Source organism: Pseudomonas sp. YuFO8 (assembly GCF_035065025.1).
GTDB lineage: Bacteria > Pseudomonadota > Gammaproteobacteria > Pseudomonadales > Pseudomonadaceae > Aquipseudomonas > Aquipseudomonas putida_AE.
In genome coordinates, this window is sequence record NZ_JAXDEQ010000009.1 from 111,215 (window position 1) to 168,885 (window position 57,671).

Sequence of the window (57,671 nt, forward strand, 5' to 3'; positions counted from 1 at the left end):
CAAATTCAAAAATATTGGAGGCAGAAATGGCCGAAGCAAAAGTACTCAGTGGCGCCGGGCTCCGTGGCCAGGTTGCCGGGCAAACCGCACTGTCCACCGTGGGCCAGTCGGGTGCCGGTCTGACCTATCGTGGTTATGACGTTCGTGAACTGGCGGCTGACGCACAGTTCGAAGAAGTCGCCTACCTGCTGCTGTACGGCGAACTGCCGAGCAAGGCGCAACTGAACGCCTACATCACCAAGCTGAGCAAGCTGCGTGACCTGCCGCAAGCGCTGAAAGAAGTGCTGGAACGCATCCCCGCCGACGCCCACCCGATGGACGTGATGCGCACAGGCTGCTCGTTCCTGGGCAACCTGGAGCCGGAGAACGACTTCTCCGAGCAGCACGACAAGACTGACCGCCTGCTGGCTGCTTTCCCGGCGATCATGACCTACTGGTACCGCTTCAGCCACGAAGGCAAGCGCATCGAATGCGTGAGCGACGAGCAGTCCATCGGCGGCCACTTCCTGCACCTGCTGCACGGCAAGAAGCCGAGCGAGCTGCACGTCAAGGTGATGAACGTTTCGCTGATCCTCTACGCGGAGCACGAATTCAACGCCTCGACCTTCACTGCCCGTGTTTGCGCGTCGACCCTGTCTGACTTGTACTCGTGCATCACCGCGGCCATCGGCTCGCTGCGTGGCCCGTTGCACGGCGGCGCCAACGAAGCGGCGATGGAAATGATCGAGCGCTTCTCGTCGCCGGAAGACGCGATCAAGGGCACCCTCGGCATGCTCGAGCGCAAGGACAAGATCATGGGCTTCGGTCACGCGATCTATAAGGACAACGATCCGCGTAACGAAGTGATCAAGGCCTGGTCGAAAAAACTTGCCGACGAAGTGGGGGACACGGTGTTGTTCCCGGTTTCCGAAGCCATCGACAAGACCATGTGGGAGCAGAAGAAGCTGTTCCCGAACGCCGACTTCTACCATGCCTCGGCGTACCACTTCATGGGCATCCCGACCAAGTTGTTCACACCGATCTTCGTCTGCTCGCGCCTGACCGGCTGGGCGGCCCACGTGTACGAACAACGTGCCAACAACCGCATCATCCGCCCGAGCGCCGAGTACACCGGCGTCGAACAGCGCAAGTTCGTGCCAATCGAACAACGCTGAATGGTGGGAATGCCTGCCCAGGTCACTGAATGAACCGGTGACCCTGTAGGAGCTGGCTTGCCAGCGAAGGCGGTTTGTCATTCAACATTGTTGTTGCTGACCCACCGCATTCGCCGGCAAGCCGGCTCCTACAGAGGTCTGTGTTCAATTCGGGAGCTGTGCCAGGCCCCACCCTTTGTAACTACCGTGACCCGAGTCCTGACGATGAACACTGAATTCCGTAAAACGCTGCCCGGCAGCCACCTGGATTACTTCGACGTCCGCGCGGCGGTCGAGGCCATCCAGCCCGGCGCCTATGACACCCTGCCGTACACCTCCCGCGTGCTGGCGGAAAACCTGGTGCGTCGCTGCGACCCGGCCACGCTGACCGAATCCCTCAAGCAATTCATCGAACGCAAGCGCGATCTCGACTTCCCGTGGTTCCCGGCCCGTGTGGTGTGCCACGACATTCTCGGCCAGACCGCACTGGTCGACCTCGCCGGCCTGCGTGACGCCATCGCCCTGCAAGGCGGCGATCCAGCGCAAGTGAACCCGGTGGTACCGACGCAACTGATCGTCGACCACTCCCTGGCCGTCGAGCGCGGTGGTTTCGATCCGGAGGCGTTCGAGAAGAACCGCGCCATCGAAGACCGTCGCAACGAAGACCGTTTCCACTTCATCAACTGGACCAAGAAGGCGTTCAAGAACGTCGACGTGATCCCGCCAGGCAACGGCATCATGCACCAGATCAACCTGGAGAAAATGTCTCCGGTGATCCAGGTACGTGACGGCGTAGCCTTCCCTGACACCTGCGTCGGCACCGACAGCCACACCCCGCACGTCGATGCGCTGGGCGTGATCGCCATCGGCGTTGGCGGCCTGGAAGCCGAAAGCGTGATGCTCGGCCGCGCCTCCTGGATGCGCCTGCCGGAAAGCGTTGGCGTTGAACTGACTGGCAAGCTGCAACCGGGCATCACCGCCACCGACATGGTGCTGGCGCTGACCGAGTTCCTGCGCAAGCAGAAAGTCGTGGGTGCATGGCTGGAGTTCTTCGGTGAAGGCGCCGCGGCGCTGACCCTGGGCGACCGCGCAACCATCTCCAACATGGCTCCGGAATACGGCGCCACCGCGGCGATGTTCTACATCGACCAGCAGACCATCGACTACCTCAAGCTCACCGGTCGTGAAGACGAGCAGGTGCAGTTGGTCGAGAACTACGCCAAGACCACCGGCCTGTGGGCTGACAGCCTCAAAGGCGCGCAATACGAGCGCGGCCTGACCTTTGACCTGTCTTCGGTAGTGCGCAACATGGCCGGCCCGAGCAACCCGCACGCCCGTGTCGCGGTATCGGACCTGGCTGCCAAAGGCATCTCCGGTCAGTGGGACGATGTGCCGGGCCAAATGCCGGACGGCGCGGTGATCATCGCCGCCATCACCAGCTGCACCAACACTAGCAACCCGCGCAACGTGATCGCCGCCGGCCTGCTGGCACGCAACGCCAACAAGCTCGGCCTGACCCGCAAGCCTTGGGTCAAGTCGTCCCTGGCACCGGGCTCGAAAACCGTCGCCCTGTACCTCGACGAAGCCGGCCTGACCGATGAGCTGGAACAGCTCGGTTTCGGCGTCGTGGCCTTCGCTTGCACCACCTGCAACGGCATGTCCGGCGCGCTTGACCCAGTGATCCAGCAAGAGATCATCGACCGTGACCTGTACGCCACGGCTGTGTTGTCCGGCAACCGTAACTTCGACGGCCGGATCCACCCGTACGCCAAGCAGGCTTTCCTCGCTTCGCCGCCGCTGGTCGTCGCTTACGCGATCGCCGGTACCATCCGTTTCGATATCGAGAAGGATGTGCTGGGCGTCGTCGACGGCAAGGAAATCCGCCTGAAAGACATCTGGCCGAGCGACGAAGAAATCGACGCCGTAGTGAAAGCCTCGGTGAAGCCGGAGCAGTTCCGCCAGGTCTACATCCCGATGTTCGCCATTCACGAAGACACCGGCCCGAAAGTCGCGCCGCTGTACGACTGGCGCGAGATGAGCACCTACATCCGCCGTCCGCCGTACTGGGAAGGCGCACTGGCCGGCGCACGTCCGCTCAAGGGCATGCGCCCGCTGGCGGTACTGCCGGACAACATCACCACCGACCACCTGTCGCCATCCAACGCGATCATGCTCGACAGCGCCGCCGGCGAATACCTGGCAAAAATGGGCCTGCCGGAGGAGGACTTCAACTCCTACGCGACTCATAGGGGCGACCATTTGACTGCGCAGCGCGCAACCTTCGCCAACCCGAAACTGTTCAACGAAATGGTTCTGGAAAACGGCAAGGTCAAGCAGGGCTCCCTCGCTCGCGTCGAGCCGGAAGGCAAAGTGATGCGCATGTGGGAAGCCATCGAGACCTACATGGATCGCAAGCAGCCGCTGATCATCATCGCCGGCGCCGACTACGGTCAGGGTTCGTCCCGCGACTGGGCAGCGAAGGGCGTACGTCTGGCCGGTGTCGAAGCGATTGCCGCCGAAGGTTTCGAGCGTATCCACCGCACCAACCTGGTGGGCATGGGCGTGTTGCCGCTGGAGTTCAAGCCGGGCACCAACCGTCACACCCTGGCCATCGACGGCAGCGAAACCTACGACGTGATCGGCGACCGCACCCCGCGTGCCGAGCTGACGCTGGTGATCCATCGCAAGAACGGCGAGCGCGTCGATGTGCCGGTGACCTGCCGCCTCGACACCGCTGAAGAAGTGTCGATCTACGAGGCTGGCGGCGTGTTGCAACGCTTCGCCCAGGACTTCCTCGAGGAATCGGCGGTAGCCGTCTAACACACGCAGCACAGACACGGGACCTTGAGTCCCGTGTCTGCTTTCAGATCAGGAGTAACGAGCACCATGGCTCACGCAGCTCAGATTAAAATTCCAGCCACCTACATGCGTGGCGGCACCAGCAAAGGCGTGTTCTTCAGCCTGAAGGACTTGCCCGAGGCCGCACAGGTTCCAGGCCCGGCCCGCGATGCCTTGTTGCTGCGCGTGATCGGCAGCCCCGATCCGTACGACAAGCAGATCGACGGCATGGGCGGCGCGACGTCCAGCACCAGCAAGACCGTGATCCTGTCGAAAAGCATCAAGGCCGATCACGACGTCGATTACCTGTTCGGTCAGGTGTCGATCGACAAGCCGTTCGTCGACTGGAGCGGCAACTGCGGCAACCTGACCGCGGCGGTCGGTTCGTTCGCCATCAGCAACGGCTTGGTGGACGCCAGCCGCATCCCGCACAACGGCATTGCCGTGGTGCGTGTGTGGCAGGCCAACATCGGCAAGACCATCATCGCCCACGTGCCGATCACCAACGGCGAAGTGCAGGAAACCGGCGATTTCGAACTCGACGGCGTGACCTTTCCGGCGGCGGAAGTGCAGGTCGAATTCCTCGACCCGGCAGCGGAAGAAGAGGGCGGTGGCGGTTCGATGTTCCCTACCGGCAACCTGGTCGATGACCTGGAAGTGCCGGGCGTCGGGACCTTCAAGGCAACCATGATCAACGCCGGTATCCCGACCATCTTCGTCAATGCCGAAGACATCGGCTACAAGGGCACCGAATTGCAAGGCGCGATCAACGGCGATCCGAAAGCGTTGCTGATGTTCGAAACCATCCGTGCCTACGGGGCACTGCGCATGGGCCTGATATCCAACGTCGACGAAGCAGCCAAGCGCCAGCACACGCCGAAAGTGGCATTCGTGGCCAAGCCGGCGGAGTACGTGTCGTCCAGCGGCAAGACGGTTGCGGCGGGGGATGTCGACCTGCTGGTACGCGCACTGTCCATGGGCAAGCTGCACCACGCGATGATGGGCACGGCGGCAGTGGCGATCGGCACGGCAGCAGCGATTTCCGGCACCCTGGTCAACCTCGCGGCGGGCGGCGTCGAACGCAACGCGGTGCGCTTCGGTCATCCGTCGGGCACCTTGCGCGTCGGCGCCGAAGCCAGCCAGGTCAACGGCGAATGGACCGTGAACAAGGCCATCATGAGCCGCAGTGCACGGGTGTTGATGGAAGGTTACGTCCGCGTGCCGGGCGATTCGTTCTAACGACGCACCCCCTGTAGGAGCTGGCTTGCCAGCGAAGAGGCCGTCATATTCAACATCATTGTTATCTGTGACACCGCTTTCGCTGGCAAGCCAGCTCCTACAAGGTGAATCGAACATGAGCGCCAACGTTGACCTCAACAACCGCCCCGACTACGACCAGGTCCTGCAGGACATTGCCGATTACGTACTGAACTACAAGATCGACTCCCTGGAAGCCCTCGACACTGCCCGCAACTGCCTGATGGACACCCTCGGCTGCGGCCTGCTGGCCTTGCGTTTTCCCGAGTGCACCAAGCACCTGGGGCCTATGGTCGAAGGCACCGTCGTGCCGTTCGGCGCCCGCGTGCCTGGCACCAGTTACCGACTCGACCCGGTCAAGGCAGCGTGGGACATCGGCTGCATCGTGCGTTGGCTCGACTACAACGACACCTGGCTCGCCGCCGAATGGGGTCATCCGTCGGATAACCTCGGTGGCATCCTCGCCGTGGCTGACCACCTGTCGCAAAAGCGCCTGGCCAATGGCGAAGCGCCGCTGACCGTGCGCACGGTGCTTGAAGCGATGATCATGGCCCATGAGATCCAGGGCGTGATCGCGTTGGAAAACTCGTTCAACCGTGTCGGCCTCGATCACGTCATTCTGGTGAAAGTCGCTTCCACCGCCGTCACCGCCAAGCTCATGGGTGCCAACCGCGAGCAGTTGCTCTCGGCGTTGTCCCATGCGTTCGCTGACGGCCAGGCATTGCGAACCTATCGCCATGCACCAAATGCCGGCTCGCGAAAATCCTGGGCGGCGGGGGATGCCTCCAGCCGAGGTGTGCGCCTGGCGGACATCGCCCTGCGTGGCGAGATGGGCATTCCAGGCGTGTTGAGTGCCAAACAATGGGGTTTTTACGACGTGCTGTTCAGTCACACCAACAACGACCTGGCGCTCAAGCCGCAAGACCAGCGTGGTTTCAGCTTCTCGCGGCCATACGGCAGTCATGTGATGGAAAACGTGCTGTTCAAGATCAGTTTTCCCGCCGAGTTCCACGCACAGACGGCCTGTGAGGCTGCGGTGACCCTGCACCCGCTAGTGCGCAATCGCCTGCATGAAATCGACCGGATCGTCATCACCACCCAACAATCGGCGATCCGCATCATTTCCAAGGTCGGCCCGCTGGCCAATGCCGCTGACCGCGATCACTGCATCCAGTACATGACCGCGGTGCCACTGGCGTTCGGCAACCTGGTCGCCGAGTACTACGAAGATGATTTTCACAAGGCGCATCCGATCATCGATGTGCTGCGCGACAAGATGGTCATTGTCGAAGATCCGCGCTTCACCCGCGAATACCTGGAGGCCGACAAGCGCTCGATCGCCAATGCCGTCCAGGTGTTTTTCAAGGATGGGTCCAGCACCGAGAACGTGGTGGTGGAGTATCCGATCGGTCATCGTCGGCGGCGTGCCGAGGGCATTCCATTGTTGGAGGACAAGTTCAGGGCGAACCTGCTGACGCGATTCACCGGGCAGCGCAGTAAGGAGATTTTTGATCTGTGCAAGGATCAGCAGAGGCTTGAGGCGACACCGGTTAACCGGTTTGTAGACTTGTTTGTTATCTAGGAGACCGCGTCATCGTTCAATCGCCAGCAGGCTGGCTCCCACAATTGATCTGTGTTCACCGCAGATCAACTGTGGGAGCCAGCCTGCTGGCGATGAGGCCAGAACAGGCAAAAGAGAACTACTTGAAGCGCCGCTCCACACCTTTCTCCACAAGAATCTTCGCGGAGATCTCTTCCACGGAAAAATGCGTGGAGTTGATGTTCGGAATGTTCTCGCGGCGGAACAGGTTTTCCACCTCGCGCACTTCGAATTCGCACTGGGCGTAGCTCGAATAGCGGCTGTTGGGCTTGCGCTCGTTGCGGATCGCGGTGAGGCGGTCCGGGTCGATGGTCAGGCCAAACAGCTTGTGCTGGTGGGCACGCAGGGCGCTGGGCAGTTGCAGGCGCTCCATGTCGTCTTCGGTCAGCGGGTAGTTGGCCGCGCGGATGCCGAATTGCATGGCCATGTACAGGCAGGTCGGGGTCTTGCCGCAGCGCGATACGCCGACCAGGATCAGGTCGGCCTTGTCGTAATAATGCGTGCGGGCACCGTCGTCGTTGTCGAGGGCGAAGTTCACCGCCTCGATACGCTCCATGTAATTGGTGTTGGCACCGATAGAGTGGGATTTGCCCACGGTATAGGAAGAATGCTCGGTCAGTTCCTGTTCAAGGGGCGCCAGGAAGGTCGAGAAAATGTCGATCATGAAACCATTGGAAGTCGCGAGGATCTCACGAATGTCCTGATTGACGATGGTATCGAAGATAATCGGACGGAAGCCGTCGGTTTCGGCGGCTTTGTTGATTTGTTGTACCATGGCCCGCGCTTTGTCCACGTTGTCGATGTACGGCCGCGTGACTTTGCTGAAGGTAATGTTTTCGAACTGCGCCAAAAGGCTTTGGCCGAGGGTTTCGGCGGTAATGCCCGTGCCATCGGAGATAAAGAAAGCAGATCGTTTCATTTGCACCTTGGGCCTTAAGCTAGTGACGAATCTTGGATATGATAGGCGCGATTTGCCGGCCGCCAATGGCCCGCATTCTCACTTATTTTCCAGGTCCAGGCCATACAACTGGCAAACGCTCCCTTGAGCCGCCGGTTTCTGAGCTTTTCCAACACAGTTAGTGGAGAGATCACCTTGGTAGAGTACGTAGTTTCCCTCGACAAGCTCGGCAAAGACGACGTTGAGCACGTGGGGGGCAAGAACGCATCCCTGGGCGAGATGATCAGCAATCTTGCGGGTGCCGGTGTATCGGTGCCCGGTGGCTTCGCCACGACCGCTCAGGCTTATCGTGATTTCCTCGAACTGAGCGGCCTGAACGATCAGATCCATGCCGCCCTCGACGCCCTGGACGTCGACGATGTCAATGCCTTGGCCAAGACCGGTGCCCAGATCCGCCAATGGATCATGGAAGCCGAGTTCCCGGAAAAACTGAATGCCGAAATCCGCACCGCGTTCGCCACGCTGTCCGCCGGCAACCCTGACATGGCCGTGGCCGTGCGCTCTTCCGCTACCGCCGAAGACCTGCCGGATGCTTCCTTCGCCGGCCAGCAGGAAACCTTCCTGAACATCCGTGGCGTCGAAAACGTCATTCGCGCCGCCAAAGAGGTGTTCGCTTCCCTGTTCAACGACCGCGCCATTTCCTACCGCGTGCACCAGGGCTTCGACCACAAGCTGGTCGCCCTGTCGGCCGGTGTGCAGCGCATGGTCCGCTCCGAAACCGGCACTGCCGGCGTGATGTTCACCCTCGACACCGAGTCGGGTTTCCGTGACGTGGTGTTCATTACCGGCGCCTACGGCCTGGGTGAAACCGTCGTACAAGGCGCGGTGAACCCGGATGAGTTCTACGTCCACAAAGGCACGCTGGCCGCCGGTCGCCCTGCGATCCTGCGCCGCAACCTGGGCAGCAAAGCCATCAAGATGATCTACGGCGACGAAGCCAAGGCCGGTCGTTCGGTCAAGACCGTCGACGTCGACAAGGCCGAACGCGCGCGTTTCTGCCTGACCGATGCCGAAGTCAGCGAGTTGGCCAAGCAGGCGATGATCATCGAGAAGCACTACAAGTGCCCGATGGACATCGAATGGGCCAAGGACGGTGACGACGGCAAGCTGTACATCGTGCAGGCCCGTCCGGAAACCGTGAAGAGCCGCACCCAGGCCAACGTCATGGAACGTTACCTGTTGAAAGAGACCGGCACCGTGCTGGTCGAAGGCCGTGCCATTGGCCAGCGCATCGGCGCCGGCAAGGTCCGCATCATCAAGGACGTGTCCGAGATGGACAAGGTCCAGCCAGGCGACGTACTGGTGTCCGACATGACCGACCCCGACTGGGAACCGGTCATGAAGCGCGCCAGCGCCATCGTCACCAACCGTGGCGGCCGTACCTGCCACGCGGCGATCATCGCCCGTGAGCTGGGCATCCCGGCCGTGGTCGGTTGCGGCAACGCCACCCAGCTGTTGAAAGACGGCCAGGGCGTGACCGTTTCCTGCGCTGAAGGCGACACCGGTTTCATCTTCGAAGGCGAACTGGGCTTCGACATCAAGAAGAACTCCGTGGACGCCATGCCGGACCTGCCGTTCAAGATCATGATGAACGTCGGCAACCCGGACCGCGCCTTCGACTTCGCCCAGCTGCCGAACGCCGGTGTGGGCCTGGCCCGCCTGGAATTCATCATCAACCGCATGATTGGTGTGCACCCCAAAGCGCTGTTGAACTACGACGGTCTGCCGCAGGACATCAAGGAAAGCGTCGACAAGCGCATCGCCGGTTACAACGATCCGGTCGACTTCTACGTCGACAAGCTGGTCGAAGGCATCAGCACCCTGGCTGCAGCGTTCACGCCGAAAAAGGTCATCGTGCGCCTGTCGGACTTCAAGTCCAACGAATACGCCAACCTGATCGGCGGCAAGCTCTACGAGCCGGAAGAAGAAAACCCGATGCTGGGCTTCCGCGGCGCTTCGCGTTACATCAGCGAATCGTTCCGTGACTGCTTCGAACTCGAGTGCCGTGCCCTCAAGCGCGTGCGCAACGAGATGGGCCTGACCAACGTCGAAATCATGGTGCCGTTCGTCCGTACCCTGGGCGAAGCCAGCCAGGTGATCGATCTGCTGGCCGAAAACGGCCTGGCCCGTGGCGACAACGGTCTGCGCATCATCATGATGTGCGAACTGCCGTCCAACGCGATCCTGGCGGAAGAGTTCCTCGAGTTCTTCGACGGCTTCTCTATCGGCTCCAACGACCTGACCCAGCTGACACTGGGCCTGGACCGTGACTCCGGGATCATCGCGCACCTGTTCGACGAGCGTAACCCGGCGGTGAAGAAGCTGCTGGCCAACGCCATTGCCGCCTGCAACAAGGCTGGCAAGTACATCGGCATCTGCGGCCAGGGTCCTTCGGACCACCCGGACCTGGCCAAGTGGCTGATGGAGCAGGGCATCGAAAGCGTTTCGTTGAACCCCGATTCCGTTCTGGAAACCTGGTTCTTCCTGGCTGAGGGTCAGGCGCAGGCCTGATCCGGTGTGAACGGGCCGCTCTCTCTCTGTAGGAGCGAGCTCGCTCGCGATGGACGTCAACGATGACGCGTTTATCCTGGATAAACGTGGTGTCCTGAAGTTCTTCGCGAGCAAGCTCGCTCCTACAGAGGGGGGCGGTCTGTTTTGAGATTTCAAGTAGGGCGGGCTCCTCCGGATGCCGCCCTTTTTTGTGCAAGAGATTATGCAAAGCAGCAGCAACCTGTTTCCTGTCGCCCTGATCAGCGCCGAGCGGCGCGGCGATCTGAGCGAAGATGTCTACCGGCTGAAACCCGGTAATAGCCCCGACGGCACCGTAGAGCTGGCGGTGACGCGCCTCGGCATGGCTGATGAGCCGGCATCCCGTGGCGTGCCGGTGATCCTTTTACACGGCAGTTTTTCCAATCGACGTTTCTGGTTCTCCCCCAAGGGGCTGGGCCTGGGTGCCTATCTGACGCGCCTGGGGTTCGATGTCTGGATCGCGGAAATGCGCGGTCACGGGCTGTCCCAGCGCAACCAGAACTATCGCAAGAACCGTGTTGCCGACTACGCGCGATACGATCTGCCCGCCATTGGCGCCTTCGTGCGCGAGCAGAGCGGCCAGGTCCCGCACTGGATCGGCCATTCGCTGGGTGGCATTACCCTGGCGGCCGCACTGGGGGGTGAATACATTGGCGAACCCGTGGTCGCTTCCGCGGCGTTTTTTGGCACGCAAGTCAGCCGCACCTACTGGCCGCTGAAGATTCCACCGGTGGAATGGAGCGGTCGTTTCATCCTCAAGCGCTTTGCCCAGCTGTCCGGTTCACGGCTCAAGCGTGGCCCGGAGGACGAGCCGATCGGCCTGGCCCTGGAAAGCATGCGCTGGTACGGTCTGTTCGGGCGCTTTGGCGACGCCGACAAGGACTGGTGGGCGGGGCTGGCCGAGGTCAAGGTGCCAGTGCTGGCGGTGAGCGCCGCAGGCGATCATCAGGACCCGGCCTGGGCGTGTCGCAAGTTGTTTGATCAGCTGGGTTCCGAGCACAAGCAATTTATCAACCTGGGACGCGAGCAGGGTTTTGCCGATAATTTCGGTCATGTGGAAATGTTGGTCAGCAAGGCCGCCCAGGCTGAAGTCTGGCCCCTGGTAGCGCGCTGGTTGACGGATCAGCACAGGCCATTGCTCGGTGATCAAGCGGATTTGGCCGCGGCGATCTAAGCTGGACGCTCTATCAAGGGCATTTCGCTCTGGTCGGCATGCGGCTAAGATATGACGCATTGAGCTGTTCCGGTCATTTTCGGTGACTGAATCAGTAGTGATGTTCGTGCTTTCTTCCTCTTTACAGGAGTTTCTCGATGAACCATTACCTCACGCCTGACCTGTGCGACGCCTACCCGGAGCTGGTGCAGGTGCTGGAACCGATGTTCAGCAATTTCGGTGGCCGGGATTCCTTCGGCGGCGAGATCGTGACCATCAAGTGCTTCGAAGACAACTCGCTGGTCAAGGAACAAGCCGAACTCAAGGGTAATGGCAAGGTGCTGGTAGTCGATGGTGGTGGCTCCCTGCGCCGTGCATTGCTGGGCGACATGATCGCCGAGAAAGCCGCGAAAAACGGCTGGGAAGGGCTGGTGATCTACGGTTGCATCCGCGATGTCGACGTCATCGCGCAAACCGACCTGGGGGTCCAGGCATTGGCCAGCCACCCGATGAAGACCGACAAGCGCGGCATTGGCGACCTGAACGTTGCCGTGACCTTCGCCGGCGTGACCTTCCATCCTGGCCACTACATCTATGCGGACAACAACGGCGTGATCGTCTCGCCCAGCCCGCTGAAGATGCCTGAGTAATTTTTTGAGCCAAGGAATGCGGATGTTCGAGGAAGAAAACGCGCAATGGGGGCTGGTACATGCCCTGGTGCTGGACGGTAAAGGCGGTGCGCGTTCGATAGCCCGGACAGAACTCGACGAATTGCAGCTGCAGGCTCACGAAAGCCTGTGGCTGCACTGGGATCGCAGTCACCCGCAGACCCAGACCTGGCTGCGCAAGTCCAGTGGCCTGAGTGAGTTCAGCTGCGACCTCTTGCTGGAAGAAAACACCCGCCCGCGCCTTCTCGCGCTTTCGGACAGCGAACTGCTGCTGTTTTTACGCGGGGTCAACCTCAATCCGGGGGCCGAGCCTGAAGACATGGTGTCGGTGCGGATCTTCGCCTCCGCCCAGCGGGTGATTTCCCTGCGCTTGCGTCCGTTGCGCGCCACCGAAGAACTGCTGGTGCAGCTGGAGGAGGGCAAGGGGCCGAAAACCGCCTCCGAACTCATTCTCTACATGGCCCAGTACCTCACCAACAAGGTGCAGGACTTGGTCAGCTGCCTCTCGGAAGTGGTCGATGAGGAAGAAGAAAAGCTGGATTCCGACGAACGGTACACGCCCGAGCACGGCGCCGTTTTACAGATCCGTCGCCGAGCCGCTGCGTTGAAGCGCTTTCTCGCTCCGCAACGGGACATTTTTGGTCAACTGACGCGGATCAAGCTGCCCTGGTTCGTCGAGGACGACGGCGATTACTGGAACGAATTGAACAACAGCCTGACCCGCTATCTGGAAGAGCTTGAATTGACGCGGGAGCGGGTGGGGCTGGTCCTGGAGGCTGAAGACCGACGATTGAGCGTGCGCATGAACCGCACGATGTATCGCTTCGGCATCATCACCGGGATATTTTTGCCGATGAGTTTTCTGACCGGTCTTCTGGGGATCAACGTCGGAGGCATTCCATTTTCGGAGAGCCCCTATGGCTTCCTCGTCGCCTGCCTGCTGATGATCTCGGTGGCGCTTGGGCAGTGGTGGTTATTCCGACGTTTGCGCTGGGTTTGAAAATGCGCCATGTGACCCGGGCAAATTTGACCGCGTCTTTCACAGACATCACGAGAGGTGCGTATGCACGATCCGTTTGAACAGTCTTTGCGCGACATGCTCAATGCATCACCGTCCACCCGGGACGACGATGCGTGCCTGGGACGTGTCCTGAAAACCGCCAATCGCCAGGTTGGCGCCGGTGATTTGTTCAGCCTGCTGGGCCGCTGGCTGCCCGCCTTGATGATCGCCCTCAATAACGGCTCGGCCCATGTCACGCCGGTCTCCCGACTTCGTAAACCTACCGCTCGCACTGCTGATAAGGCTGATTGAATATGGAACTTGATCTCTGGACACAGAGCCTCGTCACTGCAATGACTGCGTTATGGACCAAGGTCGCGAACTTCATTCCGAACCTTTTTGGCGCACTGGTTGTGCTCCTGCTAGGGTTTGTCGTGGCCAAGCTGCTGGACACCCTGCTGTCCAAATTGCTCGCCAAACTGGGTCTGGATCGCCTGATGGGCGGTACCGGTTTGACCAAGTTGATGTCCCGCGCCGGGCTTCAAGTCCCCATCTCGACGCTGATCGGCAAAATCGTCTATTGGTTCGTTCTGCTTATTTTTCTGGTTTCTGCCGCAGAATCCCTTGGACTTGAGAGAGTTTCAGCTACGCTGGATATGCTTGCGTTGTATTTGCCGAAAGTATTCGGCGCGGCGCTGGTGCTGTTGGTGGGTGTCCTGCTGGCGCAACTGGCCAATGGCCTGGTGCGCGGTGCGGCAGAAGGCGTAGGACTGGACTACGCTTCGGGACTTGGGAGAATTGCCCAGGGCCTGGTGATCATCATCAGTATCTCGGTCGCGATCAGTCAGTTGGAGGTCAAGACTGACCTGCTCAACCACGTGATCGTGATCGTATTGATAACCGTTGGTCTGGCGGTTGCGCTGGCCATGGGGCTGGGAAGCCGGGAAATTGCCGGTCAGATTCTTGCGGGAATCTATGTGCGTGAGTTGTACCAGGTTGGGCAACAAGTGCGAGTTGGAGAGGTCGAAGGGCAGATCGAAGAGATCGGCACGGTTAAAACCACATTGCTGACCGATGAGGGTGAGCTAGTCTCTCTTTCCAATCGGATCCTCCTCGAGCAGCATGTGAGTAGCCGCTAACCCGGCAAACCCTGCTAATGTATGCCGCCGTAAAATGCCGCCTGATGCTGGCTGCGGCGGACATTGACCTGACTGTCGGCACGACTTGTTTTGAATAAAGCCCAATCGCTATCCATGCGCTACGACCCCCGCGAGCTCTCTGATGAGGAGTTGGTCGCGCGCTCGCATACCGAGCTGTTTCACGTGACGCGCGCTTATGAAGAACTGATGCGGCGTTACCAACGAACATTATTTAACGTCTGTGCAAGGTATCTCGGGAACGATCGCGACGCTGATGATGTCTGTCAGGAGGTCATGTTGAAGGTGCTGTATGGCCTGAAGAACTTCGAGGGCAAATCGAAGTTCAAGACATGGCTATATAGCATCACGTACAACGAGTGCATTACGCAGTATCGAAAGGAAAGGCGAAAGCGTCGATTGATGGACGCATTGAGTCTTGACCCCCTCGAGGAAGCGTCCGAAGAAAAGGCGCCGAAACCCGAGGAGAAGGGTGGACTTGATCGTTGGTTAGTGTATGTGAACCCGATTGACCGCGAAATTTTGGTGCTACGATTTGTCGCAGAGCTGGAGTTTCAGGAGATCGCAGACATCATGCACATGGGCTTGAGCGCAACAAAAATGCGGTACAAACGCGCTCTAGATAAATTGCGTGAGAAATTTGCAGGCATTGCTGAAACTTAGTTCAGCGCAAATATCTCTTACGTGTAGGCAAGTTCTGATAGACTTGCTGCCGAGTTGTCCCCCGGTTTGCGGGACTGCTTCACAATCACCAGATGGGGATTTAACGGATGAAACTGAAAAACACCTTGGGCTTGGCCATTGGTTCTCTTATTGCCGCCACTTCGTTCGGCGCTCTGGCACAGGGCCAAGGCGCAGTTGAAATCGAAGGCTACGCAAAGAAGCAGTATTTCGATAGCGACCGTAACTTCAAGAACGACGGTATCCTGCCGGGCGGTTCGATCGGTTACTTCCTGACTGACGACGTTGAACTGCGTCTGTCCTACGACGAAGTCCACAACGCCGTTACCGATGATGGCCAGAACGTGAAGGGCTCGAACGCAGCTCTGGACGGCCTGTACCACTTCAACAACCCAGGCGACATGGTTCGTCCGTACCTCTCCGGCGGTTTCTCCCACCAGAGCATCGACCAGAACGGTTCGGGCGGTCGTAACCACTCCACCTTCGCCAACGTTGGCGGCGGTGCCAAGCTGTACTTCACCGAGAACTTCTACGCCCGTGCTGGCGTTGAAGCTCAATACAACATCGACCAGGGCAACACCGAGTGGGCTCCTAGCGTCGGTATCGGTGTGAACTTCGGTGGCGGCTCCAAACCAGCTCCTGCTCCAGTTCCAGCTCCAGAAGTTTGCTCCGACAGCGACAACGATGGCGTTTGCGACAACGTTGACAAGTGCCCGGACACCCCAGCCAACGTAACTGTTGACGCTGACGGCTGCCCAGCAGTTGCTGAAGTTGTCCGTGTTGAGCTGGACGTGAAATTCGACTTCGACAAGTCGGTAGTCAAGCCTAACAGCTACGGCGACATCAAGAACCTGGCTGACTTCATGAAGCAGTACCCATCCACCAGCACCACTGTTGAAGGTCACACTGACTCCGTCGGTCCTGACGCTTACAACCAGAAACTGTCCGAGCGTCGTGCAAACGCCGTTAAGCAGGTTCTGACCAACCAGTACGGTGTTGAATCGTCCCGCGTTCAGTCTGTTGGCTACGGCGAATCCCGCCCAGTTGCTGACAACGCTACTGACGCTGGCCGTGCTGTAAACCGTCGCGTAGAAGCGCAGGTTGAAGCTCAAGCTAAGTAATTAGCTCGCAGCTACGAGAAAAGCCCGGCTCAGGCCGGGCTTTTCTTTGTCTGCGATTTGAGGATTTGTGTGGTGTGAAAAGATCGCAGCCTGCGGCAGCTCCTACACAAACTCTGCGTTCAACCTGTAGGAGCTGCCGAAGGCTGCGATCTTTAGATTTTCCTCGCGGGCCGCGACAGCGCCGATTACCAGAATGGCCGGGCTTTTCAACTCAAAGGCGTAGGCATCTTCCTCCATGCCTGTCAGATCACTCCTGCATTCCCGCTGATGGGGCAATGATGCGTTTTCGATCATCGCCACCGGCGTGTCCGCCGCCATCCCGCCGGCCAATAGCTGCTCACGGATTTCGCTGAGTTTGGCCACACCCATGTAGATCACCAGGGTCGTACCGCCCTGGGCCAGTGCCTGCCAGTTCAGGCTGCTGCCGTCCTGGGTATGGGCGGTTACCAGCGTCACACCGCGCGCCACACCGCGCAGGGTCAGTGGGATATCGCATTGCGTAGCGCCTGCGAGCCCAGCAGTGATGCCATTGACCAGTTCGACCTCGACTCCGCGCTCGCGCAGCCACTGGGCTTCTTCGCCACCACGCCCGAAGATGCACGGGTCACCCCCCTTGAGTCGTACCACGCATTTGCCCTGCCGGGCGTAACGCAGCATCAGGCGATGAATGAACGCTTGCGGCGTGGAGCGGCAACCACCGCGTTTGCCCACGGCCACGATCCGTGCCTCAGGGCAGTGTTCGAGAATCGCGCCATTGACCAGGTCATCGATCAGCACCACATCCGCTTCTTTCAATGCGCGCACCGCCTTGAGGGTCAGCAGTTCAGGATCACCGGGTCCCGCGCCCACCAGCCAGACTTTTGCGTTCATAGGGTTTTTCCTCACGAAATGACGATGATCGGTTTAAAAGGCAAGACAGGCTCAGCCATGGAACACCAGGAACAGCAGCGCCAGGTTCGCCACCAGCGACAGCAGGGCCAATGTGCGCCACACCTTCAGCGGTTCGCGCTCCAGCAAAGGCCTGGGCCGTATGCTTAAGCTGTTTCGCTCCCCCTGTTCCAACAGCCGCAACCATTCCTCTGCCGTTTCAAAGCGCTGGGCCGGGTCTGCGGCCACCGCGCGTTCCAGGCTTTGCGCCAGCCAATCCGGCAGGTCGGGGCGGTAGCGACTGGCACTGACCGGCACGCCGAACCGGGGGCGTTGAAAGGCTTCTATCTCACCGTAGGGATACTGCCCGGTGAGCAAAAAATACAAAGTCACCCCCACCGCATACAGGTCCTGTTGCGGCGTGGGTGCGTCACCGCGGAAGGCTTCCGGGGCGATATAGCTGGGGGTTCCCGGCAGGGCGCTGGGTTGATCCTCAGACAGGCCGGGGCAGTAGGCGAGGCCGAAATCCAGCAGGCGCAGCTCGCCGTCGTCCCCTGACAGCAGGTTCTGCGGCTTGATATCGCGATGCAGGATCTGCCGTCGATGCAGCAGGCCGACCGCTCGCAGCAGGCGTTCCGCCACATCCTGCCACTGCGCCAGGGGCAAGGGCCCGATCTGCTCCTGCAGTTGCGCCAGGGTCGAGCCCGGATACTCGCGCATCACGTAGTACAGATGCTGACGCTGGCTGGCCGCATGCACTTCAGGAAAGTGCCGCCCGGCCACGCGCTTGAGGAACCACTCTTCGGACAGCAGCGCTTGTCCGGCCTGATGATCGTCGTGCAAGCGCGCGGGCAGGGTTTTCAGCAACCAGGGTTGTTGTTGGCTGTCGCGTACCCGATAAAGCAACGATTGCTGGCTCTGGCCGAGAATCCCTTCAATCTGCCAGCCTTCGAAAACCTGCCCCGGTTTCAGTGCCGGTGGCAGCGGCCATTGCTGCAGATGGATCAAGGCATCGCCGATACTCGCTTCACCCAGAGCATCGACGCGCACCAGCAAGGCGCTGGCGTTGTCCTGGCTCCCCGCCAGGTGCGCGGCGTTGACCAGGGTTTGCGCGGCGCTGTCGAGGTCCGGTTGATCGCGCAGGATCGCCGCAATGGCAGTGTCACCCAGGACCGCCCACACGCCGTCGCTGAGCAGCACGAAACTTTCATCGGTGCGCAGCTCGCCATCGAGGAAATCCAGCACCAGGTGCTGATCCAGTCCCAGTGCGCGCTTGAGTACATGCTGCATGCCCGGTTGGTCCCAGACGTGGTCTTCGCTGACCCGCTGCAACTGCCCGGCGTGCCAGCGATACACCCGGCAATCGCCGACATGGGCCAGGGTAAAACGCCGGCCACGCAGGACCAGGGCGCTGACGGTGGTCAGCAGCGGTTGGCCTGCGCCGTTGGCCTGCAACCAGCGGTTTTGCGCCAGCAGCAAGCGATCCAGGGCCTGGGCAACCCCCCAGGTTTCCGGCGTGGCGTAGTAGTCCAGGGCCAAGGCCTGCAAGGTGGAGCGAGCCGCCAGGCCGCCATCGGCGCACTGGCTGACGCCGTCGGCGATGGCGAACAGGAAGCCCTTGCTGGCCGCCAGCGCCGGGGCCGGCGTGACCAGGCGCAAGGCATCCTGATTCTCTTCGCGCGGGCCGATGGCGCTGGCTTGGGCGAAACTCAGTTGCAGGCTCATCGCGCTGTCAGACCCGTGCAGCCGTCACGGCGGCCGAACCCCAGGTGGTCCTCCAGCGGCGTTTTACGCCGTGAAGGCCGAACCAGGCGAGCACCCCCAGGCTGGCGAACAACCACAAGGCCATCTGGTAGCTGCCGGTGCTCTGCTTGATCGCGCCCATGCCGGCTGCCAGGGCAAAGCCACCGATGCCGCCGGCCATGCCGATCAGCCCGGTCATCACGCCGATCTCGCGACGGAAACGCTGGGGTACCAACTGGAACACCGCGCCGTTGCCTGCACCCAAGCCGAGCATGGTGCACACGAACAGGGCCAGTGCGGCATAGGAACTCGGCAAGTTGAATCCGACGGTCGCGATGCAGATGGCCGCGACGGTGTACATCGCGAGCAGGGTGCGAATGCCACCGAAACGATCGGCCAGGGCGCCGCCCAGCGGCCGCATCAGGCTGCCGCCGAATACACAGGCTGCGGTGTAGTAACCGGCAGTGACCGGGCTCAGGCCGTATTGGTCGTTGAAGTAACCGGGCAGGGCGCTGGCCAGGCCGATGAAACCACCGAAGGTCACGCTGTAGAAAAACATGAACCACCAGCTGTCGCGGTCGCCCAAGGCCTTGAAGTAGTCGGCCATGGACTTGGCTTTTGGTCGCTCAGGCGCGTTTTTCGCCAGCCAGGCGAAGACGATCAGGGTCAGGATCAACGGGATCAGCGCAAAGCCGAACACGTTGCTCCAGCCAAAGGCAGCAGCCAGCACCGGTGCAATCAGCGCCGCCAGTACGGTGCCGGAGTTACCGGCCCCGGCGATGCCCATGGCCTTGCCCTGATGCTGCGGCGGGTACCACTGCGATGCCAAAGGCAGGGCGACGGCGAAGGACGCGCCGGCCATGCCGAGGAACAGCCCCAGCAGCAAGGCTTGCTCGTAGCTGTGGATGCCCAGTTTCCAGGCGCCGAACAGCGCACAGATGACGATCACCTGGCCGATCAGGCCGGCGGTCTTGGGTGACAGGCGATCAGCCAGCATGCCCATCGCAAAACGCAGTACCGCGCCGGCCAGAATCGGCGTGGCGACGACCATCCCGCGTTGCTGGGTGGTCAGGTGCAGGTCGCCGGCGATCTGTACGGCCAGCGGGCCGAGCAGGTACCAGACCATGAAGCTCAGGTCGAAATAGAGGAAGGCCGCGAACAGTGTCGGGGTGTGGCCGGATTTCCAGAAGCTTGAATTCATCGCGCACCTCAGCTGATAGGAGTCTCGAACGGGGGCCAAAACAAAAAAAACGCCGCCACCTGATTCGCCATGGGGCAAATGAGGTGAGCGACGTCTTTGTCGTAGGTGGGGCAACCGCCGTTGGTTACCTGTAGTGAATACCTAGCGAGATCTGTGCCAACCGAAAAGATCGCAGCCTGCGGCAGCTCCTACAATTGGAATGCGTACCCCTGTAGGAGCTGCCGAAGGCTGCGATCTTTTGCCGTTCAGCCAAGCAACTCACTCATGGCAATGATCTGCTCCGCCACCTGGATCAGCTTCTGCTGGCGGCTCATCGCCTGGCGACGCATCAGGGTGTAGGCCTCTTCTTCGTTGCAGTCCTTCATCTTCATCAGCAGCCCTTTGGCCAGCTCGATGCGCTTGCGCTCGGCCAGTTGCTGGTCGCGGGCGTGCAGTTGGGCGCGCAGGGCCTGGTCGCTTTCGAAGCGTGCCATGGCCACGTCGAGAATCGGTTGCAGGCGCTGTGCGTGAATGCCTTCGACGATGTAGGCACTGACCCCGGACTTGATCGCCTGGCGCATCACATCGGGGTCGTGTTCGTCGGTAAACATCACGATCGGCCGTGGCTGGTCGCGGCTGACCAGCACCACTTGCTCCATGACATCGCGGCTCGGTGACTCGGTATCGATCAGGATCACGTCCGGGCGCACCGTTTCGACGCGTTCGGGCAGGTCGATGGTCAGCCCGGATTCGTCGATGACCTCGAAACCGGCCTCGGTGAGCGCGGCTTTCAGGCGTCCGACTTTTTTCGCGGTGTCGTTGATCAGCAGGATACGCAACATGTTCGCAGTCTCCTGTTCAGCGGCTGGCGAGAAGGGGCGAGCTGTCGCTCAAGGCGTTCAGCTTGAAGCTGCGGGCATAACCGGCCGGGTCCGAACCGTCCCAGACCTTGCCGTCGATCAACTGGCTGCTGCGCATCTCTTTGTCCAAGGCGGCAACACCGACGGCGCTGGCGGCCTCACGGTATAAGTCTAGTTGTTGCACCTGGCGGGCTACCGCAAGGTAATCGGGGTCGTCGCGCAGCAGGCCCCAGCGACGAAACTGGGTCATGAACCACATGCCATCGGACAGGTAGGGCAGGTTGACCGCCCCCTGGCCATGGAAGCGCAGCGCATGCGGGTCCTGCCATTGGTTGCCCAGGCCGTCGGCGTAGTCACCCAGCAACCGCGGTTCGATGCACGACAACGGCGCATCGAGGTACTGCGGTGCGCTGAGCAACTGCGCGGTACTGCGGCGATTCTCGCTGCTGTCGTCGATGAAGCGGCTGGCTTCGAGGATCGCCATCACCAGCGCGCGGGCAGTGTTGGGGTATTGCTCGACGAAGGCACGGGTACAGCCGAGGACTTTTTCCGGGTGGTCGGGCCAGATGGCCTGGGACGTCGCCAGGGTAAAACCGAGGTCCTGTTTCACTGCGCTGTCGGCCCAGGGCTCGCCGACGCAGAAGCCGTCGATACGCCCGGCTTGCAGGTGCGCGACCATTTGCGGTGGCGGCACCACCACGCTGTCGACATCGTGCAGCGGGTGAATACCCTGGCTCGCCAGCCAGTAGTACAACCACATGGCATGGGTGCCGGTGGGAAAGGTCTGGGCGAAGGTCAGTTTTGGGCGACTTTGGTGCACGTGCCGGTCCAATGCTTCAGGACTGGTCACGCCGGCGGCCTGCAGGCCGTGGGAGAGATTGATGCTCTGGCCGTTCTGGTTCAGGCCCATGAGCACCGCCATGTCGGTGGGGGCCACGCCGCCGATGCCCAGGTGCACGGCATAGATCAAGCCGTACAGGCTGTGGGCGGCATCGAGTTCGCCGCTGACCAGTTTGTCCCGCAGGTTGGCCCAGGACGACTGGCGCTTGAGGTTCAAGGTCAGTCCATAGGGCTGGGCGAAGCCCTGGGTGGCGGCGACCACCACCGAAGCGCAGTCGCTCAGGGCCATGAAGCCGAGGTTGATTTCGCTCTTTTCCGGAGCGTCGCTGCCATTGACCCAGGCCAGGGGGCCGATTGAGGGTTCGTTCATCGATTTCGCACCTTCCAAAAAAAACGTCGTCCCGGACCCCGCAAGAGCAGGGCCGGCTGACGACGCCATTGTCCTGGCACGCATTCCGCCGTTGGCCTGCGTGCTGATGCCTGTGCTGGTGCAAGGCATATGCCATCGCCTGCTGATTTTGTCGCGCGCCTCGCTTGCGACCCCGATGCGCGGGTATAATCGCCGCCTCATTTCGCCGCCAATCGAGTCAAATCCGCCCATGTACACCCTGGCCCGTCAGCTGTTGTTCAAACTTTCCCCGGAAACCTCCCACGATCTGTCCCTGGACCTGATCGGCGCGGGCGGGCGTCTGGGGCTCAACGGTTTGCTGTGCAAGGCCCCGGCAAGATTGCCGGTGAACGTCATGGGCCTGGAGTTCCCGAACCCGGTGGGCCTGGCCGCCGGCCTGGACAAGAACGGCGCCGCCATCGACGGTTTTGCACAATTGGGTTTTGGTTTCGTCGAAATCGGCACCATTACCCCGCGTCCGCAACCGGGCAATCCGAAACCGCGGTTGTTCCGTCTGCCGGAGGCCGAGGCGATCATCAACCGCATGGGCTTCAACAACCTGGGCGTCGATCACCTGCTGGCCCGCGTGGCGGCCGCCAAATACAAGGGCGTGCTGGGCATCAATATCGGCAAGAACTTCGACACCCCGGTCGAGCGTGCGGTCGACGACTACCTGATCTGCCTGGACAAGGTCTATGCCCATGCCAGCTACGTGACGGTCAACGTCAGCTCGCCCAATACCCCGGGCCTGCGCAGCCTGCAGTTCGGTGACTCGCTCAAGCAGCTGCTGGCGGACCTCGCCACCCGTCGGGCCGAACTGGCGCTGCGCCATGGCAAACACGTGCCGCTGGCGATCAAGATCGCCCCGGACATGACCGACGAAGAAACCGCGCAGGTCGCACAGGCGTTGATCGAAACCGGCATGGACGCGGTCATCGCCACCAACACCACCCTGAGCCGCGTGGGTGTCGAAGGCATGGAGCACGGTGACGAGGCGGGCGGTCTGTCCGGCGCACCGGTGCGTGACAAGAGCACGAACACCGTGAAGGTGCTGGCTTCGGAGCTGGGTGGGCGCTTGCCGATCATTGCAGCGGGCGGCATCACCGAAGGCAAACACGCAGCGGAGAAAATCACCGCGGGTGCGAGCCTGGTGCAGATCTACTCAGGCTTCATCTACAAGGGCCCTGCATTGATTCGCGAGTCCGTGGACGCCATCGCCGCCCTGCGCTGATCCCTGTAGGAGCCCGGCTTGCCGGCGATGGCGATCTCGAGGACGCCTTCGCCGGCAAGCCGGGCTCCTACAGAGAATCGGGATTGACCGCAGAGCAGACATAAAAAAGGGCCCCTTCTAAGGAGCCCCTGGGCCGTAGCCCGCCGTCCGGATGGGACGTGCGTGGTTAATTCGCTACAAATCAGATTGTGTGTCGGAGTGTGTGCCCTGTGTTAGCCGACGGCGTGAAGTTCGTTGAGTCTGTGGATTCCCGCAGTGCCGGTCATACCGTCCCAGTTGTCGCCGCGTCCTTCTCGCCAGCCGTTAATCCAGGCTTGGCGTACCGACGGTAGAGTAAATGGGCAAAGCTCACGGGATTTACCACCAACGCCATATTGATATCCGCGCAAAAATGCTCTTTCCAACGGATCACGCTTAAGTCTTCTCATAGGGTGTTGCCCTCACTTGTTGACTGTATGTATCGCGTTGACCTCAATCGAGGTCTGGCAGAAAAAACCTGCCGTTGGGGCTCGTTGCCGGCGTGACGAGCCAAGGTGTTGACGTCATTGCGGCGCCAACCTGTGTTGAGTTCTAACCAATGCGTCACATCGAGGGAATGATCGTTTTGTCATAAGGACGTAACCGTTAATGTGCTATGGCACTAAGTAACATGATGTTTGTGGCGTCTTTATTGATCAAACCCCGGTATGATCGGCCCTGCGTTGGATGATCAGGTTAATCCTTTGCTGAGAATGCCTCCTGTTGCCGGGACGGACTATTCGACGAAGGGTCGACTTATGTCATTTTGTTGCATCAACCTTTTTATCTGTCCTTGCATCTAAGCTCATTTAACCCGGGCAGCAAGGGTGGAATGGCACACCTTCGTGCCACGCGGGCGCTCTTCGAGAAAAGCGCCTGATTGAAAACCGGGCCGGCAATGCGTTGCCGGTCCACTCAGCAAAGGCTCCGAATCCCCATGTCCGATCGTTTCGAACTCTTCCTCACTTGCCCTAAAGGCCTTGAAGGCCTGCTCATCGAGGAAGCCGTCGGGCTTGGCCTTGAGGAAGCGCGTGAGCACACTTCTGCCGTGCGTGGCATGGCCACCATGGAAACCGCTTATCGCCTGTGCCTGTGGTCGCGCCTGGCCAACCGGGTGCTGCTGGTCCTCAAGCGTTTCCCGATGAAAGACGCCGAAGACCTCTACCACGGCGTGCTGGACATCGAGTGGCAGGACCACATGCTCAATGACGGCACCCTGGCCGTCGAATTCAGCGGTCACGGCTCCGGCATCGACAACACCCACTTCGGCGCCTTGAAGGTCAAGGACGCCATCGTCGACAAACTGCGCACCCCGCAGGGCGACCGTCCATCCATCGACAAGCTCAACCCGGACCTGCGTATCCATCTGCGCCTGGATCGCGGTGAAGCGATCCTCTCGCTCGACCTTTCCGGCCACAGCCTGCACCAGCGCGGCTATCGCCTGCAGCAAGGTGCGGCGCCGCTGAAGGAAAACCTCGCGGCGGCGATCCTGATCCGTTCCGGCTGGCCACGCATCGCCGCTGAAGGCGGCGCCCTGGCTGACCCGATGTGCGGTGTCGGCACCTTCCTGGTCGAAGCGGCGATGATCGCTGCCGACATCGCGCCGAACCTGCGCCGCGAGCAATGGGGTTTCACCGCCTGGCTCGGCCACGTGCCGGCACTGTGGAAAAAGCTCCATGAAGAAGCCAGTGAACGTGCGGCGGCCGGCCTGGCCAAGCCACCGTTGTGGATTCGCGGTTATGAAGCCGACCCGCGCCTGATTCAACCAGGGCGCAACAACGTCGAGCGTGCCGGCCTGAGCGAGTGGATCAAGATCTACCAGGGCGAAGTCGCGACCTTCGAGCCGCGTCCGGACCAGAACCAGAAAGGCCTGGTGATCTGCAACCCTCCGTACGGCGAGCGTCTGGGCGACGAGGCGAGCCTGCTCTACCTCTACCAGAACCTGGGCGAACGCCTGCGTCAGGCGTGCCTGAACTGGGAAGCGGCGGTGTTCACCGGCGCCCCGGACCTGGGCAAGCGCATGGGTATCCGCAGCCACAAGCAGTATTCGTTCTGGAACGGCGCCTTGCCGTGCAAGCTGTTGCTGATCAAGGTATTGCCGGATCAATTCGTCACCGGCGAACGTCGTACCCCGGAACAGCGTCAGGCCGAGCGTGAGCAGGCGGCCTACGACCAGGCGCCGAGCGAGCCGCAAGAGCGCCAGTACAACAAGAACGGCAACCCGATCAAACCGACGCCGGCACCGGCACCGGTGATCGAGCAGCCGCGCCTGAGCGAAGGCGGGCAGATGTTTGCCAACCGCCTGCAGAAAAACCTCAAGGCGCTGGGCAAGTGGGTCAAGCGTGAAGGCATCGACTGCTATCGCGTCTACGATGCCGACATGCCGGAATACTCCATGGCCATCGACCTGTACCACGACTGGGTCCACGTCCAGGAATACGCCGCACCGAAATCCATCGATCCGGAGAAGGCCTCGGCGCGCATGTTCGACGCCCTGGCGGCGATCCCGCAGGCCCTGAACGTCGACAAGAGCCGCGTGGTGGTCAAGCGCCGCGAGCGTCAGAGCGGTACCAGGCAGTACGAGCGCCAGGCCGCCCAGGGCAAGTTCGTCGAGGTCAACGAAGGCGGGGTGAAGCTGCTGGTCAACCTCACCGATTACCTCGATACCGGGTTGTTCCTCGACCACCGGCCGATGCGCATGCGCATCCAGAAAGAGGCGGCCGGCAAGCGCTTCCTCAACCTGTATTGCTACACCGCCACGGCCAGTGTCCATGCGGCCAAGGGCGGCGCGCGCAGTACCACCAGCGTCGACTTGTCGAAAACCTACCTGGACTGGGCGCGTCGCAACCTGTCGCTGAACGGTTTCTCCGACAAGAATCGCCTGGAGCAGAGTGACGTGATGGTCTGGCTGGAAGCCTGCCGTGAAGAGTACGACCTGATCTTCATCGACCCGCCGACTTTCTCCAACTCCAAGCGCATGGAAGGGATCTTCGACGTGCAGCGTGACCAGGTGCAACTGATCGACCTGGCCATGGCGCGCCTGGCACCGGGTGGAGTGCTGTACTTCTCCAACAACTTCCGCAAGTTCGAGCTCGAGCCTAACCTCAGCGAGCGCTACGCGATCGAAGAGATCACCGCCCAGACCATCGACGCGGATTTTTCCCGTAACACCAAGATCCACCGTGCATGGAAAATCACTGCCCGTTGATGGGGTGAATGGCACTGTAGGCGCCGGCTTGTCGGCGAAGGCGATTTCAGGATCGCCTTCGCCGACAAGCCGGGCCCCACGGTACTGGTCAAATTAGTGGCTAATAGCTATAACTCAACTCATGGCCAATGGGCTTTCCCGCACCTGGCGTTTTGAGTTGCGTCTATGTCGTTGCACGCCGTGCGCCCCAAGATCCTGGGTTTTATCAGCGAAGATGTCTCGGCCGGGCTGGTCGCGCTCATGGTCTTGCTCATCGGCGGGACTCTCACGGCATTGCTCGCCTGGTCGACGCTGAACCTGTTTCACCATCAATTGCGCCAGCGCTTCCAGTTGCTGGCCAGCGAACGCTACAGCCGTATCGAAGAACGCTTCCAGGATCAGGAACAGCGCCTCGATGGCCTGCGCCGGTTCTTTGCCAACTCCGATGCGGTCTCCCGCGCGGAATTCGACGGCTACACCCAACCCCTGTTGCACCGGACCCAGGCGTACTCGTTTGCCGAACGGATCACTCGCGACCAGCGACCAGCCTTCGAGCGCCGGGCGCGCGAGGAGGGCTTGGGCGAGTTCACGCTGCGCGAACTGAATGCCGACGGCCAGTTGCAAGTGGCCGGCGAGCGGGATGAGTACGTAGCGGTGTTGTATAGCCAGACACAGAGCAAACTCGGTGCGCCACTGGGCTATGACTTGCTGGCACAGCCCTTGCGTCGCGCCGCGCTGGAACGGGCCGAGCAGCGCCGGGGCATGGCCGTGTCGCAACCGCTGCACCTGGTCAATATCGAGCCGGCTTATGCGCGAGGCGTACTCTTGGTTGCCCCGGTCATGCTGCGCAGTAGCGCCGCCGACGCAACGGGCAAGCCGTTCGGTTATGTCATGGCGGTGATCAGCATGCGCCAGTTGCTGGCGGACGGTCTGCCGGAGGTGGACCGTGATTATCTCTCGGTGCGCATTCTCGACCTGTCCACCGATGAGCAGCATGAGGTGTTGTTTCAATCGCCCAATGCGCCCGCGCTCAGTGACCTGTCCGCGACTCGCCTGTTACGTCTGGCCGACCATGATTATCAGGTCGACATCCAGCCCAGCGAGGCTTTCCTGCGGGCCAATCACTCTTCGGTGACCACGCTGATGGTGCTCGGTGGCTTGCTCAGCGTGTTGCTCAGCGCATTGCTCTATGTGCTGGTCAGTCAGCGGCAACGGGCGCTGAAAATGGTCGAGCAAAGGACCGAGGAGCTGCGCGCCCGCGAACAGGAGCTGCGCGGCACCCATGGCCAGTTGCGCGGGGTGCTGGATGCCGCGACCCAGGTCGCGATCATCGCCACGGACCTGCGCGGGGTGATCAGCACCTTCAATGCCGGCGCCGAGCACATGCTCGGTTATACCGTCGCCGAAGTGGTCGGGCGCATGACCCTGGAAAACCTGCACTTGCCCCGGGAGCTCGCGGTACGTTCGGCAGAATTGAGTGCCTGTTACGGCAAGCCGGTACCGGCCTGTCATGCGATGCTGGTCGAGGGGCGCGTCGAGGGCGGCCATGAGGCGCGGGAGTGGACGCTGGTGCGTGGCGATGGCAGCCATCTGATCGTCAACATGCTGGCCACGCCGGTGTTCGATGAGCAGGGCCTGTGGGTCGGGCACCTGGCAATCTGCATCGACATCACCGAACGCAAGCGCGTGCATGAGGCCCTGGCCGCACGGGACCTGTTGTTGAAGAAACTCAGCGCCCATGTGCCTGGCGGGATCTACCAGTTCAAGATGGAGTTCGACGGGCGCTTCAGCGTGATCTACGCCAGCGACGGCATTCGCGAGATCTATGAGCTGGAGCCGGACGTGCTGCTGCTCAACGCCGAAGCGATTTTCACGCGGATTCATCCCCAGGACACCACGCGCGTGCGTGCCTCGATCCGGGACTCGGCCGAAACCCTCAGCCACTGGCGCGAGGAATACCGCGTGCAACTGCCCCAGCGCGGCCTGCGTTGGGTCCGCGGCGAGGCGACCCCGGAAGAACTGCCCGGCGGCGGCGTACTCTGGCATGGCTACATCTCGGACATTACCGACACCAAGCGGGTGGAAGAAGAACTGCGGGCGCTGTCGGTCACCGACGCCCTGACCGGCATCCACAACCGCCGTTATTTCCAGGAACGCCTGACCACCGAGATGGCCCGGGTGGAGCGCGGGGGTGGCGATCTGTCGGTGATCATGCTCGACATCGACCACTTCAAGCGCATCAATGACCAGTACGGCCATGCCGTGGGCGATCGGGTGTTGCAGGCGGTGTGCGAACGGGTTGGCCATCGGCTGCGGCGCACCGATGTGTTCTGCCGCCTGGGCGGTGAGGAGTTCATGGTCCTGTGCCCGGACATCGGCGGCGAGCAGGCCCATCTGCTGGCCTTGGAGTTGTGGCAATGCCTGCGCAGCGCGCCGATCGATGAAGTCGGCGTGGTCACCGCCAGTTTCGGCATTGCCAGCTGGCGTGAGGGCGAGGGCGCGGATGCGTTGTTGTTGCGGGCGGATTCGGGGGTGTATGTGGCGAAGCAGGAGGGCAGGGATCGGGTGCAGGGCGAAATGAACTGACCCGGGTGAACGCAGCCCCTGTAGGAGCCAGCTTGCTGGCGAAGGCGCAGGCAGATTCAGCATGGAGGTGCCTGGTCGTACGTCTTCGCTGGCAAGCCAGCTCCTACAGGGGGGTGGTGTTTTTATAGAACCGAAGCGGTCTGCGCCAGTTTCGGCTGGCGATACAGGTCCAGCAGCACCTGGTCGAGCACCGACGACGCACCAAACGGTGCCTTGTCGTTGAGGATCGCCACCACCGCCCAGGTGTTGCCGTTGACGTCGCGGCTGAAGCCGGCGATTGCTCGCACGGTGTTCAGGGTGCCGGTCTTGACGTGGGCTTCACCGCGCATGGCGGTGGTCTTCAGGCGTTTGCGCATGGTGCCGTCGGTGCCGGCAATCGGCATCGAACTGATGTACTCGGCGGCGTAAGGGCTGCGCCAGGCGGCTTGCAGCATCGACGCCATTTCCCGGGCACTGACGCGTTCGGCACGGGACAGGCCGGAGCCGTTCTCCATCACCAGGTGCGGCGCGGTAATGCCTTTCTTCGCCAGCCACTGACGCACCACGCGCTGGGCGGCCTTGGCGTCGTCGGCGTCGGCATCGGTGCGGAACCTCTGGCCCAGGCTCAGGAACAGCTGCTGGGCCATGGTGTTGTTACTGTATTTGTTGATGTCGCGGATGATTTCCGCCAGATCCGGCGAGAATGCCCGCGCCAGTACCTTGGCGCCCTTCGGTGTCGGCGCCAGCACATCCTTGCCCTGGATGCTGCCGCCCAGTTCTTTCCAGATCGCGCGAACGGCGCCGGCGGTGTAGGTGGCGTGGTCCAGCAACGACAGGTAGGTCTGCGAGCTGCAGCCTTCGCCCAACTGGCCGCCGACCGTCACGGTCACGCTGCCATCGGGCTGGGGCACCGGGTTGTAGCGCACACCACCGGTGCATTGCTTGGAATTGAGCGCCTTGACCTGGTTTTCGATGCGGATGCTGGCGATCGGCGGCTCCACCGAGACCAGCACTCTGCCCGAGTCATTGCGCGCAACGAAACGCAGGGCCTTGAGGTTGACCAGCAACGCATCGGGCTTGACCAGGAACGGTTTGTTGTCGTCGTTGCCGTCGTCGTTGAATTCAGGCAGTTGCGGTTGCACGAAGAAGTTCTTGTCCAGCACCAGGTCGCCGGTGACCTGGGTCACGCCGTTGGCGCGCAGGTCGCGCATCAGCAGCCAGAGTTTTTCCATGTTCAGCTTCGGATCGCCGCCACCCTTGAGGTAGAGGTTGCCGTTGAGGATGCCGCCGCTGAGGGTGCCATCGGTATAGAACTCGGTTTTCCACTGGTGATTGGGGCCGAGCATTTCCAGGGCCGCGTACGTAGTGACCAGCTTCATGGTCGACGCCGGGTTGACCGAGACGTCGGCGTTGAAGATGGTCGGGGTGCCGGGGCCGTTGAGTGGAATCATCACCAGCGACAGGGCGTTGTCCTGCAATTTGCTGGCCTTGAGGGCTTTTTCGACATTGGGCGACAGGCTGGTATTGATCGGTTCAGCGGAAACGGGGAGGGCCAGGGGGAAAAGCAGGCCGGCCAGGAGCAATGGACGCAACGATTTGATCATGTACATAAAACCCTACAGCCGAGGGGGAAATAAAGACGAGGGCATGAAGATAAATTCCCTCAGTGGTCATGAAAGTGTCGGCATTATGCCCCAAGGTGCCACGGCTTGTGCCGTGCGCGGGGCCACCAATGGGCTATTTTTTACCGACGGTAGGCGTTGCGCCCCAGAGAGTCGGGCAATTGGCGGCTTAAACTGCTAAAGTGCGGCCCGTTATTACTTAAGAGGATTGTTCCAATGGCGACTAACCGCTCCCAGCGTCTGCGCAAAAAACTGTGCGTTGATGAATTTCAAGAGCTGGGTTTCGAACTGAACCTGGATTTCAAGGAAGATCTGTCCGAAGAAGCCATTGATGCCTTCCTCGAGGCGTTCCTCAAAGATGCCATGGAAGCCAACGGTCTGGGCTATGTCGGCGGTGATGACTACGGTCTGGTTTGCCTGATCAAGCGTGGCTCGGTCAGCGCTGAACAACGCGCTGCCGTTGAAGCCTGGCTCAAAGGCCGCACCGAGCTGACCAGCGTTGAAGTCAGCCCGCTGCTGGACGTCTGGTACCCGGAAAAGCCGATCAATCCGGTAGCCTGATGTTATAAAAAAACGGCGACCATTGAGTCGCCGTTTTTTTTTGGGAAGATCAAAAGATCGCAGCCTTCGGCAGCTCCTACATTGGAACGCGATCCCCTGTAGGAGCTGTCGAGTGAAACGAGGCTGCGATCTTCAGCCTTTACGCCAATTCAGAATCACCAGCGTCACCACCCCCGCCACAATCCCCCAGAACGCCGAACCGATGGAAAACAGCGTCAGCCCCGATGCCGTGACCATGAAGGTGATCAGCGCCGCTTCACGCTCCTTCGCTTCGCTCATGGCGATGCTCAGCCCGTTGATGATCGAACCGAACAACGCCAGTGCGGCAATCGACAGCACCAGTTCCTTGGGCAGCGCGGCAAACAAGGCTGCCAGCGTCGCGCCGAACACGCCGGCGATGCCATAGAAAATCCCGCACCAGACCGCCGCCGTATAACGCTTGTTGCGATCCTCATGGGCATGGGGCCCGGTACAGATCGCCGCGCTGATGGCGGCCAGGTTAATCCCGTGGGAACCGAAGGGCGCCAGCAGCAGCGAGGCGATGCCGGTGGTGGTGATCAGCGGCGAAGCTGGCACGTTGTAGCCGTCGGCGCGCAGCACGGCGATGCCCGGCATGTTTTGCGAAGTCATCGCGACCACGAACAACGGGATGCCGATACTGATGGTCGCGGCGAGGGAGAAGTGCGGTGTGGTCCAGACCGGCGTGGCCACTTCCAGGTGGAACGCGCTGAAGTCCAGCAGCCCCATGAGGCCGGACAAGGCCGTGCCGATCAGCAATGCGCCCAACACGGCATAACGCGGCGACAGGCGCTTGACCACCAGGTAGGTGAAGAACATGCCCAGCACCAGCGCAGTGCGATGCTGCGCTGCGACGAAAATCTCGCTGCCGATCTTGAACAGGATCCCCGCCAGCAATGCCGCCGCCAGGGACGCCGGAATCTTTTTCACCAGGCGTTCGAAACTGCCGGTCAGCCCGCAGATCGTCACCAGCAGCGCGCAGGTAATATAGGCACCGATGGCTTCGCCGTAGGTCACGCCCCCCAGGCTGGTGATCAACAAGGCCGCGCCCGGGGTGGACCAGGCAATGGTGATGGGGGTGCGGTAGCGCAAGGACAGGCCGATCGAGCACACCGCCATGCCAATGGAAATCGCCCAGATCCACGACGAAATCTGCCCGCTGGTCAGCCCGGCAGCTTGCCCGGCCTGGAACATCAGCACCAGGGAGCTGGTGTAGCCGGTCATCATGGCGATGAACCCGGCGACGATGGCCGATGGAGAGGTATCGGCCAAGGGGCGCAGTTGGGTATGCGTGGCGTCGTTCATGACGGCGGTGTTCCTTTATACGTATGAAGATGTCCGCTGCAACACTGAACCCCTGTGGGAGCGGGCTTGCTCGCGAATGCGGTCCGTCAGCTACATTAATGTCTGCTGACACGCCCTCTTCGCGAGCAAGCCCGATCCCACAGGGATTGCGAACAAAGGCGGATTCTGCGAACAAGCCTAAACTCAAACGTAATGTATTGTTGCCATACAGCGGATGTGACAAACAGCCGTACAGTCGTGTTGGCACTAACCATTGTGTACAATCGCAGTAATTTTTTACGCGATACTTGCCAGCGACCCACTGTGCCGTATTACAGTCACCGTCAATTCGCCGCAGTTCTTCCGACTCGAGTGCCCATGAACGAACAGTTGCAACCCCTAAAGAAACAGCCGCGAGCAGGCAAAGCCGGCCGCAGCGGAACCCAGGACGATATTGTCTACGCGCATATCTTCGAGGCCATCCTCGAACAGCGCCTGGCGCCCGGCACCAAGTTGAGCGAAGAAGCGCTGGGGGAAATTTTCGGGGTCAGCCGCACCATCATTCGCCGCGCGCTGTCGCGCCTGGCCCATGAAAGCGTGGTGTTGCTGCGGCCAAATCGCGGCGCCGTGGTTGCCAGCCCGAGCGTCGAAGAGGCGCGCCAGGTGTTCATGGCCCGGCGTCTGGTGGAGCGGGCGATCACCGAGCTTGCGGTCGAGCACGCCACCGCCGAACAGATTGCCGAGTTGCGGCAGATGGTCAACGACGAGCGCGACAGCTTTTCCCGTGGCGACCGGGGCGCCGGCATCCGCCTGTCGGGCGAATTCCACCTGAAACTGGCCGAAGCGGCGAAAAACGCCCCGCTGATCAGCTTCCAGCGCAGCCTGGTGTCCCAGACTTCGCTGATCATTGCCCAGTACGAAAGCGGCAACCGTTCCCACTGCTCCTACGACGAGCACACCCAGTTGATCGACGCCATTGAAAAGCGCGACGCGGAACTGGCGGTGAACCTGATGATGCATCACATGGATCACATCGACAGCAAACTCAATCTCGATGAGGAAAGTGCGTCGGATGATTTGCATGCGGTGTTCTCGCATTTGTTGCAGACCAAGAAGCCGGGGCGGTCGCCGGCGAAAATCTGATGGACCGCGTCGCGCCTATCGCCAGCAGGCTGGCTCCCACAGGATTTTGTGTCGAATGCAAAATTTGTGATCACTGAAGATCAACTGTGGGAGCCAGCCTGCTGGCGATGGCGGCAGGACAGGCAATAAAAATCCCCCGGGCTGAAAAGCGACGGGGGATTTTTTATGCCCGAAAAACCTTACCGCTGATGCACCAGATTCCCCGCCGCATAAGTCTGCAACACAGTCCGGTCATCCCCCAGGGTCATCAGCACAAACAACGTCTCGGCAATGTTATTGGCCTGCTGCAGGCGATAACCCAGCAGCGGCGTGGCGTTGTAGTCCAGCACCAGGAAGTCTGCATCGCTGCCCGGCTGCAGGTTGCCGATCCTGTCTTCCAGGCGAAGTGCACGGGCGCCGCCGAGGGTCGCCAGGTACAGCGACTTGAACGGGCTCAGGCGCGCGCCTTGCAGTTGCATGACCTTGTAGGCTTCGTTGAGGGTTTGCAGCAGCGAGAAACTGGTGCCGCCACCCACGTCAGTGCCCAGGCCGACGTTCAGCTTGTGCTTCTCCGCCATCGGCAGGTTGAACAGACCGCTGCCGAGGAAGAAGTTCGAGGTCGGGCAGAACGAGATGGCCGAACCGGTTTCCGCCAGTCGCGCGCATTCGTCATCGCACAGGTGCACGCCGTGGGCGAACACCGAGCGCTCGCCGAGCAATTGGTAGTGGTCGTAGACGTCCAGGTAGCCCTTGCGCTCCGGGAACAGTTCCTTGACCCACTCGATTTCCTTGAGGTTTTCGCTGATGTGGGTCTGCATGTACAGATCCGGGTATTCGGTCAGCAACTGGCCGGCCAGGGTCAGCTGTTCCGGGGTGCTGGTCGGGGCAAAACGCGGGGTGACCGCATAGTGCAGGCGACCCTTGCCGTGCCAGCGCTCGATCAGCGCCTTGCTTTCCAGGTAGCTGGATTCGGCGGTGTCGGTCAGGTAGTCCGGGGCGTTGCGGTCCATCATCACCTTGCCGGCGATCATGCGCAGGTCCAGCTGCTCGGCGGCTTCGAAGAACGAGTTCACCGATTGCGGATGCACGCTGCCGAACACCAGCGCGGTGGTGGTGCCGTTGCGCAGCAGTTCCTTGATGAAGATGTCCGCGACCTGGTCGGCGTGGGCCTTGTCGGCGAACTGGCTTTCGCAGGGGAAGGTGTAGGTGTTGAGCCAGTCCAGCAGTTGCTCGCCATAGGCGCCGACCATGCCGGTTTGCGGCAGGTGGATGTGGGTGTCGATGAACCCGGGGGTGATCAGCGCATCCTGGTAATGGGTGATCTCGATATCGGCCGGCAGGGTTGGCAACAATTCACTGGCGTGGCCGAGGGCGCTGATCTTGCCGTTGTCGATCACCAGCAAGCCGTCCTCGAAATACTCGTACGAGGCTTCGATCCCGACTTCGGCAGGGTCGGCGATGCTGTGCAGAATGGCGGCGCGGTAGGCTTTGCGAGTCAGGGGCATGATTATTCTCTATTTATGAAGCTCATCAATTGGAGGCTTTCAATTTTGTCGCCTGACTGCGGCGTGAAACGGGCAGCAGTTTGGCAATCGGTTCGGCGCTGGACGTTTGCTGACCGAAATTGGCGTTGTAAGTGGCGATGATCTCGCCGGCGATGGAGATGGCGATTTCCACAGGCAGTTTGCCTTTGACTTCGCCGATGCCCATCGGGCAGCGCATGCGTTGCACGACGCCGCTGTCGAAACCGCGGTCGCGCAGGCGGTGTTCGAATTTCACCCGTTTGGTCTTCGAGCCGATCAGGCCGAAGTAGGCAAAGTCGTTGCGCTTGAGGATGGCGGCGGTGAGTTCGAGGTCGAGTTGGTGGTTGTGGGTCATGACGATGCAGTAGCTGCCGGCGGGCAGGTCGTCGATTTCGTCCACCGGTTCCTCGCTGACGATCTTGCGCACGCCGTGGGGGATCTGTTGCGGGAACTCGTCTTCGCGCGAATCGATCCAGCGCACCCGGCAGGGCAGGCTGGCCAGCAATGGTACCAGCGCACGGCCGACGTGGCCGGCACCGAATACGGCGATCTGCGCCTGGACCTGGCCCATCGGTTCGAACAGCAGCACGGTAGCGCCACCGCAGCACTGGCCCAGGCTGGCGCCGAGGCTGAAGCGCTCCAGATGGGTGTCCTGCTTGCCGCTGGCGAGCATCTCGCGGGCGATCTGCATGGCCTTGTATTCCAGGTGCCCGCCACCGATGGTGTCGAAGGTCTGGCGGGCGCTGACGACCATCTTCGAACCGGCATTGCGCGGCGTCGAGCCGAGCTCTTCGATGATGGTCACCAACACGCAGGGTTCACCCTGGTTTTGCAGGTCGGCGAGGGCGTCGATCCAGTTGTACATGTTTCACCTCAACATCTCTGTTGTCTGTCCCGGCCTCATCGCCAGCAGGCTGGCTCCCACATTGGAATGCATTCCCCTGTGGGAGCCAGCCTGCTGGCGATTGGCCGCGCCTCGGTATCAGAGCGGAGCCAACTCAACCTCGGTTTCGGCCGCCTTCGCCACCTTCAACTGGCGCATCTGCTCACACCCCCACAACACCCGCTCCGGCGTCGCCGGCGCGTCGATTTTCGGCTGATGCTTGTAATCACCCAGACTGGCCACCGCATCCTTGATCGCACACCACGCGGCGATGCCGAGCATGAACGGCGGCTCGCCCACGGCCTTGGAATGGAACACCGTGTCTTCCGGGTTCTTGCGGTTTTCCACCAGCTTCACCCGCAGGTCCAACGGCATGTCCGCCACGGCCGGGATCTTGTAGCTGGCCGGGCCGTTGGTCATCAGCTTGCCCTTGTTGTTCCACACCAGCTCTTCCATGGTCAGCCAACCCATGCCCTGGATGAAACCGCCCTCGACCTGGCCGATGTCGATGGCCGGGTTCAGCGAGGCGCCGACGTCGTGGAGGATGTCGGTGCGCAGCATCTTGTACTCGCCGGTCAGGGTGTCGATGATCACCTCGCAGCAGGCGGCGCCAAAGGCGAAGTAATAGAACGGACGGCCGCGGGCCTGGCTGCGGTCGTAGTAGATTTTCGGCGTCTTGTAGAACCCGGTACTCGACAGCGACACCTGGGCGAAATACGCCTGCTGGATCAGCGCTTCGAAGGTCAGGATGTGATCGCGAACCCGTACGTGGCCGTTGTGGAACTCCACGTCTTCTTCGCTGACCTTGTACTGGCGAGCGGCGAATTCCACCAGGCGTTGCTTGATGGTCTCTGCGGCATTCTGCGCAGCCTTGCCGTTGAGGTCGGCGCCACTGGACGCAGCGGTCGGCGAGGTGTTCGGCACCTTGTCAGTGTTGGTCGCAGTGATCTGCACGCGGTCCATTTCCACCTGGAACACCTCGGCCACAACCTGCGCGACCTTGGTGTTCAGGCCCTGGCCCATTTCGGTGCCGCCGTGGTTGAGGTGGATGCTGCCGTCGGTGTAGACGTGCACCAGCGCACCGGCCTGGTTGAGGAAGCTGGCGGTGAAGGAGATGCCGAATTTCACCGGGGTCAGGGCCAGGCCCTTTTTCAGGATCGGGCTGTTGGCGTTGTAGCGGCGGATCGCTTCGCGGCGCTCGGCGTACTGGCTGCTGGCTTCCAGTTCGGCGGTCATTTCCTCGAGCATGTTGTGCTCGACGGTCTGGTAGTAGTGGGTGACGTTACGCTCGGTCTTGCCGTAATAGTTGGCCTTGCGCACCGCCAGCGGGTCGAGGGCCAGGTGCCGGGCGATGGCGTCCATCACCTCTTCGATGGCGACCATGCCTTGCGGGCCGCCGAAGCCACGGTAAGCGGTGTTCGAGGCGGTGTTGGTCTTGCAGCGGTGACCATTGATGGTCGCGTCGCCCAGGTAGTACGAGTTGTCGGAGTGGAACATCGCGCGGTCGACGATCGATGCCGACAGGTCCGGCGAGCAGCCGCAGTTGCCGGCCAGTTCCAGGGCAATCCCGTGCAGGCGCCCGGTGCTGTCGAAGCCGACGTCGTATTCGACATAGAAAGGGTGACGCTTGCCGGTCATCAGCATGTCTTCGACCCGCGGCAGGCGCATCTTGGTCGGCTGGCCGGTGAGGTGCGCGATCACCGCGCACAGGCACGCCGGGCTCGCCGCTTGCGTCTCCTTGCCGCCAAAGCCGCCGCCCATGCGGCGCATGTCGACGACGATCTTGTTCATCGACACGTCCAGCACTTCGGCCACCAGCTTCTGCACTTCGGTGGGGTTCTGCGTGGAGCAGTAGACGATCATGCCGCCGTCTTCGGTGGGCATCACCGAGGAAATCTGGGTTTCCAGGTAGAAGTGTTCCTGGCCACCAATGTGCAGGGTGCCCTGGATGCGGTGCTCGGCGGTGGCCAGCGCCGTGGCCGAATCGCCGCGCTGATGGGTGTGGCTGTCGAGCACGAAGTGGCGCTTGCGCAAGGCTTCGACCACGTCCAGCACCGGCTCGAGGTCTTCGTATTCGATGATCGCGGCCATCGCCGCCTTGCGTGCGGTTTCAAGGTCTTTCGCGGCGACGGCGAGCACCGGCTGGCCGACGAACTGCACGTCGTCGATGGCCAGCAGCGGGTCACCCGGCAGCAGTGGGCCGATGTCTTTCAGGCCCGGCACGTCTTCGTGGGTGATGGCGATGCGCACGCCTTCGAAGGCGTAGCACGGCTGGGTGTCGATGCTGATGATCCGGGCGTGGGCGCGGTCGGACAAGCGGGCGTACACGTGCAGCTGGTTGGGAAATTCCAGGCGATCGTCGATGTACTGCGCTTCACCGGACACATGCTTGGCCGCGCTGTCGTGTTTGACGCTGCGGCCGACACCGGTGGTCAGGTCCTTGGCGAACAGTTCAGCCAGTTCGGCCTGGGTCTTCTCTACGGCGTGATGGTTAGACATAAGCGGTCACCCGAGTCTCGATGTGCGGCGTTTGCAGTTCGATGAAGTATTTGCGCAGCAGGTTCTGTGCACTGAGCAGGCGATATTCCTTGCTGGCGCGGAAGTCCGACAGCGGCGTGAAATCTTCCGCCAGGGCAGCGCAGGCACGTTCAACGGTGGCGCTGTTGAAGGGCGCACCGATCAACGCGGTTTCGCAACTGTTGGCGCGCTTTGGAATGGCCGCCATGCCACCGAACGCCACGCGGGCATCGGCGATCACACCGTTTTCCAGGCGCAGGTTGAACGCCGCGCACACCGCGGAAATGTCATCGTCCAGGCGCTTGGACACCTTGTAGGCGCGGAACAGCTGTTCGACGCTGGCGCGCGGCACGATGATCTTCTCGATGAACTCGCTTTCCTGGCGTGCGGTGACGCGGTAATCGATGAAGTAATCTTCCAGCGCCAGGGTGCGGCGGGTATCGCCCTTGCACAGGACGATCTGCGCACCCAGGGCAATCAGCAGCGGTGGCGAGTCGCCGATGGGCGAGGCGTTGCCGATGTTGCCGCCCAGGGTGCCCTGGTTGCGGATCTGCAAGGAGGCGAAGCGCTGCAGCAGTTCGCCGAAGTCCGGGTACTCGGCCTTCAGGGCTTCGTAGCAGTCGGAGAGGGCGGTGGCGGCACCGATTTCCAGGCGGTCGTCGAAGCGATCGATGCGCTTCATTTCGGCGACGTTGCCGACGTAGATCATCACCGGCAGGGTACGGTGGAACTGGGTCACTTCCAGCGCCAGGTCGGTGCCGCCGGCCAGCAATCGGGCTTGTGGATAAGCGTCGTACAGGTCGGCCAGGTCGGCCACGGTCAGCGGCACCAGGCAGCGCTTGTCACCGCTGTTGAGTTCGCCGATGTCGGTCGGCGCGATGGCCTTGAGTCGGGCGATGGTCTGGGCTTCATTGGCATCGAACTGATCCGGTTGCTTGGCGCAGCAGGACTGCTCGGCCGCTTCCAGGATCGGCCGATAACCGGTGCAGCGGCAGAGGTTGCCGGCCAGGGCTTCGTGGGCCTTGTGCTGATCCGGTGCGTCGCTGTTCTTTTGCAGGGCAAACAACGACATCACGAAACCCGGGGTGCAGAACCCGCATTGCGAACCGTGGCACTCGACCATGGCCTTCTGCACGCTGTGCAGCTCACCCTTGTGCTTGAGGTCTTCAACGCTGATCAGTTGCTTGCCGTGCAGGGACGACACGAAGGTCAGGCACGAGTTGAGGCTGCGATAACGAATGCGATCGCGGCCGTCGTCATCGGTCTGCAGCTCGCCGACCACCACGGTGCACGCGCCACAGTCACCGCTGGCGCAGCCTTCTTTGGTGCCGGGTTTGCCCACATGGTCGCGCAGATAATTGAGCACGGTCAGGTTCGGGTCCAGGGCGTGCTCGCTACGGAGTTCCTGGTTGAGTAAAAACTGGATCACGGAAGGCCTCGCAGACTCATTATTGTTGTTAACCGCCATGAACCGAATTTAGCAGGTCTGACTTTCCGGTCAATGATTTTCTGACTTAAAGGTCAGGAAAATGCATTTTGTCGATTAACGCCTGTTTTCTTCAGTATTGACCCTCGATCAATACCTTGCTTTTTGCTTGAATCGTGCCAAAACCACCGGGCAGGCCCTGCGCCATGACGTATCAATTGCGCTACACTGCGCCGCTTGTGCAAATCGAAGAGTTTGAAGGACAACCATGACGTTCAAGGCGCCGGACAGCCTCGCCGAGCAAATCGCGCATCACCTCGCCGAACGCATCATTCGCGGCGAGATGAAGCCCGGGGAGCGCATCCAGGAACAGAAGGTCACCCAGGCACTCGACGTCAGCCGCGGCTCGGTTCGCGAGGCCTTGCTGATTCTCGAGCGCCGGCACCTGATCGCCATCCTGCCGCGCCGGGGCGCCCACGTCACCGAGCTCACCGCGCACAAGGTCAAGAGCCTGTGCACGCTGATGAGCGAGATGTACATCCTGCTGGCCAACGCCGTGGCCAACGGCTGGAAAGTCCAGGCTGACCTGGCGCCATTCCTGCAAATCCAGCAGCGCCTGACGGCCAGCTTCGAACGCCAGGACATCCACAGCTTCGTCGACGACAGTTTCAATGTGATGCGCGCTACCTATCCGTTCGCCAACAACCCGTACCTGCAGGAAACCGTCGAAAACCTGCAGCCGGCCATGAGCCGTGCGTATTTCCTCGCCCTGGACCAGCGCAAGGCCTCGATGAGCGAATACCTGGCCTTGTTCGAGCGCCTGCTCGCCGCCGTGATCGCCCGTGACTTTGCACAGATCCGCGAAGTGCTGACCGCTTACGGCCAGCGCAGCTGCGATCTGGTGATCTCTGCCCTGACGGACGCATAAGCGTGCGGCTAAAGTGCATCAAGCTGGCGGGGTTCAAATCCTTCGTCGACCCGACCACGGTGAACTTCCCCAGCAACATGGCGGCGGTGGTCGGGCCCAATGGTTGCGGCAAGTCGAACATCATCGACGCCGTGCGCTGGGTGATGGGCGAAAGTTCGGCGAAGAACCTGCGTGGCGAGTCGATGACCGACGTCATCTTCAACGGTTCGACCAGCCGTAAGCCGGTGAGCCAGGCGAGCATCGAGCTGGTGTTCGATAACACCGATGGCACCTTGCTCGGTGAATACGCCGCCTATGCGGAAATTTCCATTCGCCGCAAAGTCACCCGCGATAGCCAGACCACCTACTATCTCAACGGCACAAAATGCCGGCGCCGTGACATCACCGATATCTTCCTCGGCACCGGCCTCGGCCCGCGCAGCTACTCGATCATCGAGCAGGGGATGATCTCCAAGCTGATCGAGTCCAAGCCTGAAGACCTGCGCAACTTTATCGAAGAAGCGGCGGGAATCTCCAAGTACAAGGAGCGTCGGCGCGAAACCGAAAACCGCATCCGCCGCACCCACGAAAACCTCGAGCGCCTGACCGACTTGCGCGAAGAGCTGGAACGTCAGCTTGAACGCCTGCACCGCCAGGCTGAAGCGGCCAAGAAGTATCAGGAACTCAAAGGCGAAGAGCGTCAGCTCAAGGCGCAACTGTCGGCCCTGCGCTGGCAGGACCTGAACGAACAGGTCGGCCAGCGCGAAGCGATCATTGGCACCCAGGAAATCAGTTTCGAAGCCCTGGTGGCCGAACAGCGTAATGCCGATGCCAGTATCGAACGTTTGCGCGACGGCCATCACGACCTCTCCGAGCGCTTCAATCTGGTGCAGGGGCGCTTCTATTCGGTCGGTGGCGACATAGCCCGGGTCGAACAGAGCATCCAGCACGGTCAGCAGCGCTTGCGTCAGTTGCAGGACGATCTGAAAGAAGCCGAGCGCGCGCGCCTGGAGACCGAGTCGCACCTTGGTCACGACCGCACGCTGCTGCTGACTCTCGGCGAAGAGCTGGACATGCTCACGCCGGAGCAGGAAGTCACCAGCGCCGCCGCCGAAGAGGCTGCCGCCGCACTGGAAGAATCCGAAACCACCATGCACGGCTGGCAGGAGCAGTGGGACACCTTCAACCTGAGCGCTGCCGAGCCGCGGCGCCAGTCGGAAGTCCAGCAGTCACGCATCCAGCAACTGGAAACCAGCCTGGAGCGCCTGGCCGATCGGCAGAAACGCCTCGGCGAAGAGCGCGCTTTGCTCTCGGCGGATCCGGAAGATGCGGCGATCATGCAGCTCAGCGAGCAGCTCGCTGAATCCGAGGCGACCCTCGAGGATTTGCAGACCAGTGAAGAAGCTCAGGTCGAAAAGCTCGAGCAATTGCGCCAGCAATTGCAGCACGCGCTGACGGCACAGCAACAGGCCCAAGGTGATTTGCAGCGCCTCAATGGTCGCCTGGCCTCGCTCGAAGCCCTGCAACAGGCCGCGCTCGATCCGGGCACCGGCACCGCCGAGTGGCTGCGTGAGCAGCATCTGGCGGATCGCCCGCGCCTGGCCGAAGGGCTGAAGGTTGAAGCGGGTTGGGAGCTGGCGGTGGAAACCGTGCTCGGTGCCGACCTGCAAGCGGTGCTGGTGGACGACTTCAACGACTTCGACCTGTCCAGCTTTGCCCAGGGCGATCTGCGCCTGCTCAGCCCGGCCAGCGATGGCCAGCGGGTGCCTGGCAGTTTGCTCGACAAGGTCGAGGCGCAGATTGATCTGTCGCCATGGCTGGGGCAGGTCAAACCGGTCGAGAGCCTGGAGCAAGCCTTGGCCATGCGCGGTCAGTTGGCCGCCGGCCAGAGCCTGATCAGCCGCGACGGCTATTGGGTCGGCCGGCACTTTCTGCGGGTGCGCCGTGCCAGTGAAGCGGAAAGCGGCATGCTCGCCCGTGGCCAGGAAATCCAGAAACTGGGCCTGGAGCGCGAAGAGCGCGAAGCGGCTGTCGAGTCCCTGGAAACCGAATTGCAAAACCTGCGGGCGCAACAGCGTCAGCAGGAAAACGGTCGCGAACACTTGCGTCGTTTGCTGCAGGACGAAGCCCGTCAGCAAGGCGAGTTGAAGGCCCAGCTGTCGGCCGGCAAAGCCAAGGCCGAGCAGTTGGCCCTGCGGCGCACCCGTCTTGACGAAGAAATCGAGGAACTGGGCGAGCAGCGCGCCCTGGAGCACGAAAGCATCGGTGAAGCGCGCCTGCAATTGCAGGAAGCCCTCGACGCCATGGCCCTGGACACCGAGCAGCGCGAGCTGCTGCTGGCCCAGCGCGACAGCTTGCGCGAACGCCTTGACCGGGTGCGCCAGGAGGCCCGCCAGCACAAGGATCACGCCCACCAACTGGCGGTGCGCCTGGGCTCGCTCAAGGCCCAGCACGATTCCACGCGCCAGGCCCTGGAGCGCCTGGAAATGCAGGCCGAACGCCTGACGGAAAAGCGCGAACAGTTGAGTCTGAATCTGGAGGAGGGCGAGGCGCCGCTGGAAGAGTTGCGCCTGAAACTCGAAGAACTGCTCGACAAGCGCATGACCGTCGACGAAGAGCTCAAGACCGCGCAGATCGCCTTGGAAGATGCCGACCGCGAACTGCGTGAGGCCGAGAAGCGCCGCAACCAGGCCGAACAACAGTCCCAGCTGATTCGCAGCCAGCTGGAAACCCAGCGCATGGAATGGCAGGCCCTGACCGTGCGGCGCAAGGCATTGCAGGACCAGTTGCTCGAAGACGGTTACGACCTGCACGGCGTGCTGGCCACCCTGACCGCCGAGGCCAGCGAGAAAGCCGCCGAGGAAGAGCTTGAGCGCATCGCCGCGCGGATTCAGCGCCTGGGCGCAATCAACCTCGCGGCCATCGATGAGTACCAGCAACAATCGGAGCGTAAACGTTATCTGGACGCCCAGAACGACGATCTGGTCGAAGCCCTCGATACGCTCGAAAACGTGATTCGCAAGATCGACAAGGAAACCCGAAACCGTTTCAAAGATACCTTTGATCAGATCAATGGCGGTTTACAGGCACTTTTCCCAAAAGTTTTCGGTGGAGGCCGCGCGTATTTGGAACTGACGGGCGAAGATCTACTCGATACAGGGGTGACGATCATGGCGCAGCCGCCCGGAAAGAAGAACAGCACCATCCATTTGCTCTCCGGTGGCGAAAAAGCCCTGACCGCATTGGCCCTGGTTTTTGCGATCTTCAAGTTGAACCCGGCGCCGTTCTGCATGCTCGATGAAGTGGACGCGCCATTGGATGACGCTAACGTTGGACGTTATGCGCGACTGGTCAAGGAGATGTCGCAGACGGTGCAGTTCATCTACATCACCCACAACAAGATCGCCATGGAAATGGCCGAGCAATTGATGGGGGTGACGATGCACGAACCGGGTTGCTCGCGTCTGGTGGCGGTGGATGTCGAGGAGGCCATGGCGATGGTGGATGCCTGAGGCGTGGCTTTCAGGGGGGATTTTTTTACAGTGGGACTCAATTTGCCATGCCGACTTGCTGGCCAATCGACATATTCGCGGGACCAACGTGCCAGACGGTGTAAAGTTGCCTTTGGTCGTGCTAGTTTAATGTCAATTTTTCGTATACGTGGGTAAAACGCCTGTCAGAACATAGAGTTGGCGCCACGTTTTAAAGCGGTTTACAGAATGTAAGCCCCTTATTTTTCAGCATTTTTTATAGAGGCACGGGATTACATGGAAATCGGTCTGCGCGAGTGGCTGATCGTCATCGGCATTATTGTCATTGCCGGTATTCTTTTTGATGGCTGGCGCCGTATGCGCGGCGGCAAGGGAAAACTGAAATTCCGTCTCGACCGGAGCCTGTCCAACCTGCCCGAAGAGGACGCCAGCCCCGAGGTGTTGGGCCCGTCCCGCGTGCTGGATACGCACAAGGAACCGCAACTGGACGAGCACGACCTGCCGTCGGTGAGCATGCCGGCCCGGGACTCCCGCGATTCGGGCTCCAAGCGCGGCAAGCGTGGCCATGGCGAGCCTTCCCAGGGCGACATGAACCTCAGCCTGGACCTTGACGGCGGCCCGAGCTTCAGCAGCCGTGACGACGATTTCCCGGATGACACCAAGCCTGCGCCAGCGGTCAGCGACAAGGAACAGCCGCAAGCCGAGGAAGTGCTGGTCATCAGCGTGATCTGCCGCGATCCTGCCGGCTTCAAAGGCCCGGCCCTGCTGCAGAACATTCTCGAAAGCGGCCTGCGTTTTGGCGAAATGGACATCTTCCACCGCCACGAAAGCATGGCCGGCAATGGCGAAGTGCTGTTCTCCATGGCCAACGCGGTCAAGCCGGGCGTGTTCGACCTGGACGACATCGACCACTTCAGCACCCCGGCGGTGAGCTTCTTCCTCGGCCTGCCAGGCCCGCGTCATCCGAAGCAGGCCTTCGACGTGATGGTGGCGGCGGCGCGTAAATTGTCGCAAGAGCTGAACGGCGAACTGAAGGACGACCAGCGCAGCGTATTGACCGCCCAGACGATCGAGCACTACCGTCAGCGCATCGTTGAATTTGAACGTCGCGCATTGACCCAGAAGCGCTGATATTTGCACCGTGTGGATATCCACCTCCACACCCTGTAGGAGCCGGCTTGCTGGCGATGGCGTATTTGAAATCGCCTTCGCCGGCAAGCCGGACTCCTACAATGATTTGTACAGCATCAACAAATTGAGCAGCCTCGGCTGCTCTTTTGCTTTATGAGAGAACACCCATGACTGCCGCCCAAGACCGCATTCTAGAGCTACGCGCCGAGCTGGACCTGCACAACTATCGCTACCACGTGCTGGACGAGCCGAGCATCCCGGACGCCGAGTACGACCGGTTGTTCAACGAGCTCAAGGCCCTCGAAGCGGCCAATCCCGACCTGGTCACCAGCGACTCGCCCACCCAGCGGGTCGGCAGCGCCGCGCTGTCGGCGTTCACCCAGGTGCGCCACGAAGTGCCGATGCTCAGCCTGGGCAACGCCTTCGAAGAAACCGACATGCGCGAGTTCGACCGTCGGGTGACCGAAGGCCTGGACCTGCCGGCCGGTGATCTGTTCGGCGCTGGCGCGGCGGTTGAATACAGCTGCGAACCCAAGCTCGATGGCCTGGCGGTCAGCCTGCTCTATCAGGACGGCATGCTCGTACGCGGAGCAACGCGCGGCGACGGCACCACCGGTGAAGACATCAGCGTCAACGTGCGCACCGTGCGCAACATCCCGCTCAAGCTGCACGGCACCGGCTGGCCGGCGACCCTGGAAGTGCGCGGCGAAGTGTTCATGTCCAAGGCCGGTTTCGAACGGCTCAACGCCACGCAACTGGAAGTCGGTGGCAAGACCTTCGCCAACCCGCGCAACGCCGCGGCCGGCAGCTTGCGCCAGCTGGACTCGAAGATCACCGCCAACCGTCCGCTGGAATTCTGCTGCTACGGCATCGGCCAGGTGTCCGCGGACATCGCCGATACCCACATCGGCAATCTGCAGCAGCTCAAGGTTTGGGGCATGCCCATCAGCCACGAGCTGAAACTGGCGAACGGCATCGACGAATGCCTGGACTACTACCGCGACATCGGCGAACGCCGCAACGCGCTGCCCTATGAAATCGACGGCGTGGTGTTCAAGGTCAACAGCATCGCCTCCCAACGTGAACTGGGCTTCCGCGCCCGCGAACCGCGCTGGGCCATCGCCCATAAATTCCCGGCCATGGAAGAACTCACCGAGTTGCTCGACGTCGAGTTCCAGGTCGGTCGCACCGGTGCGGTGACGCCGGTGGCGCGCTTGAAGCCGGTCAAGGTCGCCGGTGTCACCGTGGCCAACGCGACGCTGCACAACATGGACGAAGTGGCGCGCCTGGGCCTGATGATCGGCGACACGGTGATCATCCGCCGCGCCGGCGACGTGATTCCGCAAGTGGTGCAAGTGGTCACCGAGCGTCGCCCGGAAGACGCCCGGCCGGTGCAGATTCCAGAGCAATGCCCGGTGTGCGGCTCCCACGTCGAGCGCACCCAGCTGGTCAAGCGCAGCAAGGGCCGCGAGACCGTCAGCGAAGGCGCGGTGTATCGCTGTGTCGGGCGCCTGGCCTGCGGTGCGCAGCTCAAGCAGGCGATCATTCACTTCGTCTCCCGCCGGGCCATGGACATCGAAGGCCTGGGCGACAAGAGCGTCGAACAACTGGTCGACGAAGGCCTGGTGAGTTCGCCGGCCGACCTGTACGCCCTGAAGTTCGAAGACATCGTCGATCTGGAAGGTTTTGCCGAACTGTCGAGCAACAAGCTGCTTAGCGCCATCGCCGACAGCAAGAAACCGAGCCTGGCCCGCTTCATCTACGCCCTGGGAATTCCCGATGTCGGCGAAGAGACGGCCAAGGTGCTGGCGCGTTCCCTGGGTTCACTGGAGCGGGTGCAGCAGGCCTTGCCGCAAGTGCTGACCTACCTGCCGGACGTCGGTCTGGAAGTGGCCCACGAAATTCACAGCTTCTTCGAAGACGCGCACAACCAGCAGGTGATCGAGGAACTGCTCAAGCACGGCTTGCAGATTCAGGACCAGGGCGAGCTGGGCGCCGAGTTCGCCGCCAGCACCACCCTGGGCGGTTTCCTCGACAAGCTGCACATCCCTTCGGTAGGGCCGGGCGGCGCGCAGAAACTGGCGGACAAGTTCGGTTCGCTGCAAGCGGTGATCAGCGCCGATTGGCTGGACATGCGTCAGGCTTTGCCCGAGAAACAGGCCAACTCCGTTCGCGAGTTTTTCGCCCTTGAGGCCAATCGCCAACTGGCTGAGGACGCCGAGAAACAACTGGCGGATTTCGGCATGCACTGGCAGAGCGAGAAGAAAGTCGTCGAAGGCCTGCCACTGGCCGGACAGACCTGGGTGCTCACCGGTTCGCTGGAACTGATGAGCCGCGATGTGGCCAAGGACAAACTCGAAAGCCTCGGCGCCAAAGTGGCCGGCTCCGTATCGGCCAAGACCCACTGCGTGGTCGCAGGGCCTGGTGCGGGGTCTAAACTGACCAAGGCCAATGAGCTCGGGTTAAAGGTGCTGGATGAAGAAGCATTCGTCGAGTTCCTGAAAGGGCACAACATCACGGTCTGACGCCCTCAAGATCAAAAGATTGCAGCCTGCGGCAGCTCCTACAAGGATCGCGCAAACGCCGCCGTCCCCCTGTAGGAGCTGCCGCAGGCTGCGATCTTTTGATTCACCCCCGCAAAGCGGGGGAACGATCACCCCCCAGCAATGATCTAGTCTTGGCAAGCCCCAGGGAGAGATCGCTCATGTACCGCTTCTTCGAACAGCTCAGCTCGCGCATCGCCGCCCCCTTCATGGGCGAAAGCTCGCGCAACAGCAAGATTTGGCCCTGTCGTTGCGGCCAGTCGCTGTTCTTTCGCAACAGCCAGTGCCTGGCGTGTTCGGCAGCCCTGGGTTACCAACCCGAGCAGAGTCGCCTGTCCTCGCTACAACCGGGCGAGCAGCCCGACACCTGGCTACTCGACGCCGATCCCGCAGCCGGCATGTTCCGTCGCTGCGCCAACCTCGATTCCCCAGCCGCCTGCAACTGGCTGCTACCCGCCAACGACCACGATGCCCTGTGCATCGCCTGCAGCCTGAACCGTACCATCCCCGATTTATCCATCGCCGAAAACCACGAGCGCTGGCGCAAGGTGGAAACCGCCAAGCGCCGCCTGATCGCGCAGTTGCTCAGCCTCGGGTTGCAAGTCATCCCGAAAACCCAGGACGAAGAACCCGGCCTGGCCTTCGACGTCATCGGCGTCGACCTCGAAGGCAAGGCACCCACCACCGGCCACGCCAACGGCCTGATCACCCTCGACATCAAGGAAGCCGACGACGCCCACCGCGAACAGGTGCGGGTGCAGATGCACGAACCCTATCGCACCTTGCTCGGGCATTTCCGTCACGAAGTCGGGCATTATTATTGGGACCGCCTGATTGCCAACAGCGACTGGCTGCAACCCTTTCGCGGTCTGTTCGGCGATGAACGCGCCAGCTACGCCGATGCCCTGAAACGGCATTATCAGCAAGGGGCGCCGCTCGACTGGCAGCAGCAGTACGTCAGCGCCTACGCCACCATGCACCCTTGGGAAGACTGGGCCGAAACCTGGGCTCACTATCTGCACATGATGGACGCCGTCGACACCGCGCTCGGCTTTGGCATGAGCGCGCGGGAAATGGACTTCGACTACCAGCCGTTTCCCTCCAGCACCCTCTACGATCCGCAGCACCCCGGCGGCGCCGCCTTCCTGTCGTTCGTCAACGCCTGGATCGAACTGGCCGGCATGCTCAACGAGCTGTCGCGCAGCATGGGCCAGCCGGATTTCTACCCCTTCGTGCTGCCGCCCGCGGTGATCGCCAAGCTGCACTTCATCCACCTGGTGATCCAGCGCGAAGGCGGCAGGGCCGACGAGGTGCTGGCACAATAGTCGCGCATGATGGCAATTCAGTTTCAATTAAGTTGGTTTCGCTAAGGTGGCCCCCGTAGGCAACACATAAAAAATACGGAGACACCCATGAAATCCTTTACTGCCCTGTTCGCCGCATCCCTCATCGGCCTGACCGCCAACCTCGCCCAGGCACGCGACCTCGGCCCCGACGAAGCCCTGAGGCTGCGCGACGCTGGTACCATTGTGTCTTTCGAGAAGCTCAATGCCACGGCGCTGGCCAAGCATCCCGGCTCCACCGTCACCGAAACCGAACTGGAAGAAGAGTACGGCAAGTACATCTACCAGGTTGAACTGCGCGATCCGCAGGGCATCGAGTGGGACCTGGAGCTGGACGCGGTCAGCGGGCAGATTCTCAAGGATCATCAGGACACGTAATGACGCTGCAATCCTTTTCCCCTCGACGCGCCAGCGGCCGCATGGCCCTGGCGCTGCTGGTTTTCTGCTCGGTGGTCATGGCCCGCGACCTCGACCAGGACGAGGCCCTGCGCCTGCGCCAACAGGGCGTGATCCTGCCGCTCGAGCAGCTTCTGCAACAAGCGCTGGATCGTTATCCGGGGGCCAAGCTGCTGGAAGCCGAGCTCGAAGAGAAACACGACGTCTACATTTATGAAGTCGAATTGCTGACCACCGAGGGTGTGGTCCGCGAACTGGACATCGACGCCACCACCGGCCATTTACTCAAAGACAAGGAAGATTGACCGATGCGATTGCTCCTGGTGGAAGACCACGTGCCGCTGGCCGACGAACTGGTGGCCGGCCTCAATCGCCAAGGTTATGCCGTGGACTGGCTGGCCGACGGTCGCGATGCGGTGCACCAGGGCAGCACCGAACCCTATGACCTGATCATCCTCGACCTCGGCCTGCCGGGACTGCCCGGGCTTGAGGTATTGACCCAGTGGCGCGCCGCAGGCCTGGCGACACCGGTGCTGATCCTCACCGCCCGCGGTTCCTGGGCAGAGCGCATCGAAGGCCTCAAGGCCGGCGCCGACGACTACCTGACCAAGCCGTTCCACCCCGAAGAACTGCACCTGCGCATCCAGGCCCTGTTGCGCCGCTCCCACGGCCAGGTCAATCAACCGACCCTCAAGGCCGCCGGCCTGCAACTGGATGAGGGTCGCCAGTGCGTGACCCGCGATGGCGCCGACATCCAGCTCACGGCCGCCGAGTTTCGCCTGTTGCGTTACTTCATGCTGCACCCGGAACAGATCCTGTCCAAAAGCCACCTGGCCGAACACCTCTACGACGGTGAAACCGAGCGCGATTCGAACGTGCTGGAAGTCCACGTCAACCACCTGCGGCGCAAACTCGGGCGCGACGTGATCGAAACCCGTCGCGGCCAGGGTTACCTGCTGGGTGGGCAAGCCCGGTGAGGTCGATCCAGCGCCGTTTGAGCCTGGGCCTGATCAGCGTGATGGTGATCGTCGGCCTGGTGTTGGCACAAACCAGCCTGTGGCTGTTCGAAGTGGGATTGCAGCGCTACCTCGAAGCCGGCTTGCGCAACGACAGCGAAAACCTGCTGGTGGCGCTGGTGCGCGGCCCCCAGGGTTTGCAACTGGATGAGCGTCTGCTGTCGCCGGCTTACCAGCGGCCGTTTTCCGGCCACTATTTCCGCATCGATTTTGCTGACAGCCACTGGCGCTCCCGTTCACTCTGGGACCAGGAACTGCCACGCCTCGAACGGCCGGGCCTGGAGAGCAACCTGCAACTGGGCCCGGAAGGCCAACAGCTGCTGGTGCTGCGCTCGGACTATCGGCGCCTGGGCCAGTCGATCTCCATCAGCGTGGCCCAGGACTACACCCCGGTGCGCGAAAGCTTCCAGCGCATGCAACAGATCGGCCTCGGCCTGGGACTCGCGGGCCTGCTGTTGATCCTGCTGCTGCAACGGCTCACCGTGCGCCGCGCCTTGCGCCCGCTGGAAAAGGCCCGTGAGCAGATCGCGCAACTGCAACAGGGCCAGCGCTCGCAACTCGACGATCAGGTGCCGATCGAGCTGGAACCACTGGTGACCCAGATCAACCATCTGCTGGCCCACACCGAAGACAGTCTCAAGCGTTCGCGCAATGCCCTGGGCAACCTCGGCCACGCCCTGAAAACCCCGCTGGCGGTGTTGTTGAGCCTGGCCTCCAGCGAACAACTCGACGCCCACCCGCAACTGCGCCAGGTCCTCAAGGACCAACTGGAACAGGTCCGCCTGCGCCTCAACCGCGAACTCAACCGCGCCCGCCTGGCCGGCGACGCATTGCCCGGGGCCTTGTTCGATTGCGACGCCGAACTGCCGGGATTGCTCGCCACCCTGAACATGATCCACGGCGAACACCTGCACCTCAGCTATGTCGCGCCCAGCGGCCTGCAGCTGCCCTGGGACCGCGAAGACCTGCTGGAGCTGCTCGGCAACCTGCTGGACAACGCCTGCAAATGGGCGGACGCCGAAGTTCGCCTGAGCGTGATCGAAACCGCACAAGCCTACGAATTAAACGTGGAAGACGACGGCCCGGGCATTCCCCAGGACCAGCGCGATCAGGTAATCAGCCGCGGCACCCGCCTGGATGAACAGACCGACGGCCATGGCCTGGGCCTCGGTATCGTGCGCGACATCGTCGACAGCTGGGGAGGGCAGCTACTGCTGCAAGAAAGCGAGTGGGGCGGCTTGAAAGTGACCATCGACTTACCCAAACGCTGAAACAACGGGGCGATCAACGCCCCTCGAGCAACCCGGCCGCCTGATCCAGCAAGGCCAGCGGATCCTTCGCCTTGTGGATATCCACCGACAGCAACTGGCGGAACTTGCGCGCCCCCGGAAACCCGGTACCCAGCCCCAGCACATGGCGAGTGATATGGTGCATCGCGCCACCGGCTTCCAGGTGCGCAGCGATATAAGGTCGCAACTGCGCCAACGCCTCGGCGCGAGAGATCACCGGCGCGCTGCTGCCAAACAACTGCTGATCCACCTCGGCCATCACATAGGGATTGTGATAAGCCTCACGCCCGAGCATCACCCCGTCGAACGTCTGCAAATGCTCGTGACAGGCTTCCAGGCTCTTGATCCCGCCGTTGAGAATAATCTCCAGCTCAGGGAAATCCGCCTTCAACCGCGCGGCCACGTCATAACGCAGCGGCGGAATATCGCGATTCTCCTTCGGCGACAACCCCTCCAGAATCGCAATCCGCGCATGCACGGTAAAACTGGTACAGCCGGCATCACGCACCGTGCCAACGAAATCGCACAGCTCTTCATAGCTGTCACGCCCATTGATCCCGATCCGATGCTTCACCGTCACCGGAATCGACACCGCATCACGCATCGCCTTCACACAATCGGCCACCAACTGCGGATGCCCCATCAGGCACGCGCCGATCATATTGTTCTGCACCCTGTCACTGGGGCAGCCCACATTCAGATTCACCTCATCGTACCCATGCTCCTGCGCCATCCGCGCACAGGCCGCCAAGTCCAGCGGCACACTGCCACCCAACTGCAACGCCAACGGATGCTCGGCTTCGTTGTGCCGCAGGAACCGCTCGTGATCACCGTTGAGCAAGGCACCGGTGGTGACCATTTCGGTGTAGAGCAGCGCGTGTTTGGAAAGCAGGCGCAGGAAGAAACGGCAGTGACGGTCGGTCCAGTCCATCATCGGAGCGACGGAGAAACGACGGGAGAGCGGGGCGGGTGTGGCGTTGGATACGGACATGGGGGATCTGGAATCGGTGAGGCTGGGAGGTGGGGGAGTTTATCAGGATTGGGGGTTTGGTGAGTCTTGCGCCTTCTACAGCCATCGGAAACGCCGTAATTAGCTGCGTTTTCAACGGTCCTAGGCTCTGTACGAAATCCCGAGAAACCCAATCGACGCCCCTAGGACGCTGAAATTTTGTAGAGTCCCCCGCCATCGACGGAAAGGAATTCTGTGATGGCAAAGCGTTACGAACTCTCGGACGAGGCCTGGGGAGTAGTCTCCGATCTCTTCATCGAAACCCATGGCCGAGGAAGGCCGCGACTGAGCGACCGCCTGATGCTCGACGGCGTGCTCTGGGTGCTCTGCTCGGGTGCAGCGTGGCGAGATATGCCGAAGCGCTACGCCGCTACTGCGACAAATATCGAATGCAACCCGTCCTCCCTCTGCGCTCGATGAAGCGCAAGCCTAAGCCCGGTTTACCCAGACTCTTTGATCGGCCCAAGTACCGTCAGCGCGACATCATCGAGCGCATGTTTGGCTGGCTGAAAGAGAACCGCCGGATCGTAACGCGCTTCGACAAACTCGCGAAAAGCTACGCCGCCATGGTCTCACTGGCTTGTTCCATGCGGTGTTTGCGACATCTCTTTTCGTACAGAGCCTAGCTATTCGACATCCATAACGTCTTTTCGGCAACATATAGCATGTGCATCGCGCTCGCGTCGGTCGGAGGATAATCGGGATGAAGGAATTCGCCGCCCACAACTCTCGTCATCCCCAGCCGCTGCATTACAATTTCAGAACGCTTGTTCGCCAATGCAGTAAAAGCGTAAACGCGGGGCACATCCAAGGTGCTAAATGCATAATCGAGAGCCGCGCGAGCTGCTTCGGTCGCATAACCCTTGCCCCAATAGTCGCGACCAAGTCGCCACCCCACCTCTAAGGCCGGACCGAATGGAAAATCATCTCCGAGCCAATGGAGGCCAACTGCGCCGATCAACGAGCCATCATCGATACGTTCGGCAGCCCAGAAAGTTGGCTCGCCGCCTTCAGAAAGCCGCGTCAGTTGGTCAACTACATCGCAGGTCTCAGACGCAGTCTTCGTGCCCCCGAGGAACTGCATTACCTCAGGGTCAGCATGGATTACGCAAAGCAGGGGCTTATCCGCCTCTCGCCAATCCCTGAGCTTCAACCGGTCTGTTTCAATCATTCTTTCCCTCATAGCGAACAGGCTTGTTCCCGCTGCCACAATATCATCGTGCCCTTTACAAGTCCCCGTTCTCAATTTATCGAGCGGCGGCTTATGGGAGCTCCCAGGCATGGAATGAATGACCAGAACGGAGACAAGAATGACTTGGGTGTAAGACCTGGAACGGCTAATAGCAAGGTGTTCTCGTTATGAGTTACTTATGAGTACTAGGCTCTGTACGAAAAGTTTTGTGGGAGCGACGGTGCGGCGATCCGACTTGTCCCGCGATGGAGTGCGAAGCGCTCCTGTAACCGATATCAAATAGTGTCAAAGAAGCCGCGCATTCAGGCTTTGCTGCCGCGTTGCGGCAGATCGCGGGGCAAGCCCGCTCCCACAACGATGGATGACCATACTTTTCGTACAGAACCTAGAGCGCGTGTTTAAAAAACACTCAGTGATTCTTATCAAGAGCCAATTCAAATGAGCGCTCAGCTCGCGCCAGGTGTTCGAGTGGCAGAAGATGACCCGCCCCGAAACCCTCACCGACATTCAGCGCGCCGCCCATCTCCGATACTGCCCCCAAGTCACTCTCGGCAATTCAACATTTCCACTGATTTGCGAAACGGTGTGTCATGAACTGGATAGTCTCCGTCGCGAGATGTACATAACCCACGTTCGAACATTCGTATATTCCAGTCCAAAGGGCCCTAGCGCCGACAAGAAAATTCAGACTGGAGAAACGAGATGGCCAAAGCTGTTCGCTTTTACGAAACCGGTGGACCCGAAGTGCTTTGTTATGAAGACGTCGAGGTCGGTGAACCGGGGCCGGGACAGGCTCGCGTTCGACATAGCTACATCGCGGTCAATTTCATCGACATCTACCACCGCACTGGCTATTACCCTTCTCAACTGCCGGGCGGCCTCGGTTCGGACGCTGTCGGTGTCGTCGAAGCGGTAGGGCCGGGTGTGACCGATATCAAGGTCGGAGACCGGGTCGGTTATCTGATGGGGCCGCAAGGTGCCTATTCCGACGTGCGTTTGATTCCCGCCGAGGTGCTGATTCCGTTGCCAGACGGGATATCGGATCGCACAGCGTCGACGCTCATCATGAAGGGCCTGACGGCGCAATATCTTTTCCGTCAGGTTTATCCGTTGAAGGGTGGCGAGACGATTCTCTACCACGCGGCTGCCGGTGGCGTCGGCCTGATCGCTTGCCAATGGGCGCGTGCGCTTGGGGTCACGATGATCGGCACCGTCAGCAGTGACGAAAAGGCGGAAATCGCCAAGGCCAACGGTTGCACGCATACGATCGTCACCTCTCGCGAGAACATCGCAGAGCGTGTGCGCGAACTGACGGATGGCCAAGGTGTACCCGTCGTCTATGACTCTGTTGGCAAGGACACCCTGCAGGCTTCGCTGGACAGCCTGCAAGTGCGTGGCACCCTCGTCAGCAACGGCACGAGTTCCGGCCCCGTCAATGTCGATGCGCTGACGCTTGCCCTGAAGGGATCAATTTGGTTCACGCGTCCGGCGATGGTGCATTACATCAAGCCTCGCTCGCACATGCTCTCCATGGCCAAGGAGCTGTTCGACCTGGTGCTTGCCGGGAAAATTTCGAGCGAGCCGAAACAGATCTTCGCGCTCGCCGAGGCCGCCGACGCGCATCGCATGCTGGAGTCGCGAAAGACGATCGGGGCGACTGTGCTGGTTCCGTGACGTCAAGGAAGAATCAGGAGACTTTGCGTAATGCACATAAAACAACAAACCTGTGCGCTGGGCGCCGAACTGGTGGGCGTGAAGCTGGCGGATGCCATTCACGATGACGATTTGTTCGCCGAGATCCGCGGGGCAATGCTCAAGTATCGTGTCCTGTTCCTGAGGAATCAGGACATCAGCAGCGCAGAACACGTAGCGTTTGCGCGGCGCTTTGGTGATCTCGAGGATCACCCGGTCGCGGGCAGTGATCCGGATTATCCAGGCCTGGTCCGTATCTACAAGACACCGGATCAATCACCCGACCGATACGAAAATGCTTGGCACTCCGATGCCACCTGGCGGGAAGCACCACCCTTCGGAGCAGTGTTGCGGTGCGTTGAATGCCCTCCAGTTGGCGGAGACACGATGTGGGCAAACATGGCGCTGGCTTATGAAAACCTGCCTGCCCATATCAAGGACAAGATTGCCAACTTGAGGGCTCGCCACAGTATCGAGGCCACCTTTGGCGCATCGATGCCGATGGATAAGCGTCTGGCACTCAAAGCCCGATTTCCGGACGCAGAGCATCCAGTCGTGCGAACGCATCCGCAAACTGGCGAGAAGGTGTTGTACGTGAATGTCTTCACCACGCACTTCACCAATTTCCACACCAGTGAGCATGTCCGCTATGGGCAGGACGCGAACCCCGGTGCCGGGGAATTGCTGCGTTATCTGCTGAGTCAGGCATACATCCCGGAGTACCAGGTGCGTTGGCGCTGGGAGCCCAACAGTGTCGCCATCTGGGACAACAGCGCTACGCAACACTATGCAGTAATGGATTATCCGGCGTGCCATCGAAAGATGGACCGAGCCGGAATCATAGGCACCAAGCCCTATTAGATATTTCTTCCTGTCGACTGACAAAAACGCGTCACCCAACAATACGTCCTCGGAGATACCCATGAATTTCATTGACGGTTCGCTGTACCCCGAAAACCAGGAAAAACTGGTCATCACTGTGGCTCCCTATGGCCCTCAGTTCGAGGTCAGTGACTTCCCGGAAGACATTCCGGTCACCATGGATGAGCAAGTTCAGAAGGCTGTCGACTGCTATGAAGCCGGTGCCACTGTGCTGCACCTGCATGTGCGCGAACTCGACGGCAAAGGCTCAAAACGCTTGTCCAAGTTCAACGAACTGATCGCCGGAGTACGTGAAGCTGTACCGGATATGATCATTCAGGTGGGCGGCTCGATTTCATTTGCGCCCGAATCGGAAGGCGAGGTCGCGAAATGGCTGTCTGACGACACACGCCACATGCTGGCCGAGCTGACACCGAAGCCGGATCAGGTGACCCTGGCTATCAACTCGAACCAGTTCAACATCATCGAGGCGCTGTCCGAGGTCGATCTCGCCGGAACTTCGTTCGCTGATCCGGTGAAGCAGCTCGCCTACCGCGAAATGACCATTCCGGCCGGCCCCGGGTGGGTGGAAGAGCACGTCAAGCGCCTGAGCGCGAATGGCATCCAGGTGCAGTTCCAGATGGGCAACATCAACTCGCTGGAAACCGTTGAGCGCATGATGCGCCGCGGCGTTTGCAACGTGCCTTTGATTCTGACCTGGATTCCCATCGGTGGCGGCGCTGACGCGATGACGCCGTACAACATGACCAATTTCATGCGCGCAGTGCCGGACGGTGCAGTGCTGACATTCGAGGGCCAGATGAACAACGTGCTGCCGCTCAACATGATGGCCATTGCGATGGGCCTGCAT

The 57,671-nt window shown here is 61.2% G+C and carries 44 protein-coding genes and 2 pseudogenes (1 of these 46 cut by a window edge); 31 read left to right on the plus strand and 15 right to left on the minus strand.

Features of this window, described 5'->3' with window-relative positions; all coding sequences use genetic code 11:
• The first annotated feature begins 26 nt into the window (after positions 1 to 26).
• The 4 genes from prpC to prpD all read left to right on the plus strand — a co-directional run bounded on the left by prpC (position 27) and on the right by prpD (position 6,810).
• Positions 27 to 1,154, plus strand: coding sequence for a bifunctional 2-methylcitrate synthase/citrate synthase (gene prpC / locus SOP95_RS10745; protein ID WP_274073171.1), 1,128 nt, complete (start codon positions 27 to 29; stop codon positions 1,152 to 1,154).
• Between the two features lie 204 nt (positions 1,155 to 1,358).
• On the plus strand, positions 1,359 to 3,953 hold the full coding sequence (gene acnD / locus SOP95_RS10750) for a Fe/S-dependent 2-methylisocitrate dehydratase AcnD (RefSeq protein ID WP_274073172.1): 2,595 nt from the start codon (positions 1,359 to 1,361) through the stop codon (positions 3,951 to 3,953).
• Positions 3,954 to 4,019: 66 nt separating this feature from the next.
• Positions 4,020 to 5,210: a 2-methylaconitate cis-trans isomerase PrpF gene (prpF, locus tag SOP95_RS10755; RefSeq protein WP_274073173.1), complete on the plus strand. Its 1,191-nt coding sequence runs from the start codon at positions 4,020 to 4,022 to the stop codon at positions 5,208 to 5,210.
• Positions 5,211 to 5,325: 115 nt separating this feature from the next.
• A complete protein-coding gene (gene prpD / locus SOP95_RS10760) occupies positions 5,326 to 6,810 on the plus strand; it encodes a 2-methylcitrate dehydratase (RefSeq protein WP_323607087.1) in 1,485 nt (494 codons plus the stop codon).
• A gap of 118 nt (positions 6,811 to 6,928) precedes the next feature.
• Here prpD and ppsR read toward each other — a convergent pair whose 3' ends face one another.
• Positions 6,929 to 7,747 carry a posphoenolpyruvate synthetase regulatory kinase/phosphorylase PpsR gene (gene ppsR / locus SOP95_RS10765; protein ID WP_008048584.1) on the minus strand — a complete coding sequence of 273 codons (819 nt, stop codon included), beginning with the start codon at positions 7,745 to 7,747 and terminating at the stop codon, positions 6,929 to 6,931.
• Between the two features lie 174 nt (positions 7,748 to 7,921).
• Here ppsR and ppsA point away from each other — a divergent pair, with 174 nt between their 5' ends.
• From ppsA to SOP95_RS10805, 8 genes are all read left to right on the plus strand, one after another.
• On the plus strand, positions 7,922 to 10,297 hold the full coding sequence (gene ppsA / locus SOP95_RS10770; protein WP_274073175.1) for a phosphoenolpyruvate synthase: 2,376 nt from the start codon (positions 7,922 to 7,924) through the stop codon (positions 10,295 to 10,297).
• Between the two features lie 202 nt (positions 10,298 to 10,499).
• Positions 10,500 to 11,489 (plus strand): alpha/beta fold hydrolase, encoded by a 990-nt coding sequence (locus tag SOP95_RS10775; protein ID WP_274073176.1) that lies wholly within the window; start codon positions 10,500 to 10,502, stop codon positions 11,487 to 11,489.
• Positions 11,490 to 11,626: 137 nt separating this feature from the next.
• Complete coding sequence (gene rraA / locus SOP95_RS10780) at positions 11,627 to 12,118, plus strand: ribonuclease E activity regulator RraA (protein WP_008061717.1); 492 nt, start codon at positions 11,627 to 11,629, stop codon at positions 12,116 to 12,118.
• Positions 12,119 to 12,140: 22 nt separating this feature from the next.
• Complete coding sequence (locus SOP95_RS10785) at positions 12,141 to 13,136, plus strand: zinc transporter ZntB (protein WP_274073177.1); 996 nt, start codon at positions 12,141 to 12,143, stop codon at positions 13,134 to 13,136.
• A 63-nt stretch (positions 13,137 to 13,199) separates the two neighbouring features.
• Positions 13,200 to 13,448, plus strand: coding sequence for a CrfX protein (locus SOP95_RS10790; protein ID WP_274073178.1), 249 nt, complete (start codon positions 13,200 to 13,202; stop codon positions 13,446 to 13,448).
• Positions 13,449 to 13,450: 2 nt separating this feature from the next.
• Entirely contained in the window at positions 13,451 to 14,275 is an 825-nt protein-coding gene (locus SOP95_RS10795; protein WP_007916401.1) for a mechanosensitive ion channel family protein, read from the plus strand.
• Positions 14,276 to 14,365: 90 nt separating this feature from the next.
• Positions 14,366 to 14,956, plus strand: a complete 591-nt coding sequence (gene sigX / locus SOP95_RS10800; RefSeq protein WP_075949123.1) for an RNA polymerase sigma factor SigX — start codon at positions 14,366 to 14,368, stop codon at positions 14,954 to 14,956.
• A 107-nt stretch (positions 14,957 to 15,063) separates the two neighbouring features.
• Complete coding sequence (locus tag SOP95_RS10805) at positions 15,064 to 16,095, plus strand: OmpA family protein (RefSeq protein WP_323607088.1); 1,032 nt, start codon at positions 15,064 to 15,066, stop codon at positions 16,093 to 16,095.
• Positions 16,096 to 16,197: 102 nt separating this feature from the next.
• Here SOP95_RS10805 and cobA read toward each other — a convergent pair whose 3' ends face one another.
• The 5 genes from cobA to SOP95_RS10830 all read right to left on the minus strand — a co-directional run bounded on the left by cobA (position 16,198) and on the right by SOP95_RS10830 (position 21,955).
• Positions 16,198 to 16,965 carry a uroporphyrinogen-III C-methyltransferase gene (gene cobA, locus SOP95_RS10810; RefSeq protein WP_274073180.1) on the minus strand — a complete coding sequence of 256 codons (768 nt, stop codon included), beginning with the start codon at positions 16,963 to 16,965 and terminating at the stop codon, positions 16,198 to 16,200.
• A gap of 51 nt (positions 16,966 to 17,016) precedes the next feature.
• On the minus strand, positions 17,017 to 18,687 hold the full coding sequence (locus SOP95_RS10815) for a bifunctional protein-serine/threonine kinase/phosphatase (RefSeq protein ID WP_323607089.1): 1,671 nt from the start codon (positions 18,685 to 18,687) through the stop codon (positions 17,017 to 17,019).
• Between the two features lie 7 nt (positions 18,688 to 18,694).
• Positions 18,695 to 19,906 (minus strand): nitrate/nitrite transporter, encoded by a 1,212-nt coding sequence (locus tag SOP95_RS10820; RefSeq protein ID WP_323607090.1) that lies wholly within the window; start codon positions 19,904 to 19,906, stop codon positions 18,695 to 18,697.
• A 245-nt stretch (positions 19,907 to 20,151) separates the two neighbouring features.
• A complete protein-coding gene (locus SOP95_RS10825) occupies positions 20,152 to 20,727 on the minus strand; it encodes an ANTAR domain-containing response regulator (protein WP_008056396.1) in 576 nt (191 codons plus the stop codon).
• A gap of 16 nt (positions 20,728 to 20,743) precedes the next feature.
• A complete protein-coding gene (locus SOP95_RS10830; RefSeq protein WP_323607091.1) occupies positions 20,744 to 21,955 on the minus strand; it encodes a CmpA/NrtA family ABC transporter substrate-binding protein in 1,212 nt (403 codons plus the stop codon).
• Between the two features lie 229 nt (positions 21,956 to 22,184).
• Between SOP95_RS10830 and SOP95_RS10835 the strand changes: the two genes are divergently transcribed.
• Positions 22,185 to 23,204 (plus strand): quinone-dependent dihydroorotate dehydrogenase, encoded by a 1,020-nt coding sequence (locus SOP95_RS10835; RefSeq protein ID WP_323607092.1) that lies wholly within the window; start codon positions 22,185 to 22,187, stop codon positions 23,202 to 23,204.
• Between the two features lie 212 nt (positions 23,205 to 23,416).
• Here the strand turns inward: SOP95_RS10835 and rmf are convergent, their stop codons facing one another.
• Positions 23,417 to 23,632 carry a ribosome modulation factor gene (rmf, locus tag SOP95_RS10840; protein WP_003223300.1) on the minus strand — a complete coding sequence of 72 codons (216 nt, stop codon included), beginning with the start codon at positions 23,630 to 23,632 and terminating at the stop codon, positions 23,417 to 23,419.
• A 527-nt stretch (positions 23,633 to 24,159) separates the two neighbouring features.
• On the opposite strand from rmf, the gene rlmKL reads away from it, so the two are divergent.
• Entirely contained in the window at positions 24,160 to 26,430 is a 2,271-nt protein-coding gene (gene rlmKL / locus SOP95_RS10845; RefSeq protein WP_274073185.1) for a bifunctional 23S rRNA (guanine(2069)-N(7))-methyltransferase RlmK/23S rRNA (guanine(2445)-N(2))-methyltransferase RlmL, read from the plus strand.
• Positions 26,431 to 26,595: 165 nt separating this feature from the next.
• The gene (locus tag SOP95_RS10850) at positions 26,596 to 28,995 is read left to right on the plus strand and encodes a sensor domain-containing diguanylate cyclase (protein ID WP_323607093.1); all 2,400 of its coding nucleotides are present in this window, start codon (positions 26,596 to 26,598) and stop codon (positions 28,993 to 28,995) included.
• Between the two features lie 122 nt (positions 28,996 to 29,117).
• Here the strand turns inward: SOP95_RS10850 and dacB are convergent, their stop codons facing one another.
• Positions 29,118 to 30,578, minus strand: a complete 1,461-nt coding sequence (gene dacB / locus SOP95_RS10855; RefSeq protein WP_323607094.1) for a D-alanyl-D-alanine carboxypeptidase/D-alanyl-D-alanine endopeptidase — start codon at positions 30,576 to 30,578, stop codon at positions 29,118 to 29,120.
• 234 nt (positions 30,579 to 30,812) lie between these two features.
• On the opposite strand from dacB, the gene SOP95_RS10860 reads away from it, so the two are divergent.
• Positions 30,813 to 31,157, plus strand: a complete 345-nt coding sequence (locus tag SOP95_RS10860; RefSeq protein ID WP_274073188.1) for a YggL family protein — start codon at positions 30,813 to 30,815, stop codon at positions 31,155 to 31,157.
• A gap of 132 nt (positions 31,158 to 31,289) precedes the next feature.
• Here SOP95_RS10860 and SOP95_RS10865 read toward each other — a convergent pair whose 3' ends face one another.
• Positions 31,290 to 32,480 carry a benzoate/H(+) symporter BenE family transporter gene (locus SOP95_RS10865; RefSeq protein WP_323607095.1) on the minus strand — a complete coding sequence of 397 codons (1,191 nt, stop codon included), beginning with the start codon at positions 32,478 to 32,480 and terminating at the stop codon, positions 31,290 to 31,292.
• Positions 32,481 to 32,837: 357 nt separating this feature from the next.
• On the opposite strand from SOP95_RS10865, the gene SOP95_RS10870 reads away from it, so the two are divergent.
• Positions 32,838 to 33,602: a GntR family transcriptional regulator gene (locus SOP95_RS10870; protein ID WP_046816196.1), complete on the plus strand. Its 765-nt coding sequence runs from the start codon at positions 32,838 to 32,840 to the stop codon at positions 33,600 to 33,602.
• Positions 33,603 to 33,781: 179 nt separating this feature from the next.
• On the opposite strand, the gene guaD is transcribed toward SOP95_RS10870, so the two are convergent.
• The 4 genes from guaD to xdhA all read right to left on the minus strand — a co-directional run bounded on the left by guaD (position 33,782) and on the right by xdhA (position 39,933).
• On the minus strand, positions 33,782 to 35,086 hold the full coding sequence (guaD, locus tag SOP95_RS10875) for a guanine deaminase (protein WP_274073190.1): 1,305 nt from the start codon (positions 35,084 to 35,086) through the stop codon (positions 33,782 to 33,784).
• A 25-nt stretch (positions 35,087 to 35,111) separates the two neighbouring features.
• Positions 35,112 to 35,969 carry a xanthine dehydrogenase accessory protein XdhC gene (gene xdhC, locus SOP95_RS10880; protein WP_274073191.1) on the minus strand — a complete coding sequence of 286 codons (858 nt, stop codon included), beginning with the start codon at positions 35,967 to 35,969 and terminating at the stop codon, positions 35,112 to 35,114.
• Between the two features lie 117 nt (positions 35,970 to 36,086).
• On the minus strand, positions 36,087 to 38,486 hold the full coding sequence (gene xdhB, locus SOP95_RS10885; protein ID WP_274073192.1) for a xanthine dehydrogenase molybdopterin binding subunit: 2,400 nt from the start codon (positions 38,484 to 38,486) through the stop codon (positions 36,087 to 36,089).
• Complete coding sequence (gene xdhA / locus SOP95_RS10890) at positions 38,479 to 39,933, minus strand: xanthine dehydrogenase small subunit (RefSeq protein WP_274073193.1); 1,455 nt, start codon at positions 39,931 to 39,933, stop codon at positions 38,479 to 38,481. Before xdhA ends, xdhB begins: the two co-directional genes overlap by 8 nt.
• A gap of 265 nt (positions 39,934 to 40,198) precedes the next feature.
• Here xdhA and SOP95_RS10895 point away from each other — a divergent pair, with 265 nt between their 5' ends.
• From SOP95_RS10895 to SOP95_RS10935, 9 genes are all read left to right on the plus strand, one after another.
• Entirely contained in the window at positions 40,199 to 40,858 is a 660-nt protein-coding gene (locus tag SOP95_RS10895; protein ID WP_274073194.1) for a GntR family transcriptional regulator, read from the plus strand.
• A 2-nt stretch (positions 40,859 to 40,860) separates the two neighbouring features.
• On the plus strand, positions 40,861 to 44,349 hold the full coding sequence (smc, locus tag SOP95_RS10900; protein ID WP_274073195.1) for a chromosome segregation protein SMC: 3,489 nt from the start codon (positions 40,861 to 40,863) through the stop codon (positions 44,347 to 44,349).
• A gap of 255 nt (positions 44,350 to 44,604) precedes the next feature.
• A complete protein-coding gene (zipA, locus tag SOP95_RS10905) occupies positions 44,605 to 45,459 on the plus strand; it encodes a cell division protein ZipA (protein ID WP_274073196.1) in 855 nt (284 codons plus the stop codon).
• 167 nt (positions 45,460 to 45,626) lie between these two features.
• Complete coding sequence (gene ligA / locus SOP95_RS10910) at positions 45,627 to 47,984, plus strand: NAD-dependent DNA ligase LigA (protein ID WP_323607096.1); 2,358 nt, start codon at positions 45,627 to 45,629, stop codon at positions 47,982 to 47,984.
• A 179-nt stretch (positions 47,985 to 48,163) separates the two neighbouring features.
• Entirely contained in the window at positions 48,164 to 49,327 is a 1,164-nt protein-coding gene (locus tag SOP95_RS10915; RefSeq protein WP_323607097.1) for a zinc-binding metallopeptidase family protein, read from the plus strand.
• Between the two features lie 87 nt (positions 49,328 to 49,414).
• The gene (locus SOP95_RS10920) at positions 49,415 to 49,723 is read left to right on the plus strand and encodes a PepSY domain-containing protein (RefSeq protein WP_274073199.1); all 309 of its coding nucleotides are present in this window, start codon (positions 49,415 to 49,417) and stop codon (positions 49,721 to 49,723) included.
• Entirely contained in the window at positions 49,723 to 50,046 is a 324-nt protein-coding gene (locus tag SOP95_RS10925; protein ID WP_323607098.1) for a PepSY domain-containing protein, read from the plus strand. Before SOP95_RS10920 ends, SOP95_RS10925 begins: the two co-directional genes overlap by 1 nt.
• Positions 50,047 to 50,049: 3 nt before the next feature.
• Positions 50,050 to 50,718: a response regulator transcription factor gene (locus SOP95_RS10930; RefSeq protein WP_323607099.1), complete on the plus strand. Its 669-nt coding sequence runs from the start codon at positions 50,050 to 50,052 to the stop codon at positions 50,716 to 50,718.
• Positions 50,715 to 52,028: a sensor histidine kinase gene (locus SOP95_RS10935; RefSeq protein ID WP_323607100.1), complete on the plus strand. Its 1,314-nt coding sequence runs from the start codon at positions 50,715 to 50,717 to the stop codon at positions 52,026 to 52,028. The genes SOP95_RS10930 and SOP95_RS10935 overlap by 4 nt, the downstream gene beginning before the upstream one ends.
• Positions 52,029 to 52,041: 13 nt before the next feature.
• Here SOP95_RS10935 and dusA read toward each other — a convergent pair whose 3' ends face one another.
• Positions 52,042 to 53,037 (minus strand): tRNA dihydrouridine(20/20a) synthase DusA, encoded by a 996-nt coding sequence (dusA, locus tag SOP95_RS10940; RefSeq protein ID WP_323607101.1) that lies wholly within the window; start codon positions 53,035 to 53,037, stop codon positions 52,042 to 52,044.
• A 216-nt stretch (positions 53,038 to 53,253) separates the two neighbouring features.
• Between dusA and SOP95_RS10945 the strand changes: the two are divergent.
• A pseudogene (locus SOP95_RS10945) lies at positions 53,254 to 53,681 on the plus strand (transposase).
• Here SOP95_RS10945 and SOP95_RS10950 read toward each other — a convergent pair.
• Positions 53,678 to 54,226, minus strand: coding sequence for a GNAT family N-acetyltransferase (locus SOP95_RS10950; RefSeq protein WP_274073246.1), 549 nt, complete (start codon positions 54,224 to 54,226; stop codon positions 53,678 to 53,680). The pseudogene SOP95_RS10945 and the gene SOP95_RS10950 sit on opposite strands and share 4 nt — an antisense overlap.
• Positions 54,227 to 54,689: 463 nt before the next feature.
• Between SOP95_RS10950 and SOP95_RS10955 the strand changes: the two are divergent.
• The 4 genes and pseudogenes from SOP95_RS10955 to SOP95_RS10970 form a co-directional block, all read left to right on the plus strand.
• Positions 54,690 to 54,779: pseudogene (locus SOP95_RS10955) on the plus strand (DNA adenine methylase); the annotation flags it as partial.
• Between the two features lie 170 nt (positions 54,780 to 54,949).
• Positions 54,950 to 55,921 (plus strand): quinone oxidoreductase family protein, encoded by a 972-nt coding sequence (locus SOP95_RS10960; RefSeq protein WP_323607102.1) that lies wholly within the window; start codon positions 54,950 to 54,952, stop codon positions 55,919 to 55,921.
• A 30-nt stretch (positions 55,922 to 55,951) separates the two neighbouring features.
• Positions 55,952 to 56,800, plus strand: coding sequence for a TauD/TfdA dioxygenase family protein (locus SOP95_RS10965; protein ID WP_274073248.1), 849 nt, complete (start codon positions 55,952 to 55,954; stop codon positions 56,798 to 56,800).
• A 61-nt stretch (positions 56,801 to 56,861) separates the two neighbouring features.
• On the plus strand, positions 56,862 to 57,671 hold the 5' portion of the coding sequence (locus tag SOP95_RS10970) for a 3-keto-5-aminohexanoate cleavage protein (RefSeq protein WP_274073249.1). It continues 225 nt past the right edge of the window; only the first 810 of its 1,035 coding nucleotides appear in the window; its start codon is at positions 56,862 to 56,864; its stop codon lies beyond the right edge, outside the window.

What these genes read in the sequence shown, in the direction of transcription:
- prpC (WP_274073171.1), top strand. Translation starts at nt 27, where the DNA reads ATGGCCGAAGCAAAAGTACTCAGTGGCGCCGGGCTCCGTGGCCAGGTT.
- acnD (WP_274073172.1), top strand. Translation starts at nt 1,359, where the DNA reads ATGAACACTGAATTCCGTAAAACGCTGCCCGGCAGCCACCTGGATTAC.
- prpF (WP_274073173.1), top strand. Translation starts at nt 4,020, where the DNA reads ATGGCTCACGCAGCTCAGATTAAAATTCCAGCCACCTACATGCGTGGC.
- prpD (WP_323607087.1), top strand. Translation starts at nt 5,326, where the DNA reads ATGAGCGCCAACGTTGACCTCAACAACCGCCCCGACTACGACCAGGTC.
- ppsR (WP_008048584.1), bottom strand. Translation starts at nt 7,747, where the DNA reads ATGAAACGATCTGCTTTCTTTATCTCCGATGGCACGGGCATTACCGCC.
- SOP95_RS10775 (WP_274073176.1), top strand. Translation starts at nt 10,500, where the DNA reads ATGCAAAGCAGCAGCAACCTGTTTCCTGTCGCCCTGATCAGCGCCGAG.
- rraA (WP_008061717.1), top strand. Translation starts at nt 11,627, where the DNA reads ATGAACCATTACCTCACGCCTGACCTGTGCGACGCCTACCCGGAGCTG.
- SOP95_RS10785 (WP_274073177.1), top strand. Translation starts at nt 12,141, where the DNA reads ATGTTCGAGGAAGAAAACGCGCAATGGGGGCTGGTACATGCCCTGGTG.
- SOP95_RS10790 (WP_274073178.1), top strand. Translation starts at nt 13,200, where the DNA reads ATGCACGATCCGTTTGAACAGTCTTTGCGCGACATGCTCAATGCATCA.
- SOP95_RS10795 (WP_007916401.1), top strand. Translation starts at nt 13,451, where the DNA reads ATGGAACTTGATCTCTGGACACAGAGCCTCGTCACTGCAATGACTGCG.
- SOP95_RS10805 (WP_323607088.1), top strand. Translation starts at nt 15,064, where the DNA reads ATGAAACTGAAAAACACCTTGGGCTTGGCCATTGGTTCTCTTATTGCC.
- cobA (WP_274073180.1), bottom strand. Translation starts at nt 16,965, where the DNA reads ATGAACGCAAAAGTCTGGCTGGTGGGCGCGGGACCCGGTGATCCTGAA.
- SOP95_RS10815 (WP_323607089.1), bottom strand. Translation starts at nt 18,687, where the DNA reads ATGAGCCTGCAACTGAGTTTCGCCCAAGCCAGCGCCATCGGCCCGCGC.
- SOP95_RS10820 (WP_323607090.1), bottom strand. Translation starts at nt 19,906, where the DNA reads ATGAATTCAAGCTTCTGGAAATCCGGCCACACCCCGACACTGTTCGCG.
- SOP95_RS10825 (WP_008056396.1), bottom strand. Translation starts at nt 20,727, where the DNA reads ATGTTGCGTATCCTGCTGATCAACGACACCGCGAAAAAAGTCGGACGC.
- SOP95_RS10830 (WP_323607091.1), bottom strand. Translation starts at nt 21,955, where the DNA reads ATGAACGAACCCTCAATCGGCCCCCTGGCCTGGGTCAATGGCAGCGAC.
- SOP95_RS10835 (WP_323607092.1), top strand. Translation starts at nt 22,185, where the DNA reads ATGTACACCCTGGCCCGTCAGCTGTTGTTCAAACTTTCCCCGGAAACC.
- rmf (WP_003223300.1), bottom strand. Translation starts at nt 23,632, where the DNA reads ATGAGAAGACTTAAGCGTGATCCGTTGGAAAGAGCATTTTTGCGCGGA.
- rlmKL (WP_274073185.1), top strand. Translation starts at nt 24,160, where the DNA reads ATGTCCGATCGTTTCGAACTCTTCCTCACTTGCCCTAAAGGCCTTGAA.
- SOP95_RS10850 (WP_323607093.1), top strand. Translation starts at nt 26,596, where the DNA reads ATGTCGTTGCACGCCGTGCGCCCCAAGATCCTGGGTTTTATCAGCGAA.
- dacB (WP_323607094.1), bottom strand. Translation starts at nt 30,578, where the DNA reads ATGATCAAATCGTTGCGTCCATTGCTCCTGGCCGGCCTGCTTTTCCCC.
- SOP95_RS10860 (WP_274073188.1), top strand. Translation starts at nt 30,813, where the DNA reads ATGGCGACTAACCGCTCCCAGCGTCTGCGCAAAAAACTGTGCGTTGAT.
- SOP95_RS10865 (WP_323607095.1), bottom strand. Translation starts at nt 32,480, where the DNA reads ATGAACGACGCCACGCATACCCAACTGCGCCCCTTGGCCGATACCTCT.
- SOP95_RS10870 (WP_046816196.1), top strand. Translation starts at nt 32,838, where the DNA reads ATGAACGAACAGTTGCAACCCCTAAAGAAACAGCCGCGAGCAGGCAAA.
- guaD (WP_274073190.1), bottom strand. Translation starts at nt 35,086, where the DNA reads ATGCCCCTGACTCGCAAAGCCTACCGCGCCGCCATTCTGCACAGCATC.
- xdhC (WP_274073191.1), bottom strand. Translation starts at nt 35,969, where the DNA reads ATGTACAACTGGATCGACGCCCTCGCCGACCTGCAAAACCAGGGTGAA.
- xdhB (WP_274073192.1), bottom strand. Translation starts at nt 38,486, where the DNA reads ATGTCTAACCATCACGCCGTAGAGAAGACCCAGGCCGAACTGGCTGAA.
- SOP95_RS10895 (WP_274073194.1), top strand. Translation starts at nt 40,199, where the DNA reads ATGACGTTCAAGGCGCCGGACAGCCTCGCCGAGCAAATCGCGCATCAC.
- zipA (WP_274073196.1), top strand. Translation starts at nt 44,605, where the DNA reads ATGGAAATCGGTCTGCGCGAGTGGCTGATCGTCATCGGCATTATTGTC.
- ligA (WP_323607096.1), top strand. Translation starts at nt 45,627, where the DNA reads ATGACTGCCGCCCAAGACCGCATTCTAGAGCTACGCGCCGAGCTGGAC.
- SOP95_RS10915 (WP_323607097.1), top strand. Translation starts at nt 48,164, where the DNA reads ATGTACCGCTTCTTCGAACAGCTCAGCTCGCGCATCGCCGCCCCCTTC.
- SOP95_RS10920 (WP_274073199.1), top strand. Translation starts at nt 49,415, where the DNA reads ATGAAATCCTTTACTGCCCTGTTCGCCGCATCCCTCATCGGCCTGACC.
- SOP95_RS10925 (WP_323607098.1), top strand. Translation starts at nt 49,723, where the DNA reads ATGACGCTGCAATCCTTTTCCCCTCGACGCGCCAGCGGCCGCATGGCC.
- SOP95_RS10930 (WP_323607099.1), top strand. Translation starts at nt 50,050, where the DNA reads ATGCGATTGCTCCTGGTGGAAGACCACGTGCCGCTGGCCGACGAACTG.
- dusA (WP_323607101.1), bottom strand. Translation starts at nt 53,037, where the DNA reads ATGTCCGTATCCAACGCCACACCCGCCCCGCTCTCCCGTCGTTTCTCC.
- SOP95_RS10950 (WP_274073246.1), bottom strand. Translation starts at nt 54,226, where the DNA reads ATGATTGAAACAGACCGGTTGAAGCTCAGGGATTGGCGAGAGGCGGAT.
- SOP95_RS10960 (WP_323607102.1), top strand. Translation starts at nt 54,950, where the DNA reads ATGGCCAAAGCTGTTCGCTTTTACGAAACCGGTGGACCCGAAGTGCTT.
- SOP95_RS10965 (WP_274073248.1), top strand. Translation starts at nt 55,952, where the DNA reads ATGCACATAAAACAACAAACCTGTGCGCTGGGCGCCGAACTGGTGGGC.